The 57671-nt window shown below is 65.1% G+C and carries 48 protein-coding genes and 2 pseudogenes (1 of these 50 running past the window's edge); 29 read left to right on the top strand and 21 right to left on the bottom strand.

What is annotated here, in order from left to right; genetic code table 11:
- Positions 1-766, bottom strand: the 5' portion of a protein-coding gene (locus tag QJT82_RS33135) for a peptidylprolyl isomerase (RefSeq protein WP_028343245.1). It extends 161 nt beyond the left edge of the window; the window shows 766 of its 927 coding nt (coding positions 1-766); the start codon lies at positions 764-766; its stop codon lies beyond the left edge, outside the window.
- A gap of 401 nt (positions 767-1167) precedes the next feature.
- Between QJT82_RS33135 and secA the strand changes: the two are divergent.
- Positions 1168-4027: pseudogene (gene secA, locus QJT82_RS33130) on the top strand (preprotein translocase subunit SecA).
- A gap of 82 nt (positions 4028-4109) precedes the next feature.
- Here the strand turns inward: secA and QJT82_RS33125 are convergent.
- From QJT82_RS33125 to QJT82_RS33115, 3 genes are all read right to left on the bottom strand, one after another.
- A complete protein-coding gene (locus tag QJT82_RS33125; RefSeq protein ID WP_245288842.1) occupies positions 4110-4586 on the bottom strand; it encodes a cupin domain-containing protein in 477 nt (158 codons plus the stop codon).
- Between the two features lie 109 nt (positions 4587-4695).
- Positions 4696-5130, bottom strand: coding sequence for a VOC family protein (locus QJT82_RS33120; protein ID WP_028343248.1), 435 nt, complete (start codon positions 5128-5130; stop codon positions 4696-4698).
- 164 nt (positions 5131-5294) lie between these two features.
- Positions 5295-5738 carry a MarR family transcriptional regulator gene (locus tag QJT82_RS33115; RefSeq protein ID WP_016847408.1) on the bottom strand — a complete coding sequence of 148 codons (444 nt, stop codon included), beginning with the start codon at positions 5736-5738 and terminating at the stop codon, positions 5295-5297.
- A gap of 178 nt (positions 5739-5916) precedes the next feature.
- Here QJT82_RS33115 and QJT82_RS33110 point away from each other — a divergent pair, with 178 nt between their 5' ends.
- The 8 genes from QJT82_RS33110 (at position 5917) to QJT82_RS33075 (ending at position 14802) form a co-directional block, all read left to right on the top strand.
- On the top strand, positions 5917-7098 hold the full coding sequence (locus tag QJT82_RS33110) for a substrate-binding domain-containing protein (RefSeq protein WP_028343249.1): 1182 nt from the start codon (positions 5917-5919) through the stop codon (positions 7096-7098).
- Positions 7099-7177: 79 nt separating this feature from the next.
- A complete protein-coding gene (locus tag QJT82_RS33105) occupies positions 7178-8362 on the top strand; it encodes a substrate-binding domain-containing protein (RefSeq protein ID WP_028343250.1) in 1185 nt (394 codons plus the stop codon).
- A gap of 286 nt (positions 8363-8648) precedes the next feature.
- The gene (locus QJT82_RS33100; RefSeq protein WP_028343251.1) at positions 8649-10163 is read left to right on the top strand and encodes an amidase; all 1515 of its coding nucleotides are present in this window, start codon (positions 8649-8651) and stop codon (positions 10161-10163) included.
- A 42-nt stretch (positions 10164-10205) separates the two neighbouring features.
- Positions 10206-11063, top strand: a complete 858-nt coding sequence (locus QJT82_RS33095; protein ID WP_028343252.1) for a branched-chain amino acid ABC transporter permease — start codon at positions 10206-10208, stop codon at positions 11061-11063.
- A 4-nt stretch (positions 11064-11067) separates the two neighbouring features.
- Positions 11068-12285: a substrate-binding protein gene (locus tag QJT82_RS33090; RefSeq protein WP_028343253.1), complete on the top strand. Its 1218-nt coding sequence runs from the start codon at positions 11068-11070 to the stop codon at positions 12283-12285.
- Positions 12236-13387: a branched-chain amino acid ABC transporter permease gene (locus tag QJT82_RS33085; protein ID WP_051448062.1), complete on the top strand. Its 1152-nt coding sequence runs from the start codon at positions 12236-12238 to the stop codon at positions 13385-13387. Before QJT82_RS33090 ends, QJT82_RS33085 begins: the two co-directional genes overlap by 50 nt.
- Positions 13374-14108 carry an ABC transporter ATP-binding protein gene (locus tag QJT82_RS33080; protein ID WP_028343255.1) on the top strand — a complete coding sequence of 245 codons (735 nt, stop codon included), beginning with the start codon at positions 13374-13376 and terminating at the stop codon, positions 14106-14108. Before QJT82_RS33085 ends, QJT82_RS33080 begins: the two co-directional genes overlap by 14 nt.
- The gene (locus QJT82_RS33075; RefSeq protein WP_028343256.1) at positions 14101-14802 is read left to right on the top strand and encodes an ABC transporter ATP-binding protein; all 702 of its coding nucleotides are present in this window, start codon (positions 14101-14103) and stop codon (positions 14800-14802) included. Before QJT82_RS33080 ends, QJT82_RS33075 begins: the two co-directional genes overlap by 8 nt.
- Before the next feature lie 387 nt (positions 14803-15189).
- Here the strand turns inward: QJT82_RS33075 and QJT82_RS33070 are convergent, their stop codons facing one another.
- From QJT82_RS33070 to QJT82_RS33060, 3 genes are read right to left on the bottom strand one after another with little or no spacing between them, the layout of a single operon-like run.
- The gene (locus tag QJT82_RS33070) at positions 15190-15678 is read right to left on the bottom strand and encodes a hypothetical protein (RefSeq protein WP_028343257.1); all 489 of its coding nucleotides are present in this window, start codon (positions 15676-15678) and stop codon (positions 15190-15192) included.
- A complete protein-coding gene (locus tag QJT82_RS33065; protein ID WP_028343258.1) occupies positions 15675-16022 on the bottom strand; it encodes a DUF3147 family protein in 348 nt (115 codons plus the stop codon). The genes QJT82_RS33070 and QJT82_RS33065 overlap by 4 nt, the downstream gene beginning before the upstream one ends.
- The gene (locus QJT82_RS33060; protein WP_051448063.1) at positions 16019-16642 is read right to left on the bottom strand and encodes a phosphatase PAP2 family protein; all 624 of its coding nucleotides are present in this window, start codon (positions 16640-16642) and stop codon (positions 16019-16021) included. Before QJT82_RS33060 ends, QJT82_RS33065 begins: the two co-directional genes overlap by 4 nt.
- Before the next feature lie 201 nt (positions 16643-16843).
- Between QJT82_RS33060 and QJT82_RS33055 the strand changes: the two genes are divergently transcribed.
- Both QJT82_RS33055 and QJT82_RS33050 read left to right on the top strand, forming a co-directional pair.
- Positions 16844-17920 (top strand): flavodoxin family protein, encoded by a 1077-nt coding sequence (locus tag QJT82_RS33055; RefSeq protein WP_028343260.1) that lies wholly within the window; start codon positions 16844-16846, stop codon positions 17918-17920.
- Between the two features lie 68 nt (positions 17921-17988).
- Positions 17989-18219 carry a hypothetical protein gene (locus tag QJT82_RS33050; RefSeq protein ID WP_028337297.1) on the top strand — a complete coding sequence of 77 codons (231 nt, stop codon included), beginning with the start codon at positions 17989-17991 and terminating at the stop codon, positions 18217-18219.
- Between the two features lie 421 nt (positions 18220-18640).
- Here QJT82_RS33050 and QJT82_RS33045 read toward each other — a convergent pair whose 3' ends face one another.
- The 4 genes from QJT82_RS33045 to QJT82_RS33030 form a co-directional block, all read right to left on the bottom strand.
- Positions 18641-20152 carry a L,D-transpeptidase family protein gene (locus tag QJT82_RS33045; protein WP_028343261.1) on the bottom strand — a complete coding sequence of 504 codons (1512 nt, stop codon included), beginning with the start codon at positions 20150-20152 and terminating at the stop codon, positions 18641-18643.
- Between the two features lie 229 nt (positions 20153-20381).
- Positions 20382-21344, bottom strand: coding sequence for an acetyl-CoA carboxylase carboxyltransferase subunit alpha (locus QJT82_RS33040; protein ID WP_018269178.1), 963 nt, complete (start codon positions 21342-21344; stop codon positions 20382-20384).
- A 265-nt stretch (positions 21345-21609) separates the two neighbouring features.
- Positions 21610-22593: a site-specific tyrosine recombinase XerD gene (xerD, locus tag QJT82_RS33035; protein WP_051448064.1), complete on the bottom strand. Its 984-nt coding sequence runs from the start codon at positions 22591-22593 to the stop codon at positions 21610-21612.
- A gap of 16 nt (positions 22594-22609) precedes the next feature.
- Positions 22610-22756 carry a hypothetical protein gene (locus QJT82_RS33030; protein ID WP_035632657.1) on the bottom strand — a complete coding sequence of 49 codons (147 nt, stop codon included), beginning with the start codon at positions 22754-22756 and terminating at the stop codon, positions 22610-22612.
- A 145-nt stretch (positions 22757-22901) separates the two neighbouring features.
- On the opposite strand from QJT82_RS33030, the gene QJT82_RS33025 reads away from it, so the two are divergent.
- The 3 genes from QJT82_RS33025 to QJT82_RS33015 all read left to right on the top strand — a co-directional run bounded on the left by QJT82_RS33025 (position 22902) and on the right by QJT82_RS33015 (position 26099).
- A complete protein-coding gene (locus QJT82_RS33025; protein WP_028343263.1) occupies positions 22902-23534 on the top strand; it encodes a shikimate kinase in 633 nt (210 codons plus the stop codon).
- On the top strand, positions 23531-24673 hold the full coding sequence (gene aroB, locus QJT82_RS33020; RefSeq protein WP_028343264.1) for a 3-dehydroquinate synthase: 1143 nt from the start codon (positions 23531-23533) through the stop codon (positions 24671-24673). The genes QJT82_RS33025 and aroB overlap by 4 nt, the downstream gene beginning before the upstream one ends.
- A 118-nt stretch (positions 24674-24791) precedes the next feature.
- Positions 24792-26099 (top strand): HlyC/CorC family transporter, encoded by a 1308-nt coding sequence (locus tag QJT82_RS33015; RefSeq protein WP_028343265.1) that lies wholly within the window; start codon positions 24792-24794, stop codon positions 26097-26099.
- A gap of 170 nt (positions 26100-26269) precedes the next feature.
- Here QJT82_RS33015 and QJT82_RS33010 read toward each other — a convergent pair whose 3' ends face one another.
- Positions 26270-26719 (bottom strand): hypothetical protein, encoded by a 450-nt coding sequence (locus QJT82_RS33010; RefSeq protein ID WP_028343266.1) that lies wholly within the window; start codon positions 26717-26719, stop codon positions 26270-26272.
- A 118-nt stretch (positions 26720-26837) separates the two neighbouring features.
- Positions 26838-27113: a BolA family protein gene (locus QJT82_RS33005; protein ID WP_028338206.1), complete on the bottom strand. Its 276-nt coding sequence runs from the start codon at positions 27111-27113 to the stop codon at positions 26838-26840.
- A 109-nt stretch (positions 27114-27222) separates the two neighbouring features.
- Here QJT82_RS33005 and QJT82_RS33000 point away from each other — a divergent pair, with 109 nt between their 5' ends.
- The gene (locus QJT82_RS33000) at positions 27223-27861 is read left to right on the top strand and encodes a DnaJ domain-containing protein (protein ID WP_028343267.1); all 639 of its coding nucleotides are present in this window, start codon (positions 27223-27225) and stop codon (positions 27859-27861) included.
- Between the two features lie 331 nt (positions 27862-28192).
- On the opposite strand, the gene QJT82_RS32995 is transcribed toward QJT82_RS33000, so the two are convergent.
- The gene (locus QJT82_RS32995) at positions 28193-29287 is read right to left on the bottom strand and encodes a citrate synthase/methylcitrate synthase (RefSeq protein WP_028343268.1); all 1095 of its coding nucleotides are present in this window, start codon (positions 29285-29287) and stop codon (positions 28193-28195) included.
- Positions 29288-29363: 76 nt separating this feature from the next.
- Here QJT82_RS32995 and QJT82_RS32990 point away from each other — a divergent pair, with 76 nt between their 5' ends.
- The gene (locus tag QJT82_RS32990) at positions 29364-30587 is read left to right on the top strand and encodes a citrate synthase family protein (protein WP_028343269.1); all 1224 of its coding nucleotides are present in this window, start codon (positions 29364-29366) and stop codon (positions 30585-30587) included.
- An 86-nt stretch (positions 30588-30673) separates the two neighbouring features.
- Here QJT82_RS32990 and QJT82_RS32985 read toward each other — a convergent pair whose 3' ends face one another.
- On the bottom strand, positions 30674-31336 hold the full coding sequence (locus QJT82_RS32985; RefSeq protein WP_028343270.1) for a DedA family protein: 663 nt from the start codon (positions 31334-31336) through the stop codon (positions 30674-30676).
- A gap of 292 nt (positions 31337-31628) precedes the next feature.
- Here QJT82_RS32985 and cobS point away from each other — a divergent pair, with 292 nt between their 5' ends.
- The 5 genes and pseudogenes from cobS to QJT82_RS32960 all read left to right on the top strand — a co-directional run bounded on the left by cobS (position 31629) and on the right by QJT82_RS32960 (position 37274).
- On the top strand, positions 31629-32630 hold the full coding sequence (cobS, locus tag QJT82_RS32980; protein WP_028343271.1) for a cobaltochelatase subunit CobS: 1002 nt from the start codon (positions 31629-31631) through the stop codon (positions 32628-32630).
- Positions 32631-32633: 3 nt separating this feature from the next.
- Positions 32634-33044 (top strand): GNAT family N-acetyltransferase, encoded by a 411-nt coding sequence (locus QJT82_RS32975; protein WP_028343272.1) that lies wholly within the window; start codon positions 32634-32636, stop codon positions 33042-33044.
- Positions 33041-34933: pseudogene (gene cobT, locus QJT82_RS32970) on the top strand (cobaltochelatase subunit CobT). The gene QJT82_RS32975 and the pseudogene cobT overlap by 4 nt, the downstream one beginning before the upstream one ends.
- Before the next feature lie 3 nt (positions 34934-34936).
- Positions 34937-36025: an esterase-like activity of phytase family protein gene (locus QJT82_RS32965; protein WP_028343274.1), complete on the top strand. Its 1089-nt coding sequence runs from the start codon at positions 34937-34939 to the stop codon at positions 36023-36025.
- A gap of 136 nt (positions 36026-36161) precedes the next feature.
- Positions 36162-37274: an NADH:flavin oxidoreductase/NADH oxidase gene (locus tag QJT82_RS32960; protein ID WP_259245051.1), complete on the top strand. Its 1113-nt coding sequence runs from the start codon at positions 36162-36164 to the stop codon at positions 37272-37274.
- Positions 37275-37373: 99 nt separating this feature from the next.
- Here QJT82_RS32960 and QJT82_RS32955 read toward each other — a convergent pair whose 3' ends face one another.
- Positions 37374-38885, bottom strand: a complete 1512-nt coding sequence (locus QJT82_RS32955; protein ID WP_210199795.1) for an FAD-dependent monooxygenase — start codon at positions 38883-38885, stop codon at positions 37374-37376.
- Positions 38886-38940: 55 nt separating this feature from the next.
- Between QJT82_RS32955 and QJT82_RS32950 the strand changes: the two genes are divergently transcribed.
- Positions 38941-39579, top strand: a complete 639-nt coding sequence (locus QJT82_RS32950) for a TetR/AcrR family transcriptional regulator (RefSeq protein WP_028343277.1) — start codon at positions 38941-38943, stop codon at positions 39577-39579.
- 105 nt (positions 39580-39684) lie between these two features.
- The gene (locus QJT82_RS32945) at positions 39685-40788 is read left to right on the top strand and encodes an LLM class flavin-dependent oxidoreductase (RefSeq protein WP_028343278.1); all 1104 of its coding nucleotides are present in this window, start codon (positions 39685-39687) and stop codon (positions 40786-40788) included.
- Between the two features lie 60 nt (positions 40789-40848).
- On the opposite strand, the gene QJT82_RS32940 is transcribed toward QJT82_RS32945, so the two are convergent.
- Both QJT82_RS32940 and QJT82_RS32935 read right to left on the bottom strand, forming a co-directional pair.
- Positions 40849-42531 carry a phospholipase D-like domain-containing protein gene (locus QJT82_RS32940; protein WP_028343279.1) on the bottom strand — a complete coding sequence of 561 codons (1683 nt, stop codon included), beginning with the start codon at positions 42529-42531 and terminating at the stop codon, positions 40849-40851.
- Positions 42532-42772: 241 nt separating this feature from the next.
- On the bottom strand, positions 42773-45040 hold the full coding sequence (locus tag QJT82_RS32935) for a DUF2235 domain-containing protein (protein ID WP_028343280.1): 2268 nt from the start codon (positions 45038-45040) through the stop codon (positions 42773-42775).
- A 220-nt stretch (positions 45041-45260) separates the two neighbouring features.
- On the opposite strand from QJT82_RS32935, the gene QJT82_RS32930 reads away from it, so the two are divergent.
- The gene (locus QJT82_RS32930) at positions 45261-45680 is read left to right on the top strand and encodes a hypothetical protein (protein WP_028343281.1); all 420 of its coding nucleotides are present in this window, start codon (positions 45261-45263) and stop codon (positions 45678-45680) included.
- Between the two features lie 159 nt (positions 45681-45839).
- Here the strand turns inward: QJT82_RS32930 and QJT82_RS32925 are convergent, their stop codons facing one another.
- Positions 45840-47018 (bottom strand): ABC transporter substrate-binding protein, encoded by a 1179-nt coding sequence (locus QJT82_RS32925; RefSeq protein ID WP_028343282.1) that lies wholly within the window; start codon positions 47016-47018, stop codon positions 45840-45842.
- Between the two features lie 150 nt (positions 47019-47168).
- Here QJT82_RS32925 and QJT82_RS32920 point away from each other — a divergent pair, with 150 nt between their 5' ends.
- Positions 47169-48167: a winged helix-turn-helix domain-containing protein gene (locus tag QJT82_RS32920; protein WP_051448065.1), complete on the top strand. Its 999-nt coding sequence runs from the start codon at positions 47169-47171 to the stop codon at positions 48165-48167.
- 68 nt (positions 48168-48235) lie between these two features.
- Here the strand turns inward: QJT82_RS32920 and QJT82_RS32915 are convergent, their stop codons facing one another.
- A complete protein-coding gene (locus tag QJT82_RS32915) occupies positions 48236-48856 on the bottom strand; it encodes a TetR/AcrR family transcriptional regulator (protein ID WP_028343283.1) in 621 nt (206 codons plus the stop codon).
- A gap of 52 nt (positions 48857-48908) precedes the next feature.
- Between QJT82_RS32915 and QJT82_RS32910 the strand changes: the two genes are divergently transcribed.
- From QJT82_RS32910 to QJT82_RS32895, 4 genes are all read left to right on the top strand, one after another.
- Positions 48909-49166: a hypothetical protein gene (locus QJT82_RS32910; RefSeq protein WP_028343284.1), complete on the top strand. Its 258-nt coding sequence runs from the start codon at positions 48909-48911 to the stop codon at positions 49164-49166.
- 286 nt (positions 49167-49452) lie between these two features.
- Entirely contained in the window at positions 49453-52911 is a 3459-nt protein-coding gene (locus tag QJT82_RS32905; protein ID WP_028343285.1) for an acyl-[ACP]--phospholipid O-acyltransferase, read from the top strand.
- A gap of 75 nt (positions 52912-52986) precedes the next feature.
- Positions 52987-54765, top strand: a complete 1779-nt coding sequence (locus QJT82_RS32900; protein WP_028343286.1) for an NAD(P)/FAD-dependent oxidoreductase — start codon at positions 52987-52989, stop codon at positions 54763-54765.
- Positions 54766-54965: 200 nt separating this feature from the next.
- Positions 54966-55928, top strand: coding sequence for an alpha/beta hydrolase (locus QJT82_RS32895; RefSeq protein ID WP_028343287.1), 963 nt, complete (start codon positions 54966-54968; stop codon positions 55926-55928).
- 252 nt (positions 55929-56180) lie between these two features.
- Here the strand turns inward: QJT82_RS32895 and QJT82_RS32890 are convergent, their stop codons facing one another.
- A complete protein-coding gene (locus QJT82_RS32890; RefSeq protein WP_028343288.1) occupies positions 56181-57386 on the bottom strand; it encodes an ABC transporter substrate-binding protein in 1206 nt (401 codons plus the stop codon).
- Positions 57387-57671: the final 285 nt, after the last annotated feature.

Raw genomic sequence — 57671 nt, 5'->3', positions numbered from 1 at the left:
TCTCGATCTGGGCCTTCACCTGCTCGAAGTCGGGCGCCTTGCGGTTGCGCTTTTCCTCGACCTTGATGATGTGCCAGCCGAACTGCGACTTGACCGGATCGGAGATCTTGCCCGGTTCGAGCGAGAAGGCGACCGCGGAGAATTCCGGCACCATCTGCTCCTTGGTGAAGAAGCCGAGGTCGCCGCCGTCGGAGGCGCCGGGGTCCTTGGACTTCTTCTTGGCGAGCTCGCCGAAGTCAGCGCCCTTGTCGAGCTCAGCCTTGATCGCCTTGGCCTCGTCCTCGGTCTCGACCAGGATGTGGCGGGCGCGCACCTCCTGCTCGCCGGTGATCTGCTTGGCGGCCTCCTCATAGACCTTCTTCATGGCGTCGTCGGTGGTCGCGGCCTTGCCCTCGTTGGCAAGCAGACTGTCCATCAACAGGCGGTTGCGGGTGAAGGCGAGCCGCTTCTTGAAGTCGTCATTGTTCTCGATCTTCTTGTCCTCGGCGGCCTTGGACACGATCTTCATGTCGATCAGGAAGGACAGCACGTTGTCCTTGCGGGTCGAGGGGTCCATCTGCTGCAGGCTCGGGCCGAGTTCCTCCTCGGCGAGCGCCACGTCGCTGGCGTGGATCTCCGAACCGTTGACCTTCGCCAGCACCGGGTCGGATTCCGCGGCCCGGACCGGGAGGCCGGCAGCCAGCACTGCGACAAGACAGCCCGTCGCGGCCAGGGTGGCGAGGCCGAGGCGCAGGCCGGTTTTGGTTTCCGGAGGCGAGGTGGTCATGCAAAATCCTTGTCTCAAAGGGAGGAAGCTCGAGCGGGGCGGACACTCGCCCAATCGTGTTACATTGGCAACGCGAAAGTCTTGTCAAAATGATGAATTCCTTGACATCTTGCCAGCGTTGACAACCCCCCGACCGGGCCATATCTCTGGCCAACCGCGTCAGCGGTGAGAGCGCTTATTTTGCTGCGTTTTTCGCCGTTGAACCCAGGATGGCCTGTTTCCCACTCAATTGGCGGAGGAGCTCCGGGCCGGGGCTCGAACCGTAGCGCGTCACGGTGAGTTGATAGGCGATCGGCGGACCATCTCAGGCTGTAATCCAGACTGAATTCCAAGACTATTCCAAAACCGAACTTCAAGACTGAACGAAGACCGAACCCGAGACCGAAGAACAGGAATTTCGCATGATCGGCGCGCTCGCCCGCAAGTTTTTCGGCTCCGCCAACGACCGTCGGGTCAAGGGGTATCAGTCCCGCGTCAACGCCATCAACGCGCTGGAGCCCGAGCTCGTCAAACTGACGGACGATCAGCTCAAGGCCCGCACCGCCGAATTCAAGCAGCAGCTCGCCAGCGGCAAGACGCTCGACGACATCCTGGTTCCGGCCTTCGCCACGGTGCGCGAGGCCGCCAAGCGGACGCTCGGCCAGCGCCATTTCGACGTTCAGCTGATCGGCGGCATGGTGCTGCACGAGGGCGACATCGCCGAGATGAAGACCGGCGAAGGCAAGACGCTGGTTGCGACGCTCGCGGTCTACCTCAACGCGCTCGCCGGCAAGGGCGTCCACGTCGTCACCGTCAACGACTACCTCGCCCGCCGCGACTCCGGCTGGATGGGCCAGATCTATGACTTCCTGGGGCTGACCACCGGCGTGATCGTGCACGGCCTCGACGACGCCGAGCGCAAGGCCGCCTATGCCTGCGACATCACCTACGGCACCAACAACGAATACGGCTTCGACTATCTGCGCGACAACATGAAGTACCGCCTGGAGGACATGGTCCAGCGCGAGCATTTCTACGCGATCGTCGACGAAGTGGACTCCATCCTGATCGACGAGGCGCGCACGCCGCTGATCATCTCCGGCCCGCTCGACGACCGCTCGGATTTCTACAACACCATCGACACCTTCATGCCGAATCTCGCCAAGAAGGACGACTACGAGGTCGACGAGAAGCAGCGCACGGTGACGCTGACCGAAGCCGGCATGGAGAAGCTCGAGAACCTGCTGCGCGACGCCGGCCAGCTCAAGGGCGACTCGCTGTACGACGTCGAGAACGTCTCCGTCGTGCATCACGTCAACCAGGCGCTGCGCGCGCACACGCTGTTCACGCGCGACAAGGACTACATCGTCCGCGACGACGAGGTCATCATCATCGACGAGTTCACCGGACGCATGATGCAGGGCCGCCGCTATTCGGAAGGCCTGCACCAGGCGCTGGAAGCCAAGGAGCACGTCACGGTCCAGCCCGAGAACCAGACGCTGGCCTCGATCACCTTCCAGAACTATTTCCGGATGTACCAGAAGCTGTCCGGCATGACCGGCACGGCGCTGACCGAAGCCGACGAACTGTTCGACATCTACAAGCTCGAGGTCGTGGAGATCCCGACCAACCTGCCGGTGGCGCGCCTCGACGAGGACGACGAGGTCTACCGCACCCAGAACGAGAAATATGCCGCGATCCTTGCCGAGATCGAGCGCGCCAACAAGCGGCTGCAGCCGGTGCTGGTCGGCACGGCGTCGATCGAGAAGTCGGAAGTGCTGGCCGAGTACCTGAAGAAGCACGGCTACAAGCAGATCGACTTCACGTCCGAATCCGGCATGGAGAAGCTCTATGCCGCGGCGCGCGCCGGCAAGCCGGCAAAGCTGTTCGCGGTGCTGAACGCGCGCTTCCACGAGCAGGAAGCCTATATCGTCGCGGAAGCCGGCGTGCCGGGCGCGATCACGATCGCGACCAACATGGCCGGCCGCGGCACCGACATCAAGCTCGGCGGCTCGCTCGAGATGCGGATCCAGCAGGAGACCGCAGGGATCACGGATGAAGCCGAGAAAGCCGGGAAGATCGAGCAGATCAAGGCCGACATCGAGCGCTTCCGCGAGATCGTGCTGAAGGCGGAAGAGGATTTCGAGGTCGAGCCCGCCAAGGGCAACAAGCCCGCGAAAACCGTGAAGAAGCCGGGCGGCCTCTACATCATCGGCTCCGAACGTCACGAATCCCGCCGCATCGACAATCAGCTGCGCGGCCGCTCCGGCCGTCAGGGCGACCCCGGCCGCTCGAAGTTCTTCCTGTCGCTGGAAGACGATCTGATGCGCATCTTCGGCTCCGACCGGCTCGACAGCATGCTGCAGCGGAAGTCGGATCGTAGCCATGTCGTTCTGTGAGCCAAGGAGTTGCCAGACATATTTGTCTTCCTAAGACCGCTTGGCCTCCGACTTCGACATCCGCAAGAACCTCTTGAAGTTCGACAACGTCCAGAACGACCAGCGCAAGGTGATCTTCGACCAGCGCGTCGACCTGATGAAGGACGACAGCGTCGTCGAGACCGTGACCGACATGCGCCATGCCTTCGTCGAAGACGTGGTCACCAAATACATTCCCGAGCACGCCTATGCCGAGCAGTGGGACACCGCCGGCCTCAAGGACGAGCTGAAGCGCGTGCTCGATGTCGATCTGCCGGTCGACGAATGGGCGAAGGAAGAGGGCATCGCCGACGAGGAGCTGCTGACCCGCATCGAGACCCATGTCGACGAGCGCATGGCGGCCAAGGTCGCGCAATGGGGTCCCGACGTGATGCGTTACGTCGAGAAGACCATCCTGCTGCAGACGCTGGACCATCTCTGGCGCGAGCACCTGATCATGCTCGACCATCTGCGCCAGGTGATCGGCCTGCGCGGCTATGGCCAGCGCGACCCGTTGCAGGAATACAAGACCGAGGCCTTCAACCTGTTCCAGGAGATGAGCGCGCATCTGCGCGAGGCCGTCACCGCGCAGCTGATGCGGGTCGAGATCGTGCCGCCGGAGGAGCCGCCGCAGCCGCTGCCGCTGATGGAGGCGCACAAGCTCGATCCCAACACCGGCGAGGACGAGTTCGCGCAGGCCCGCCTGACCGAGGCGACCTACGCCCAGGCCTCGCTGGCGCCGGGGATGATTGCCACCGACCGCAATCCGAACGACCCCGCAAGCTGGGGCAAGGTCGGCCGCAACGAGGACTGCCCCTGCGGGTCAGGCAAGAAGTACAAGCACTGCCACGGGCGGTACGCGTAAGGGCGCCACTCCAGCGAGCCCAGCGTTGAAGAGCAGGCGCGCGCAGCCCGCTGTGCCTGCTGTTCGCACGATAGCCGCTTAGCTACTTCGGCGTGTCGTAGAGCGGCTTGCCCTTGTCGACGATATGGACGGTCAACAGCTTGATCGCCTTGTCGCCGACGACCTTGTAGGCGCCGTGCGGTGCATCGCGCATGGTGATGCCAACTGCGCCGGTCGGAATTGCCACCTGCTTTCCGTCCGGCAACTCGATGGTGCCGCCTTCGAGGAAGTAGTACGACTCCTCACCATTATGGAAGTGCAGCATCGACGTGTCGCCGGGCTTCAGTTCGCTGATGCTCGTGATGACCTCCATGTTGGTGCCGCTCAAATCGGCTCGCTTCAGCTCTTTTCGAAACGGCGAGTCCTGTGCACTCGCGGGCGTGACCAGCATTGCAGTCAAAGCAAGTCCGACAATCGTCTTCATGGAAATCGTGCCTCCCTGAAAATGGTATTGAGAAATACCTGCTAGCTTCTTGGAAATTGCGCATGCCGGCAAGGTGGTTGGCTTGGCAAGATACATCCCGCACCGCAAACGCGGGCCTGCTCTCACCGGAGAAAAATCCGGTGCGGCCGGTCGCCCCGGACGACGCGGCGGGGCAATTGGCCCGCCGGTCGCAACCGCATCGTCATCAGCCCGCATACGCCTTGTCGAGATCGGCGATCACGATCTTCTGCATCTTCAGCATCGCCTGCATGACGCGGTCGGCCGCCTTGCGATCGGGGGCGCTGAGATAGCGGCCGAGCGCTGATGGGATCACCTGCCAGGACAGGCCGAATTTGTCCTTGAGCCAGCCGCAGCGCGATTCCTGGCCGCCGTCGGTGAGCTTCTCCCAGAAGTAGTCCACCTGCTCCTGGGTCTCGACGCTCAGGACGAACGACACCGCCTCGTTGAACTTGTGCTGCGGCCCGCCATTGAGCGCGTGGAACCGCTGCCCCTCGAGCTCGAAGGTCGCCATGAAATCGCTGACGGTCTCGATCTTGGCGTTCGGAAACACCGATTTGTAGAAGGCGACGGCATCGCGGACGTTGTTGTCGAGCCAGAGGAACGGCGTGATCGAAGTCATGACGGGAAGTCCTCGCTAACGAGTGATCGGTGAGCCTGCGCGACGGCACGCGAAGGCTGCGCCGCAGGGCGCGCCCCAAGGACGCACCAAACCGCCGCATCCCGACATTTCCTGCCGGTCTTTTTTCGATGGTTTCGATAGGAACGCGCCGGGCAGGCGCGGCCTTAATTGGCGCTGCCGATCAGGCTTTCCAGCAGCCGCTTGAGCTCGGTGGTCGACTTGTCACCATAGCTCTCGACGATGTGCTCCTCCTGGCTCACCGCCAGCGAGTTGAGCCGCCGGCACAGCGCCTTGCCGCGGTCGGAGACGAACATCAGCACCTTGCGGCGATCCTTGGGATCCTGGACGCGATAGACCAGGGCATCCGACACCATGCGGTCGATCATCTTGGTCAGCGTCGGATGGTTGAGCAGCACAGCATCCGCAAGCTCGCCCATTGAGTGGCCGTTGCCGTCGGACAGCACTTTCAGGATGCGCCACTGCTCGACCGGCACGCCTTCCTTCGCGAGCCGCGTCTCCAACTGCCGGTTGATCTCCCGGTTGGCTTGCGCCAGCAGGTAGGCGAGATGTTCGGTGATCGGGGAATTTTCTTTCGGCGGTTTAGCCACGGCGTGAGACCTGGTTCCTGACCCGGTGAATGAATGTCCGGCAACTCATGCCGTTTCTATATGCACTTCAATTGTTGAATATTCAATATTTTCACCTAGGATATTCCCCCAACCAAGGGGCGGATGCCGCGACCGCCCGCTGGCTGCGTTGCGTACTGCTTCCCAGACAGGAGTTGGCGTGCTCTCGACGGTCTCTTTCCAGGCGTATGGCGGCATGCCCGTCGCGCCGCCGCTGCTGTTTCGAAACCCGTCGTCCTGCGCGGCCGATCTCGCTTTGACCCTCAAGCCCGGCTCGTCGCGCCGTCGCGGTACCGACAGCAAGCTTCGAATCGGCAATTTCATCACCTTCTCGGGCGCGCCCGGGATCTGGGGGCCGATCTCCGCCAACAGCGTCATGCTCGCGGTTGCCGAGATCAACCGCCGCGGCGGCATCCGCGGCCGCGAGGTCGAATTGTCGATGTACGACGCCGGCGGGCCGATCGAGGAGGTGGTGCGCCGCGCCGAGCGGGCGATCGCGTTCGACGAGATCGACGTCATCATGGGCTCGCATATCTCGGCGGTGCGCCTCGCGCTGCGCAAGGTCACGGCCGGCCGTATCCCCTATGTCTACACGCCGGTCTATGAGGGCGGCGAGCGGACGCCGGGGGTGATGGCGATCGGCGAGACGCCGCGCGCGGAGAGCCGCCCGGCGATCCACTGGCTCACCGAGGTCAAGAAGGCGCAGCGCTGGTATTTGATCGGCAGCGACTATGTCTGGCCCTGGCAATCGCATCGCGCGGTGAAGCGCTACATCAAGGAGGCCGGCGGTCATGTCGTCGGCGAGGAATTCGTCCCACTCGGCGAGGACAATCACGAGCCGCATCTGGCGCGGATTCGCGCCGCCAAGCCCGACGTCGTGCTGATCAGCCTGATCGGCACCGACAGCGTCACCTTCAACCGCGCCTTCGCCGAGGCCGGGCTTGCTGCGACCACGCTGCGTTACGCCGGCGCGATGGACGAGACCGTGATGCTCGGCATCGGCCCCGACTCGACCGAGAACCTGTTCTGCGCCTCCGGCTATTTCGGCTGCGTCGATTCGCGCGCCAATGACGACTTCCGGACCAGCTACCGGGCGATGTTCGGGGCGCATGCGCCGCCGATCGGCTCGGTCGGGCAGTCCAATTACGAGGGGATGCGCTTTCTCGAGGCGGCGGCCAACCAGGCGCGCTCGCTGTCGATCGGACCGTTGTCCGCCGCAGCGCACAACCTCGTCTACAGCGGCGCGCGCGGCACCGTCACCATCCGCGACGGCCGCGCCGAGATGCCGATCTATCTTGCCGAGGCCGACGGTCTCGACTTCAATGTGATCAGGACGATCTAGATGGACCGGGCGATGCCGCGCTCGCCGCGCGGCTTGCCGGTGCCAGACAGGAGCAGGTGTGCATTCGACGCCCTACGTCATGGCCCGAACCTCGAGCAACAGGTATGGCGGCCTTCCATGCCCGCCATCCCTGCTGTTCCGGAACCTGACGTCGGCGCGGTCCGATCGGGTATTTTCCCCGATGGATCGGGACGGCTTCGGTCCGCGCGGTGCGCGCAGCCGGCTGCGGATCGCCGGCTTCGTCTGCTGCACCGGCTCGCCCGGGATGTGGGGCCCGGCCGCGACCTCGAGCGCGCAGCTCGCGGTCGCCGACATCAACCGGCGCGGCGGCATCCTCGGCCGCGAGATCGAGTTCTCGGTCTATGACGCCGGCGGGCCGATCGAGGAAGTGCTCGACCGCGCCGAGCAGGCGATCGCGTCCGACGATGTCGATCTCATCATGGGCATGCACACCAGCGCGGTGCGCGTCGCGCTGCGTGGCCTGATTACCCGCAGCAAGATCCCCTACATCTACACGCCGGTCTATGAGGGCGGCGAGCGGACGCCCGGCGTCATCGCGATCGGCGAGACGCCGCGCTGGCAGAACCGGCCGTCGATCCACTGGCTGGCCGAAGCGAAGCGCGCCTCGCGCTGGTACCTGATCGGCAGCGATTATGTCTGGCCATGGCAGTCGCACCGCGCGGTGAAGCGTTACATCAAGCAGACCGGCGGCCAGGTGGTCGGCGAGGAGTTCGTGCCGGTCGGCGAGGACAATCACGAGGCGCAGCTGGAGCGCATCCGTGCCGCGAAGCCCGATGTCGTGCTGATCTCGCTGATCGGCACCGACAGCGTGACCTTCAACCGCGCCTTCGCCGATGCCGGCCTTGCCGCCACCACGCTGCGCTTTGCCGGCTGTTTCGACGAGACGGCGCTGCTCGGCATCGGCGCCGACAAGACCGAGAACCTGTACTGCGCCTCCGGCTATTTCCCCTCCGTCGGCTCGCAGGCCGGCGACGATTTCAGGGAGCGCTATCGTGCGATGTTCGGGGCGTTCGCGCCGCCGGTCGGCTCGTGCAGCGAATCCGCCTATGAAGGGTTCTGTTTGCTCGAGGCCGCCGCCAAGCGCGCCGGCACGCTGGACATGCGGCCGCTGCTCGCGGCGGCGGACAACCTCGTTTATCGCGGGCCGCGCGGTCCGGTCACGGTGCGCAGCGGCCATGCCAGGATGCCGATGTATCTTGCCGAAGCCGACGGTCTCGACTTCAGGGTGATCAAGCCGATCTGAGAGGCTGTGACGGTTTGGCCGTCATTGCGAGGAGCGAAAGCGACGAAGCAATCCATCGTCCCGTTCTGCCGAACCATGGATTGCTTCGCTTCGCTCGCAATGACGAGGGCAGAGGTATGCGACTTCCCGAGCCACGGAGCGACAGGCTCGGTGGTCGGGCCACGAAATAATACTTGAAAAGGAAAATATTTCCGTTTTCAATACAGCAACGGGGTGAGCGGTTCGCGCCGCTGCGCCCTGCATCGAGGGATCAAATCCAAAGATCAAAAGCTATCAGGAGAGCGCCGTGACCGTCGTCCTTCCCACGCCAACGCAACTTCGTGCCGTCGCCGAGCAGTGCGGCCTGTCACTGACCGATGAGGATGTGGCCTCGTTCCGCGGCCTGATGCAGGGCTCGATCGACGCCTACAACGTCATCGCCGCGATGCCGGACGAGCTGCCCAAGGTGAAATATCCGCGCACGCCGGGCTATCGCCCGTCGGCGGAGGAAAACCCGCGCAACGCCTGGTACTACAAGTCGACCGTGAAGGGCGCGGCCTCCGGCAAGCTCAAGGGCAAGACGGTGGCGCTGAAGGACAACATCATGCTGGCCGGCGTGCCGATGACGAACGGCTCGTCGACGCTGGAAGGCTATATCCCCGATTTCGACGCCACCATCGTCACGCGCATGCTCGACGCCGGTGCCGAGATCGCCGGCAAGACCCATTGCGAGCATTTCTGCCTGTCCGGCGGCAGTCACACCAACTCCTACGGAGCGGTGCACAATCCGCACAAGATGGGCTACTCGGCCGGCGGCTCGTCGTCGGGCTCCGGCGTCGTGGTCGCGCTCGGCGAGGTCGACATGGCGATCGGCGGCGACCAGGGCGGCTCGATCCGCATGCCGTCCTCGTTCTGCGGCACCTACGGCATGAAGCCGACCTGGGGCCTCGTGCCCTATACCGGCATCATGCCGATCGAGATCTTCGTCGACCACACCGGCCCGATGACCGCGACGGTGGAGGACAACGCACTGCTGCTCGAGGTGATCGCCGGCGACGACGGCTACGATCCGCGCATCAAGGCGCCCAAGGTCGAGGATTACACCAAGGCGCTGGGCAAGGGCGTCAAGGGCATGAAGATCGGCATCCTCCAGGAGGGCTTCGAGCAGCCGACCGCGGAGGCTGCGGTCAATGAAAGCGTGCGCGAGGCGGCCAAGCGCTTCAAGGACCTCGGCGCGTCGGTCGACACCGTGTCGATCCCGATGCACATGGTCGGCCCGGCGATCTGGACCCCGATCGGCACCGAAGGCCTGACCCAGACCATGATGTTCGGCGACGGCTACGGCCTCAGCCGCCCCGACCTCTATTCGACCTCGCTGATGGACTTCCATCGCGGCTGGCGCCGCCAGGCGGATTCGCTGTCGGAGACCACCAAGCTGTTCATGATGCTGGGCACCTACATCAACAACAGCTTCGGGCCGCGCTTCTACGGCAAGGCGCTCAACATCTCCCGCCGTCTCACCGCGGCCTATGACAAGGCGTTCAAGGATTATGACCTGCTGCTGCTGCCGACCACGCCGATGAAGGCGCCGGCGCTGCCGGCGGCCAATGCCAGCCGCGAGGACTATGTCGCTCGCGCGCTCGAGATGATCACCAACACCGCGCCGTTCGACATCACCCATCACCCGGCGATGTCGCTGCCCTGCGGCATGGTCGACGGCCTGCCGGTCGGGTTGATGCTGGTCGGCCGGATGTTCGAGGAATCCACCATCTACCGCGCCGCGCACGCCTTCGAGCAGGCCGGCGACTGGAAGAAGATGTGAGGCGCCGCTTGTTGCAGACGCAGGCTGGATGGATCGAGCGCCATGGCTAGCACTTTTGCCGCGGCGTTCGAGATCGTGAGCTTCGGCGCGATTATCGTGCTGGTGGTGCTCGGGCTCGGCATCATCGCCAGCATGATGGGCATCTTCAACTTCGCGCAGGGCGAGTTCGTCCTGCTCGGGGCCTACGTCACCTATCTGGCCTACGCCCATGGCGCACCGGTCTGGGCCGGCATGGTCGCGGCGCCCTTTGTGGTCGGCGCGATCGGCTTCGTGCTGGAGGCGCTGATCATCAGGCGCTTCTACGCCGCGCCCATCGTGGCGATGCTCGGCACCTATGCGCTCGGCCTGATCATCCGCGAGAGCGTGCGCGGCCTGATCGGCGGCTTCTACCTCACGGTGCCGGAGCCGATCGGCGGTTCGATCGACCTCGGCTCGGTCCACATCTCGGCCTGGCGATTCACCATCATCGTGATCACGCTGCTGGTGATGGGCGCCTGCTATCTCTTGCTGGCGCGCACCTCGTTCGGGCTTCGGGTCCGCGCCACGCTGGAGAACCCGGCGCTGGCGCGCGCCTCGGGCATCTCGACGCCTCTGATCTACGGGGCGACCTTCGCGTTCGGCGCGGCGCTGGCCGGGCTTGCCGGCGCGCTGATCGTGCCGGTGTTCAGCCTGTTTGCCGACCTTGGCATCCGCTTCCTGATCCAGGGCTTCGTCGCCGTGATGGTCGGCGGGGTCGGCTCCTTCATCGGTCCGGTCGCCGGCGCCGGTGTGATCGGCACGCTCAGTGCGGCGCTGCCATGGGTGATGTCTCCTGTTGTCGCCGACGTCCTCGTCTTCGTGCTCGCCATTGCCTTCATCAAATTCCGCCCGCAGGGCCTCATATCGGGAAAAGGGGTTTAGTCAGATGTTCGATCTCACCAATCTCACGCGCCGCCGCTTCATGAGCAATTTCGCGTTTGCGACCGGCGCGCTCGCGACCGGGGTCGGCAGCTGGGTGGTCAGGCCCGACTGGGCCAATGCCGCTGAGGGACCGATCAAGGTCGGCATCGCGACCGACCTGACCGGCCCGATCGCCTATGCCGGCAACGCCGACGCCAACGTCGCCAAGATGGTGATCAAGGAGATCAACGCCGGCGGCGGCCTGCTCGGCCGGCCGCTCGAGCTCTATATCGAGGACACCGCCTCGAACGAATCGGTCGCGGTCGGCAATGTCCGCAAGCTGATCCAGCGCGACAAGGTCGACATGGTGCTCGGCGGCATCACCTCGTCGATGCGCAACGCGATCAAGGATCCGATCGTGGCGCGCGGCAAGACGCTCTATATCTATCCGCAGCTCTACGAGGGCAAGGAGTGCACGCCCTATCTGTTCTGCACCGGACCGACCCCGGCGCAACAATGCGACACCTTCATTCCCTGGCTGATCAAGAACGGCGGCAAGAAGTTCGCGCTGCCGAGCGCCAACTATGTCTGGCCGCACACGCTCAACGTCTACGCCCGCAAGGTGATCGAGTCGAACGGCGGCGAGGTGGTGTTCGAGGAGTACTACCCGCTCGACCAGGTCGACTTCTCGGCCACCGTCAACCGCGTCATCTCCAACAAGGTCGACGTCGTCTTCAACACCGTGATCCCGCCCGGCGTCGGTCCGTTCTTCAAGCAGCTCTATGAAGCCGGCTTCCTCAAGAACGGCGGGCGGCTCGCCTGCGTCTACTATGACGAGAACACGCTCAACATCAATCAGGCCAACGAGATCGAGGGCCTTGCGAGCTGCCTCGACTATTTCAAGGTGCTGACCAAGGAGGATCCGTTCGACGCCAAGCTCCAGGCGGCCTATGAGAAGGACTTCCCCGGCAACTTCCTGTTCGCGGCCGGCAGCGCCGCCACCGGAACCTATCGCGGCCTCAAGCTGTGGGAGGCCGCGGTCAAGGAGGCCGGCAAGGTCGACCGCGACTCCGTGGCGGCCGCCCTCGACCACGCCAAGATCGCCGAAGGGCCAGGCGGACCCGCGGAGATGGTGCCGGGCAAGCGTCACTGCAAGATGAAGATGTACACCGCTGTTGCCAAGGGCGGGAACTATGAGATCGTGGCGCGCAGCGACGGTCTCGTTGATCCCAAGGAATGCTGAGCGATCAATGGTTGGAGCAAGAGAAGCTGTCGCACGCGTCGGTGAGGAACCAGATGTCGTGACGGGCGAGGGTGTACCGGCCGCAAGCGCGCCGGCGGGACGAGTATCGGCAGGATGGAAGGTCCTGCCGATCGTGGAAGGGCTGGTGCTGTTGATCGCGCTGGTCCTGCCATGGGTGCTGCAGGATTATCTCACGGTGTTCGCCACCCGCGTGGTGATCCTCGCGCTGTTCGCGCTGTCGTTCGACCTGGTGTGGGGCTATGCCGGCATCATGAGCTTCGGCCAGGCGCTGTTCTTCGGCGCCGCCGGCTACGGCGTGGCGCTGTTGGCACGCGATCTCAACGTCACGTCGATCCTCCTGATCCTGCCCGCCGGCACCTTGATCGGGCTCACCGCGTCGCTCTTGCTCGGCGGCTTCCTGCTGCTCGGGCGTTATCCCTCGAGCGTGATCTTCGTCTCGCTCGGCACCCTGACCGGCTCCTATGCCGCGGATCGGCTGGCGCGCGGCTGGTACTATCTCGGCGGCCAGAACGGCATCCCGTCGATCCCGCCGCTCACCCTCGGCAGCTACGAGTTCGAGGAGGGCCCGATCTACTACTACATGGTGCTCGGCATCCTCGTGGTCGTCTATCTGCTCTGCCGCTTCCTGGTGCGCTCGCAATTCGGCCTCGCGCTCGCGGGGCTGCGCGAGAACGAGCAGCGCATCGCCTTCTTCGGCTACAAGGCCCAGCACCTGAAGGCGATCATCTTCGCGGTCGGCGGCACCATCGCCGGTCTCGCCGGCAGCCTCTATGCCTTCCACGAGGGCTTCGTCTGGCCCAACATGCTGGGCGTCGTGTTCTCGACCCAGGTCGTGCTCTACGTCTTGTTCGGCGGCTCTGGCACGCTGATCGGCGCCGTGATCGGCACCGTGATCATCGAGGGCGTCAGCTTCTGGCTGTCGGACAATTACCGCGACGTCTGGCCGATCATCCTCGGCGTGCTGCTGCTGCTCGTCATCATGTTCCGCCCGCTCGGGCTGATCTCCTTCGTGCTCGGCGAGCGCGAGCGCGTCGGCAGTTTCGGCAAAGCCCCGAAGGAGACCGGCAATGCCGCTCCTTGAGGCGCAAGGCATCAGCAAGGTGTTCGGCAAGCTCACCGCGCTCGACGGTGCGGCGCTGACCGTCGGCGAGAACGAGTTCCACGGCCTGATCGGCCCCAACGGCTCGGGCAAGAGCACGCTGATGAAATGCGTCGCCGGCGCCGAGGTGCCGACCACGGGCAAGGTCTCCTTCATCAACACCGACATCACCGCGTTCACGCCGACCGAGCGTGCCCGCGCCGGCATGAGCCTGAAGTTCCAGATCACCTCGGTGCTGCCGACGCTGACGCTGTACGACAACATCCTGCTGGCGCTGCAGGCACACTGCTCGCTGTTCGATCTGGTGCTTTCGCGCACCCGCAAGAAGCTGCACGATCAGGTGATGACGATGCTGACCCAGTTCCGGCTCGCCGATCGCGCGCATGACGCCGCCGCGGCCTTGTCGCACGGCCAGCAGCAATGGCTCGAGATCGCGATGGCGCTCGCCGGCAAGCCGCGGCTGTTGCTGCTGGACGAGCCGACCGGCGGCATGAGCCTCGAGGAGCGCCGCGTCACCGGCGAGCTGTTGCAGCCGATCAAGCAGCATTGCTCGCTCGTCATCGTCGAACACGACCTCGATTTCATCCGCGACATCTGCGACCGCCTCACCGTGCTCGACCAGGGCAAGGTGCTGGCCTCTGGGACGGTCGCGGAGATCCAGGCCAACAAAAGCGTCCAGGAGATCTATCTTCGTCGTGCCTGAGCAAACCTTTCTCGATATCCGGCATCTCGATGCCGGTTATGGCCGTAGCCAGGTCCTGTTCGATGTCAACATCGGCATTCCCTGGCGCGGCGGCGTCGCCGTGCTCGGCCGCAACGGCGCCGGCAAGACCACGCTGATGAAGACCATCGTCGGCGAGCTCGCAAGCTCGCAGGGCGAGTTGTTCTTCGACGGCCGCGACATCACCCGCCGCCGCACCGAGGAGCGGGTGCGCTCCGGCATCGGCTATGTGCCGCAGGAGCATTCGGTGTTCGCCCGCCTGTCGGTGCGCGACAACCTCGCCGTCGGCTCGCTGTTCAATCCGGATGCCAGCGCGGTCGATCGCGTGCTGGCCATCTTCCCGAAACTCGGCCAGCGCCTCGACCAGCCGGCCGGCACGCTGTCCGGCGGCGAGCGCAAGATGCTGGCGATCGGCCGCGCCATGCTCGGCAATCCAAAATTGCTGCTGCTGGACGAGCCGACCGAAGGCGTCTGGATCGGCGTGATCGAGGAGATCACCGAGCGGCTCATCGAGCTCGCCAAGAGCATCTCGGTCGTGATCGTCGAGCAGCATCTCGACCTCGCGCTGCGCGTCGCCGACTATGCCTATGTGCTGGACCGCGGCCGCGTCGCGCTGCAGGGCGGCGCGAGCGAGGTGCGCAACGATCCGGAACTGCTGCGCTATCTGGCGCCGTAGCATGATCCGGAAATGCCACAAACTCGCCGTCGTCCCTGCGAAAGCAGGGACCCATAACCACAGGTGCGGGTTCGGGGCACGCAGTTCAGACAAACAAATCGCTGCGACACCAAGCGAGATTGAAGAAAACGCCCGCCGCTCCCAACAACTCAAGCCGGTGGCTATGGGTCCCTGCTTTCGCAGGGACGACACCGGTATATCCGCGAAAGTCGGGCTAACCTCACTGACCTCAAGCCGCTAGCAAGGGCCCGCCGAAGTGTGAAGCGGTTTTCCCTCGCGACAAACGCGGAACGCGTTTGCGCGGAGATCATGCTCAAACAAGGAGCTAAAGCGCGATGACGATTCAACCCAATCTCATCGCGCTTTAGCCGGCGACGTCCCGGAAGTTCAATGCGGCAGGCGGTCGGCCTTCCGCCCGATCGCGCCGTCGCCCGGCGTCCGCGTCCGCCGTGCCGATCGCAGCTCGCGACGCGCATACCAGGCCGCGACCGAGCAGATCAGCCAGGCAAGCGATGCGGCGATGAAGGCGGCCGCGACGCTGCGATCCACCGTCAGCGCGAAGCCGATGGCAAATGCCAGCATGCCGACCGCGCCGAGCGCTGCGCCCGCTGCATCGAGCGCCGCGGCCTGCTGTCCGCGCCATGTGCCGTCGAGGCCGGCGTTCCGCTTGCGGCGGATTTCATGCTTCTCGATCAGGGTTGCGCTGGCGCAGAAGATGGCGGGGAGTGCAAGAAAGGCGCCGCCGACATAGGCGCCGCAGGTGCTGCTGATCAGTCCAGTCAGGACGGTGACGCCGCCGCCGAGCACGAAGCGGATCAGATATTCGGTCCAGCGGCTTTCCCTGAGCGAGGACAACGAGACGCGGACCGGTGTCATGCCTGTCCTCCGCCAACGCCCAGCAAGCCGAACACGATCGCGAGCCAGACGACAAGCGCCAGCAAGGTGGCGGGGGCCGCGCGGAGTCTTACGCGAATCAGCAGTTGGCAGACCACGAAGCTATAGACGGCCAGCGCAACGGCGCCGGCCATCATCGCGCGGCTCTGCAGGCCGGCGTAGTCGGCGCCGTGCTGGTACACGGCGATGCCGAGGGTGGCGAGCGCAACCGACGGCGCGGCGCCGAACAGGCCGGCAAAGCTCTTCGGACGCAGAATGTCGCCCAGCATCGCGAAGGCCGACACCACGGCCCCGCCCACGAGAAAGCGGATGACATATTCGGTCATCGCGCCCTGCTCCGCGGCGGATCGTCACCGGGATAGCCGGTCCATAATCGCAGCAGCCGCTCGAGAACCGCGCCGAGCCCAAATCCCGCGACTACGTCGCTCGTCCAGTGTGCGAGAACCGCAATGCGCGTCAGCGAAAGGCCGACCGCGACCACCTGGATCGCGCGGCGCGCGCCGGCGGGCAATGTCGCAGCCGCCGACGCCAGCGCGCCCATATGCAGCGCGTGGCCGGATGGAAAGGCGTCGTCGCGCTTGCCCGAGATCGAGATGCCATTGACGTGGCCGACCACCGTCAGGCGATCCGGGCGGGTTTGATTGAACAGCAATTTCAGGCCATGTGGCAGCAGCGACGCTGCGACCGTCACCAGCAGCGCGTGATTGCCGGCGCGCTCGAGCGAGGCGCCGCGCCCGCGTGAGGCGAGCCAGCCGGCCGCGGCGAGCGCAAGCAGGACCTTTTCGTCAGCGCCCCAGGTCAGTGTGCGGGCGATCTCTTCCGGCGCAGGTGCGGTGTTGCGGGCGATCGCACGCGCGATCATGGCGTCCGCCGCGGTCGGGCGAATTGTGATCGGGAAGGGGGCGCCTCGCTGGCGGCGTGCTCGAACTCTGGCTGTCGTAAGCATGGTCAGGTTCCCATCCAACGCGCCAGCCGCGGCATGGGTCCTATCACGGGACGTGCAAGGCGTCGCCCGAAGGAACCAAATGCAGATCGATGGTCTTGAACTCTTGCCCGTCTCGACTTGATCCCAAAGCTTCATCCCGAGGCTTCGCGCGCCAACCGGGATGCACGGCGGGCGACGGATTGTAGTCAGGGAGAGGTGCCGATGACGGAGCCGGACGTTCGCAAGGGGATGCCGCCGGTCAAGCTTTCGCGCGATGAATTCGAGCGGCGCTACCGGAAGCGATTTGCCGATCCGGTCTTTCAATCCATGCAGAAGGAGCTCGCGACGATCGTCGCCGGTGCCTGGGACGCCTATCGTCATTCGCGCAAGACGCCGGCCACCCGCAAGGCCGGCCCCGGTTTTGCCGATCCCGACTATGATCTCGCGGTCGATTGGCTGTCCGCGCGCGATGCCATCGATGAAGCGCAGCGCAGGCACGACGATCCAAACGAAGCGCCGCCTATCCTGCTGATCAACGGCTCCTCGCGCAGCGAGCATACGTGTCCCGGCGAGATGTCGAAAAGCTGGCGCATGGTCGAGATCGCCGAGTCCGCCTTTCGCGAGATGGGCCTCGCGGTCGATGTGCTCGATCTGTCGCGGCTGACGTCAGAGTTCGGCAGAGAGATTCATCCCTGCAAGTCCTGTGTGTCCACCTCGATGGCGCTCTGCCACTGGCCGTGCAGCTGCTATCCAAACTACTCGCTCGGGCAAACCGACGACTGGATGAACGAGATCTATCCGCTGTGGGTGCGCGCGCACGGCATCATGATTATCTCGCCGGTCAACTGGTACCAGACGCCGACCGGACTCAAGGCGATGATCGATCGCCTGGTCTGCGCCGATGGCGGCAATCCCGATCCGACCTCGACCCACGGCAAGACCGCGAGCGAAGCCAAGGCGCTCGAACTCAAGGGCTGGCCATACCCCAAGCATTTGCGCGGCCGGCATTTCGGCATCGTGGTCCACGGCGACAGCGTCGGCGCGGAAACCTGCCGCCGCTTTCTTGCGGACTGGCTCACCGACATGGAGCTGATCTCGGCCGGCGGCAGGGCCGAGATCGATGGCTATGTCGGCTACATGGAGCCCTATGCGACGTCGCATCGCGATCTCGACGAAGACAAGGCCTTTCAGGAACAGGTGCGCAATGTCGCGCTGGCGCTCGGCGCCGCCGTCGACCTCGCGCGCACCGGACATCTGGAAGATCCCGGCAAGGGGCTTGAGGACCCGCAGCCGAAGTAGGGTGGAATCCGGGTTCCCAAAGGAACGAAGGCCCCCGGCTGCCCGTTAGGCCGCGGGAGGAAGTCACAATGCGCTATATTTCGATTGCAGCTCTTGTTGCTGCTGCCGTGATGAGCAGCGGTGCCGCGTTGGCGCAGCATTCCGGTACGCCATCGGAACAGAGCGCGTGCACGCGCGATGCACAGCGCTTCTGCCGGAAGGACCTCGGCAATGACGGTGCCGTGCAGAACTGTCTTCAGATGAAGCGGGCCAGCCTGAGCCGAAGCTGCAAGAAGGTTTTCGAAAGCCACGGAATGTAACGGTCGCCTGCCAGCGCGCATGCGGCGTAACGGAGCGCGGTGTTCGAAGCGTGGCGGCGACGACGACGCGTCTGCGTGCGGTGGACGGCGAAATCGTGCAGGCCTGACGCCTGGGTGCGATCGGCACCCGGCTTTCCCTGCGCCCTCTGCCAACGGAGACGGCGGGAAGAGCAAAGCTCGGGCAAATCATGTCGCGAGAATGCGGATGTGTGACTCACCGATCGCGGAATGCATTAGCTGTCGTCCCGGCGAAAGCCGGGACCCATAACCACCGATGCGAATTGCTAAGCGCGACTGCAACGACGAGTCCCAGCTACAACATCCGCCGCGGCGTATGGGTCCCGGCTTTCGCCGGGACGACACCGTGTGCTGCTTGAAATGCTTATCGCAAACGACCGGCGGCGCTGGCGCGCCGCCCTTGCTACTTCACCGCCGAGAAGCGGGTGTCGAACGAATTGGTCTGCACGACAGGCGCGGAGCCGGCGAGTTGGGTCGATGACGTCGATGACGTCGGGGCTGGTGCGGCGGTGGTGACCTGCGGCTTCGGTGCGGGCTTGGCGGCCTGCTTGGGCTCAGCCTTGGGGGCGACGCGAACCACCGATTGCGGCTTGGCCTCGGCGACCTTCGGCTTGGCCGGTGCGGCAGCGGCCGGAGCCGGGGGCGATGCGGTCGTCTTGCTGGCGTCGGCGGTGCCGCCGATGCCGACCTTGCGGGCAAAACTGGAGAAGAAGCCTTCGGATTTGTCAGAGGTGGATTTGTCAGAGGCGGATCTGTCGGACGCGTTCGCCGAGGCAACGCGGGTGCCGGCCGACGATGGGGTCGCGACCGGGGTCGACGACGTCGTCGCCACGACCGGCTCTTCCTGCTGGACCGCGAGATTGGGCTTCGGCGGATTGACCGTGCCGGGGATCGTGCCGGGCGCGCGTGCCAGCGACATCGACGCCAGCGCCTGGCTGTCGCCGCCTTCGGACAGGCCGGTGTTTCCTTCCGGAATCTTCGAGGCGAAGACCGCGTTCATGCCGCCGTCGATGCCGGTGTTGAGGCGTGCAACGGGCGTACCCTTGGACACCAGCTTGGCGGTGTCGGCGGCGTCGCGCTGCTCCTTCTCGTGCACGGCGCTCGCGATCTCCTCTGGGATCACATAGGCCGGGCACTTCGCGGAGGCGTCGAACACCGGATCGCGTGTCGCGCCCGGCGCCTTCACCGCGTCGAACACGTACTTCCTCTCGCAGAAATCGACCTTCGGCTCCTGCTTCGTCACCTCGAAATGATCATAGCCTTCCTTGATCATCTTCCAGAACGGCATGTTCGGATTGTTGCGGTGCTTGGCCATGTTCACCGGCGTCATCCGGAACGGATAGGCCTGCAGCTGGAACGCCTTCTGGCCGCCGAAGAAGGATTCGCGGCCGAGCGAGTAGATCTCGGCGATCTGCTCGTCGGTCATCGCGTAGCAGCCGCGCGAAGAACAGTCGCCATGCACCATCAGCTGCGAGCCGGTGCGGCCGAGCGCCTTGTCGAAGGCGTTGGGATAGCCGGTGTTGAACGACAGGTAATAGGCCGATTGCGGGTTCATCTGGCTCGGGTTGATCGAGTAGAACCCCTCGGGCGCCTGGCGGTCGCCCTCGCGGACCTTCGGACCAAGGTCGCCCGACCAGCGGCAGATCGGATAGGTCTTGAGCAGCGCGAACTGGCCGGAGCGGTTTTGCTTCCAGACCTCGAGCTCGGCCTCCTGCTTGAACAGCCGCACCAGGATCGGCGACTGCATGTCCATGTCCTTTTCGGTCATGGCAGCGACGAGCTTTGGCGGGACCGGCTGGTTGGCCTTGGCGTTCTGCGCGAGCGAGATCTGGTCGCTGTCACAACCGGCGAGCATGACGCCTGCGGCGAGGACCGCCGAGGTCAGAAGCGCGCGTACGAGCGTGCGATGAGTCAAGTCCGAGCTCCACACCCACCGGGCGATTTTCGCGACCCCAACACGGCGAATATGCCCTGAAGCCATTGTGTAAAATATTAGCCTTCGACGACCCCTGCTCGCAACCTGAACCGGGGCGGACAGCCCTCACGGTAGCAGGCATGGTTCAAGGAATGTTAAAGACCCGGCTCGGGGCCCAATTAGGGCAAAATTGGTTGATTTGGGCGAAAAATCGGGCCGTTTGGGCGCCTCAGCCGAGCTTGCGGCCGATATCGAGAAACTTCTGGCGCCGCTGTTTGCGAATCGCGTCCGGATCAAGATTTCGTAGGTCGTTGAGCGCCTGGGCGATGGCATCGCCCGTGGTCGCGATCATCGCGGCGGGGTCGCGATGAGCGCCGCCCGAGGGCTCCTTCAGGATCTGGTCGATCACGCCGAAGCGCAGCATGTCCTGGGCGGTGATCTTCATGCTGTTGGCGGCTTCCTGCGCCTTGGTGCCGTCGCGCCAAAGGATCGAGGATGCCGCCTCTGGCGAGATCACGCTGTAGATCGCGTGCTCCATCATCAGCACGCGGTTCGCCGTGGTGATGGCGATGGCGCCGCCCGACATGCCTTCGCCGGTGACGATCGCGACATTGGGCACGCCGAGCGACAGGCAGGCGTCGGTCGAGCGCGCGATCGCCTCGGCCTGGCCACGCTCCTCGGCGCCGATGCCGGGATAGGCGCCGGCGGAATCGACGATCGACAGCACCGGGATGCCGAACCGGTCGGCCATTTCCATCAGGCGCACCGCCTTGCGGTAGCCTTCGGGGCGCGCCATGCCGAAATTGTGCTTGATGCGGCTCTCGGTGGTGGCGCCCTTCTCCTGGCCGACCACGCAGATGCTCTCGCCGCGGAAGCGGCCGAAGCCGCCGACCAGGGCCTCGTCGTCGGCGAATTTGCGGTCGCCGGCCATCGGCGTGAACTCGGTGATCAGGCCGCCGATGAAATCGGTGAAGTGCGGCCGCTGCGGATGCCGCGCCACCAGCGTCTTCTGCCACGGCGTCAGATTGGAATAGAGCTCGGTGAGCGCCTGCGCCGCCTTGTCCTCGATCCGCGCGACCTCGTCGCCGATGTCGCTGCCGCTCGCGGCAAGCGCACGCAACTCGTCGATCTTGGATTCAAGCTCGGCGACGGGTTTTTCGAAGTCGAGATAGCTGCGCATCGGGTCGGGCATCAACTCAATATAAGGAAGATCGGTGCGAGGGGCGAAGCGGTTTCGGCGTTGGAAAGAGAAGCTTTGTAACTTCAAACGGTTAACGCGCATCCAGGTGGAATGCACGCTTCGGGATCGCAAGCAGGTGACGCTCTTTCTGCGGAGACGAAGCGGAAGTCAAGGCGGATTGCTCGTAGCCCGGATGGAGCGAAGCGCAATCCGGGGAGCTATATCGGCGGAAATACCATTCCCGGATTTCGCTGCGCTTCATCCGGGCTACGGACCGCTACGATTTCTCCGCCAACGGATGCAGGTCGCGGACCAGGCTCTTCAGCCGCTCCTCGACCACATGGGTGTAAATCTGGGTGGTCGAGATGTCGGTGTGGCCGAGCAGGGTCTGCACGATGCGCAGGTCCGCGCCATTGTGCAGCAGATGGCTGGCAAAGGCATGACGCAGCACGTGCGGGGACACCAGCCGCGGCGCAAGGCCGGAGGCGCCCGCAAGCTCCTTCAGGTCGCGGGCGAAATGCTGCCGGGTCAGATGGCCGCTCTCGCCGGAGGACGGAAACAGCCATTTCGACGGCGCGGCCTTCTTCGCCTTCGGCTGCATCACCTCCAGCGCGGCGAGATAGTCCGCCATCGCCTGGCGCGAGGCGTCGTTCAGCGGCACCAGCCGTTCCTTGTTGCCCTTGCCGCGCACCACGATCATCCGCGCATCGCGCCGCGCCGCGGAGACCGGCAGCGACACCAGCTCGGAGACGCGCAGGCCGGTGGCGTAGAGCACCTCAAGCAGGCAGTAGAGCCGCAGCGCGCGCAGCCGCTGCGCCGGCGAGACGTCGGTCTGGGTCAGCTCCTTGGCGCGGGTCAGCATGCGGTCGACGTCGGCGATCGACAGCACCTTGGGCAGGCCGCGGCCGCGCTTGGGGCCGGACAGGATCGCGGCCGGATCGTCGCTGCGGACCCGCTCGTTGAGCAGGAAGCGGTAGAGATGCCGCATCGCCGACAGCCGCCGCGCCACGCTGGTCGACTTGAAGCCTCTGATATCGAGGTCGGCGAGGTAGCCGCGCAGGGTCTCGGTGTCGGCGCTGGTGAAATCGGCGCCGGCATGGGCGAGGTAATCGGAGAAATCGGTCAGGTCGCGCCGGTAGGCGTCAAGCGTGTTGGCGCCGGCGCCCTGTTCCGCGGCGAGCATGTCGAGGAACAACGCGGTCAGTTTGGCGTCGGAGGACTTGGCGAGGGTCTTGGCGGGATGTTTGGCAGCAGCGGGCATGCCAGAATCATAGCGCCTATTTCTTGAGGAACTTATCCGGTGGGATTGTCACCGTCATTTCCCGCGGTTTCGGGTGCACGAAATTCGCCAGCGCGAAGACGATGCCGTAGCCGATCCCGAAAATCACGGCGACGACCGTCAGGAAGCGGAGCAGGCTGGGCATGGAGGCGACTCGGGCGGCGAATTAACCAATGAAATCATCCAACATGTTCCCCGCGCGGTTGCAAGAGTCGCTGGTAAGGGTGTCGCCGGGGGTAGTATAGGTGGCTCGAATTCCGAACAATTCGTCCCAATATCCGAGCTTTTTGATGTCCGACGCAGCCGTACCGGCGCCCACCCACCCGACCCTGGAGGCCGACATCGCGGCCGTGCTGGGGACGCGGTCGATCGTGCTGGTCGGCATGATGGGGGCCGGCAAGTCGACCATCGGCCGCCGGGTGGCGGCACGGCTCAAGCTGCCGTTCGCCGATGCCGACACCGAGATCGAGGCGGCGGCGCGGATGACAATCCCGGAGATCTTCGAGACCCACGGCGAGCCCTATTTCCGCGACGGCGAGGCGCGGGTGATCGCCCGCATCCTCGATAACGGCCCGATCGTGCTGGCCACCGGCGGCGGCGCCTTCATGCGCGAGGAGACCCGCAACCGGATCCGCGACCGCGCGATCTCGATCTGGCTCAAGGCCGACAGTGATATCATCATGCGCCGGGTGCGCCGCCGCGCCGATCGGCCGCTGTTGCACACGCCCGACCCCGAGGCGACCGTCAACCGCCTGCTCAGCGAGCGCGAGCCGGTCTACCGGAATGCCGATCTGACGATTGCCTCGCGCGACGTGCCGCACGACCGCATCGTCGACGAATGCCTCGAGGCCCTGCATGCGCATCTGTGCGGTGCACGTCCGGCCGACGAGCCACCACCTGACGGATTGAACGCGACCCCATGACTGCGCCCTTGAAACATTCTGCCTCCGTTACCGTCGACGTCGCGCTCGGCGACCGCGCCTATGACATCGTCATCGGCCGCGACGTGCTGCAGTCGCTCGGCGAGCGTGTCGCGGCGCTGCGGCCCGGCGTGCGTACCGCCATCGTCACCGACCGCACCGTTGCCAAGCACTGGCTGGAGCCGACCGAGGCGTCGCTCGCCGCCGCCGGCGTGCCGACGTCGCGGATCGTCGTCGAGGAGGGCGAGGGCTCGAAGAGCTATGCCACGCTGACCGAGGTCAGCGAAGCGCTGATCGCGGCGAAGATCGAGCGCAATGACCTCGTCATCGCGCTCGGCGGTGGCGTGGTCGGCGATCTCGCCGGCTTCGCGGCCGCGATCCTGCGCCGCGGCGTCGATTTCGTGCAGGTGCCGACCTCGCTGCTGGCGCAGGTCGATTCCTCCGTCGGCGGCAAGACCGGCATCAACTCGCCGCAGGGCAAGAACCTGATCGGCGCATTCCACCAGCCGGTGCTGGTCATCGCCGACACCTCGGTGCTCGACACGCTGTCGCCGCGCCAGTTCCGCGCCGGCTACGCCGAGGTCGCGAAATACGGCATCCTCGGTGACGAGGCCTTCTTCGCCTGGCTCGAGAAGAACCACGCCGACATCTTCGCTGGCGGCGCTGGGCGCGAGCACGCGATCGCGACTTCGTGCCGCGCCAAGGCGGGCGTCGTCTCACGCGACGAGCGCGAGACCGGCGAGCGGGCGCTGCTCAATCTCGGCCACACCTTCGGCCATGCGCTGGAAGCCGCGACCGGCTTCTCGGACCGCCTGTTCCACGGCGAAGGCGTCTCGGTCGGCACGGTGCTGGCGGCGGAATTCTCGGCGCAGCTCGGCATGATCTCGTCCGACGATGCGGGGCGCATCGCGCGTCATCTGTCCGCGGTCGGATTGCCGACGCGCCTGCAGGATATCGCAGGCTTCGCGCAGGAAGGTCTTGCCGACGCCGACGCGCTCCTGGCGCTGATGGCGCAGGACAAGAAGGTCAAGCGCGGCAAGCTCACCTTCATCCTGCTGGAGGCCGTCGGCCGCGCCGTGATCGCCAACAATGTCGAGCCGCAGCCGGTGCGCGACTTCCTGCAAGCCAAGCTGAAGGCCTAGAGCGGGATGACTCTTCCTCGGATCGTCATCCCGCTCTATCTCTATTGATTTGAGCATGATCTTTTCGGAAAACCGCGACACACTTTTCCGGATCATGCTCTAACCACGGATCAATTCAGTGGGATGGTTCACCTTCTCGATCGTGCTGCTCTGTCTCTTCATCTCGGCGTTTTTCGCGGCGAGTGAGACGGCGCTGACCGGCGCCTCGCGCGCCAGCATGCTGCGGCTGTCGAAGCAGGGCAACACCGATGCCGGCGTGGTGTCGAAGCTGTTCAACATGCGCGAGCGCATGATCGGCGCGCTGCTGCTCGGCAACAACATCGCCAATATCGGCGCCTCGGCGCTGGCGACCGGCGTGTTCACCGCCTGGTTCGGCGACGTCGGCGTGCTCTATGCCACCGCGGTCATGACCGTGATGGTGGTGGTGTTCGCCGAGGTGCTGCCCAAGACCATCGCGATCAACGCGCCCGACCGCATCTCGCTTTTGGTCGCGCGGCCGATGCGGCTGACGATCTTCGTGCTTGGGCCGCTGCTCACTATCATCGAGACCATCGTGCTGGCGCTGATGAAGCTGCTCGGCATCAAGGTCGGGGCGCATCAGGCGGTGCTGTCGCCGACCGAACGTCTGCGCGGTGCGGTCGATCTGTTGCATCACGAGGGCAAGGTCGAGAAGCAGGACCGCGACATGCTCGGCGGGTTGCTGGATCTCAGCGAGCTGCAGGTCTCCGACGTCATGGTCCATCGTACCGAGATGACCATGGTCAACGCCGACCTGCCGCCCGAGGAGCTGGTGCGCGAGGTGCTGGCGAGCGAATACACCCGCATCCCGCTGTGGCGCGAGAAGCCGGAGAACATCGTCGGCGTGCTCCACGCCAAGGACCTGCTGCGCGCGATGCGCGCCAACGACGGCGACATGTCCGCGATCGATGCCACCGCGATCGCGCTGCCGCCCTGGTTCGTGCCGGAGATGCGTCCGGTCTCCGAACAGCTGAAGGCGTTCCGCCGCCGCAAGACCCACTTCGCCCTCGTGGTCGACGAGTATGGCGAGGTCGAAGGCATGGTGACGCTGGAGGACATCCTGGAGGAGATCGTCGGCGACATCTCCGACGAGCATGACGTCGTCGTCGCCGGCGTGCGGGCCCAGCCGGACGGCTCGGTCGTGGTCGACGGCTCGGTGCCGATCCGCGATCTCAACCGTGCGATGGACTGGCGCCTGCCGGACGAGGAGGCGACCACGGTCGCCGGGCTCGTGATCCATGAGGCGCGCTCGATCCCGGAGCGCGGCCAGAGCTTCACCTTCCACGGCTTCCGCTTCCGCGTGCTCCGCCGCGAGCGCAACCGCATCACCGCGCTGCGCATCGTCGCCGTCCCGCGCGAGACCGAGCTGGAGGAGAAGAAGCCGAAGCGGGCGGGGACGGCGTTCTAGTTCGAGCTGGCTAGTCTCCTAGCACCGTCACCCTGAGGAGCGCGTAGCGCGTCTCGAAGGGTCGACAGCCCGGCTGGTGGCCGTGCATCCTTCGAGACGCGCTGCGCGCTCCTCCAGTGACAAAGGCGCAGCCTTTGCGCGGGGATGACGGGTCTGATGGATGTGCCTCGCTACTCGATATCGATCGAGATGCCCGACAGCTTCCACGCGCCGTCGGAGGGGATGAAGCCGAGCTGATACTTCACCTGCTTGGGCGCGGTGTCGAAATGCCCCTTCAGCCGCAGCACGCCCTTGTCGTCGATCTTGGCGTCCTCATCGAGCACGATCGGCTTGGCCACCACGGCGTCGAACACCGCATGCTTGTCGACCAGATCCTTGAAGATGGTCTTGAGCTTGTCCGGCGGAAACTGGTCGCGGAACGGCTTTGAGATCTTGGCGTGGAACACGGTGAAATTGTTCGCGGCCACCGCATCGTTGAGCGACACCAGGATGCTCTTGACCAGCACCTCCTGGACGAACGGGCTCGGCATGTCCAGCGCCGAGGCCGGACGCATCGCGCAGATCAGGAGCAGGCCGGCGGCGGTGACGATCGACCGGAAACGTGGCCAGCAAGGGATCATCAATGGCCCCATATCATGCGTGGCGGTGCAATCCGTAGTTTCACCTGCTCACCTATGGAGCAGGTCCATCCTGTTCTCATAAAGGAAAACCACTGCTTCGTCTTGAGGCAAGCGCGCACTAGCGCGGCTTTTCCCCGGGGCCGTGGGCGTGGATCGCCAGCGCATGCACCGAGCCGGCGAGTTCCTGCGCCAGCGTCGCATTTATCATGCGATGGCGTTCGATCCGGCTCTTCCCTTCGAAGGCCGGAGACACAATATATACCCGAAAGTGCGTCTCCCCGCCTGGCCTGTGGCCGGCGTGGCCCTCATGCAGATGTGACTCGTCGACGACGTCGAGGCTTTCCGGCAAGAAAGCTTCACGCAACTTGTTTATGATAGCGTCTTTGGTGCTCATGGCGGCGGAGTTAGGTTCGCGACAGCTTTTCGTCAATGGTGCAAGCGGGAAACGAGGTCTGCGCAATGTCAAGACTTGAAGATTTGTGCATTGCGTAGTCAAAGAGAACATGCCGATCGATTCATCAAAATTCTTCGACTCCATTCGCATCAAGCCGACCAAGGTGAGTGCGAAGCGCCAGGCGCAGGCCGGCGAGCAGGCCGTGGCCTGCGAGTGGGCGGGTTGCCAGAACAAGGGCGCGCATCGTGCCCCGAAAGGCCGCGAGAATTCGCGCGAGTATTGGCACTTCTGTCTCGACCACGTCCGTGAATACAACCAGTCCTACAATTTCTTCCAGGGCATGAATCCTGACGACGTCGCGCGCTACCAGAAGGACGCGCTGACCGGCCACCGTCCGACCTGGAAGATGGGTGCCAACAACGGCAAGAAGGGCGAGAGCGGTCTCGATGCCGCCGCCGATCCGTTCCACGTGTTCTCCGAGCTCAACGGCCGCGGCCGCTGGCGCCCCGGACCGGGCGGCGCGGAGCCCAAGCCCGAGACCCGCAAAATCATGAACGCCGAGCGCAAGGCGCTGCAGGTGATGGGGTTAGGGGCCGAGGCGACGCTCGAAGACGTCAAGTCGAAGTACAAGGCGCTGGTCAAGCAGCACCATCCCGACGCCAATGGCGGCGACCGCTCGACCGAGGATCGCCTGATCGAGATCATCAAGGCGTACAATTATCTGAAGACCGTGGTGCGCGAGGCCTGAGCTCTCTCGTCCTCGTCGCCCCTGCCTAGTGCGCAGTTGCGCACGGAGCCGGGGCCCATAACCACCGGCCGTTATCGTTTGCACAAGGTGTCTGCCCGATTGCCCCATTGTTGGGCCGCGGCGTATGGGTCCCTGCGTTCGCAGGGACGACAGAGGAGCGTGGCTCCGCCGTCGTCCAACGATGCAGTTTTGTAGCCCGGATGAAGCGCAGCGCAATCCGGGGCACCTCTATCCGCGGTGGGACCGCTCCCGGATTTCGCGGAGCCTGTCATCGGGCGCGCGTTCGCGCGACCCGTTGGCTTCATCCGGGCTACGGTTTCGCGGTCAACTCTCAGCCCTTCGGCATCGCCCCGACATAGGACGAACTCGGCCGGATCAAGCGTCCGGTGCGCCGCTGCTCCAGGGCGTGCGCGGTCCAGCCGGCGGCGCGGGCCACCGCGAAGATCGGCGTGAACGCCTGCCGCGGGATTTCCAGCCCATCGAGCAGGATCGCGGTGAAGAACTCGACATTGGTCTCGAGCGGCCGCTCCGGATTCTTCTTCCGCAGCGCCTCGCGGATATAGGCCTCGACCTCGGCGGCAAATGGCAGGTCGGCACCACTGGCCTCGAGGCGCTCGATCGCGATCTTCAGCACATCGGCGCGCGGGTCGCGCACGCGATAGACGCGGTGACCAAACCCCATCAGCCGTTCGCCGTGCGCCAGCGCGCCGTCAACCCAGGGCTTGATGCGCTCGCGCGTCCCGATCGCGTCCAGCATCTCGAGCACCGGCTCCGGCGCGCCGCCATGCAGCGGGCCGGTCAGCGCGCAATAGCCACCGGTGATCGCCGCGAACAGATCGGCCTGGGTGGACGCGATCACCCGCGTGGTGAAGGTCGACGCATTCATGCCGTGATCGCAGACCGTGACGAGATAGGCGTCGAGCGCGGCGACCTCGCGCGGCTCGGTCTTGCGGTTCAGCAGCATCCGCAACGTGTCGGCGGCGTGGCCGGCATTCGGGTCCGGCGCGATCGGGGCATGTCCCCTGGCGTGCTGGACCAGGGCGCCGGCGATCACCGGGAAGGCGCCGACGATGGTCGCCTCATGCTCCAGCCCGTTCTCGCCGCGGAGGCCTGCGATCGCGGCCCGGAAGCCGTCGACGATCGACATGCCGCGCGTTGCCGGCAGCAGGTCCGGCAGCCGGGCGAAGGCGCGTTCGCGGGCGGCGCCGAGGCTGGCGCGGACATTGGCTTCGCTCAGCGCCTTACCGGTGGCGCCGTTCCACAGCCGCGCCGTGACGCCCTCGAAGCTCGACTTGTCCGCGAGGTCGGCGACGTGCTCGCCGGCGATAATCAACTCGCCGCGCTCGCCGTCGACGTGGCTCAACACGGTCTCGGCGGCGGGAACGCCGTCCAGACCGATCTGGCTCTTGGTGAGATGCATATTCATGGCCTGATCTCCTTGCTTCACTCCTTCAAGGTCAGGCCTCTCGACGGATTGATCAATCTTGATTATATAAATCAATATGAAAAAATCCGCCGAGCTTTACCTCTCCGCCCGGGAGGCCGCGGCCGAGCTCGCGATCTCGCCGGCGACCCTCTACGCCTATGTCAGCCGCGGGCTGATCCGCTCCGAGCCGTCGCCGGATTCGCGCAGCCACCGCTACCGCGCCGAGGACATCAGGGGGTTGAAGGAGCGCCGCGTGCCGTCGCCGGAGCCGCGCGGCTTTCGTAATTTCGACGCCGACCTGCCGGTGATGGATTCGGCGATCGCGACCATCACCGAGCAGGGCCCGATCTATCGCGGCGTCAACTGCGTCGAGCTCGCCGAGCGCGACACGCTGGAGCACACCGCGACGCTGCTGTGGGACGTTACCGGCGTCGATCCGTTCGCGCCGGACAATTGTCCGCGGGTCTCGGACGAAATGCGCGCCATCGCTGAGGCCGCGCGCCGCGCCCAGCCGATCGACCGCACGGTGGCCGTGCTGGCATTGGCGGCAAGTGCCGATCCCGGCGCCTTCACGCGCGCGCCGGACGGCCGCGCGATGGTCGGCGGCCGCATCCTGCGGCTGCTGGTCGCGACCATGCTGAATGCGGCGCCATCGAACGAGCCGCTGCACGAGCAGGTGGCGCGGGTCTGGACGCCCGACAACAAGCACGCGCCCGATCTGATTCGCCGCGCGCTGGTGCTGCTCGCCGATCATGAATTGAACGCGTCGACCTTCACCGCGCGCTGCGCGGCATCGACCGGGCTCAATCTGTACGACGCCGTGATCGCGGGTCTCGTCGCGTTGAAGGGACCGATGCATGGCGGTGCCGGCGTGCTCGCCTCGCGCCTCGTCAAGACGATGCTCGACAACGACGTTGCGCCGGTGGTTCGCGAGCGCGTCGCGCTTGGCGAGCGTTTCGCCGGCTTCGGGCACGGCGTCTACAAGAAGGGCGATCCGCGCGCGATCTCGCTGCTCGAGGCGCTGACGCGGGCCGGCGCGCCGCGCAAATTCACCAGGGAAGTCCCGGAGCGCATCGCGGAGGCGACCGGCGAATTCGTCAACATCGATTACGCGCTGGCGGTGCTGGTGCATGCGTTGCGGATGCCGGCGGGCAGCGAGCTGGCGCTGTTTGCGATGGCCCGCAGCGTCGGCTGGATCGCACATGCCAGCGAGCAGCTTCAACTCGGCAAGTTGATCAGGCCGCGTGCCCGCTATGTCGGCCCGGCACCCGGGCGTGGCGGGACCACCAACAGCCTCTAGCGCATGATCCGGAAAAGTGGGGACCGGTTTTCCCGCGCGACAAACGCGAATGCGTTTGCTCGGAGATCATGCGCAAAGAGATCGGGCTATTTGTTCGGCTTGGCCGGTTCGATCAGGCTGCCGCCATGGCGGCGGCGGATGGTCCAGACGGCCAGCGCCAGGATCACGGCTCCGCCCGCGACCGCAAACATCCAGAGATGCTTGCCGACATGGCCATGGTGCGGCAGGCCGGCATAGTCGTGCAGCGCGGTGACGGCGAGCACGCCGGGCAGCACATGGGCCGTCGCCCAGAGCAGGATCGCGGGAATGTTGACCGCGTAGAAGCGCGCCGGCGGCATGTCGAGCGCGCCGGCGGTGATCGGCACGAAGGCGCGGATCGGCGGCACGAAGCGGGCGAAGAAAACCGCGAGCACGCCCCAGCGATTGAAGAACGCCTCGCTCTGCGCAACCACGCGCGGATAGTTGGAGAGCGGCCAGGCCGACAGGATCTCGCGCTGGCTGCGGTGGCCGATCAGGTAGGCGGTGCCGTCGCCGAGCATCGCCCCGGCGGCCGCCGCGGCGAGCACCGGGAGCAGCTTCAGTTCCCCGCCCGGCACCAGCGCGCTCAACGCCAGGATGATGGTCGAACCCGGCACCAGGGAGCCGATCACCGGAACCGCTTCCAGCAGGGCGGCCAGAAACAGTGTCAGATAGGCAAGCCAGGCATGGGCCGAAACGAACGCGATGAACGGGTCAAGGAATGAAGTCACAAAATTCCCATGCAGCGGTGATATGGGCTTGAGAGCTAACAACTCCCTGCCGGGGTGAAAAGTGCCTCGGAAAGCCAGGGCGCCCACGCGCTGCGGCAAAAGTACGGCGTGATTCGCAGGGCAGCCTTTCAAAAACCGGCGTCCGGACCTATCTTCATGATAGGACAACGGAACTTTGATTGGCCCGCGGGCTTCTGCCAGCCGTTGCTCTCTGCTAGGCTTGTGCCTAGCACCCCATCCGCAGCCAAACGATTAATCTGGTTTCGGGAATGCCCGTGACCTCGGAGGATGAATGACGACCGCCGTCCAGACCAAAACACAAGAACCCGTCGTCGGCTTGCCCGACATGAAGGTGTCGGTCCGGCAGGTCTTCGGGATCGATAGCGATCTGGAAGTTCCCGCCTATTCGGAAGTCGATCCGCATGTGCCGGAAACCGATCCGGACTATCGCTTCGATCGCGCGACCACGCTCGCGATCCTCGCCGGCTTTGCCAAGAATCGCCGCGTGATGGTCACCGGCTATCACGGCACCGGCAAGTCGACCCACATCGAGCAGGTTGCGGCCCGCCTCAACTGGCCCTGCGTGCGCGTCAACCTCGACAGCCACATCAGCCGTATCGATCTCGTCGGCAAGGACGCCATCGTGGTCAAGGACGGCAAGCAGGTCACCGAATTCCGCGATGGCATCCTGCCCTGGGCGCTGCAGCACAATATCGCGCTGGTGTTCGACGAATACGACGCCGGCCGCCCGGACGTGATGTTCGTGATTCAGCGCGTGCTGGAAGTCTCCGGTCGCCTGACGCTGCTCGACCAGAACAAGGTGATCAAGCCGCATCCGGCGTTCCGCCTGTTCTCGACCGCCAACACGGTCGGCCTCGGCGACACCTCGGGCCTCTATCACGGCACCCAGCAGATCAACCAGGGTCAGATGGACCGCTGGTCGATCGTCACCACGCTGAACTACCTCGCCCATGACGAGGAAGTGGAGATCGTGCTGGCCAAGGCGCGCCACTACCGCACGCAGGAGGGCCGCGACATCGTCAACAAGATGGTGCGGCTGGCGGACCTCACCCGCAACGCCTTCGCCAACGGCGACCTGTCGACGGTGATGAGCCCGCGCACGGTGATCACCTGGGCCGAGAACTCGGACATCTTCAACGACATCGGCTTCGCGTTCCGCGTCACTTTCCTCAACAAGTGTGACGAATTGGAGCGGCCGCTGGTCGCCGAGTTCTACCAGCGCTGCTTCAACGTCGAGCTGCCGGAATCCTCGGTCAACGTGGCGCTCAGCTAGTCCATGCCGAAAATCTCCGTCGAGCGCACAGTCACACAGACGAAGAAAGCGGTGCTCGGCGGATTGCTCCACTACAACAACGAGAAGATGGGGAAGCAGAAGTACAAGCGCTTCGCCATCTCGCTGCGGCAAGGCGACGAGATTGTCGGCGGCATCGTCGGCGAGGTCTGGACCGCAGTGTTGTTCATCCAGTTGTTCTGGATGGAGCAGAAGTTTCGCAACAAGGGCTTTGGCGCGAAGCTGATCAAGGCGATCGAGGACGAGGCGCGGCGCTTCGGAGCGACGCGATCTTATCTGGATACGATGAGCTTCCAGGCGCCGGGCTTCTACCGCGCCAACGGATATAAAGAGTTCGGTTCGATTGAGGGGTATCCCGGCGGCGTAACGCGCCATTGGTTTACGAAATCGCTATGACAACCTCCAACATCAAATTCCGTCCCGGATCCAAGGAAGCGCCGACCGAGCCGTTCAAGCGCTCGGTGTCGGCGTGCCTGAAGGCGATCGCCAAGAAGCCGGAGCTCGAGGTCTCCTTCGCCGCCGAGCGCCCCGGGCTCGCGCCCGGCAAGGCGCGGCTGCCGGAGCCGGCGCGCAAGATGACCAAGCGCGATGCGGCGATCGTGCGCGGCCACGCCGATTCGATCGCGCTCAAGATCGCCTGTCACGACCCCAAGGTGCATCGCAAGCTGATGCCGGGCAATCCGCAGGCGCGCGGCGTGTTCGAGGCGGTCGAGCAGGCGCGCGTCGAGGCGATCGGCTCGCGGCGGATGGCGGGCGTTGCGAAGAACCTCACCGCGATGCTCGACGATCATTTCCACCGCGGCAAGTATGACGAGATCACCGATCGCGCCGACGCGCCGCTGTCGGATGCGCTGGCGATGCTGGTGCGCGAACGTCTCACCGGCATGGCTCCGCCCGCGGCCGCCAAGAAGATGGTCGATCTCTGGCGTCCGACCCTGGAGGACAAGATCGGCTCGCGGCTCGACAAGCTCAGCCGTTTCACCGAGGACCAGGCGAGGTTCGGCGATCTCGTCCATGATCTGCTGTCGGCGCTCGATCTCGGCGACGACCGTAACATGGATTCCGACGATGACGACGACCAGGACGAGAACCAGGACGGCGAGAGCGATCAGTCCGGCGCCGAGGGCTCGCCCGATTCCGATGCCGCGCAGGAGATGAGCGCCGACCAGGCGCAGACGTCCGCGGAAGAGATGAGCGAAAGCGCGATGGAGAGCGCGCAGGCCTCCACGTCTGATACGTTCGACGACGGCGAGAAAGTCGGATCGTAGCCATGTCGTTCTGTGAGCCAAGGAGTTGCCAGACATATTTGTCTTCCTAAGACCGCTTGGCCTCCGACTTCGAAGTTCGACGAGGTGATCGCCGCCGAGGATCTCTGCGATCATGACGAGCTCGAGCGGCTGCGTTCCTATCTCGACAAGCAGCTCGCGCATCTGCAGGGCATCGTGGCGCGGCTCGCCAACCGCCTGCAGCGCCGCCTGATGGCACAGCAGAATCGCGCCTGGGATTTTGACCTCGAGGAGGGCATCCTCGATCCGGCGCGGCTGTCGCGCGTCGTTACCGACCCCTATCACCCGCTGTCCTTCATGCATGAGAAGGAGGCGACCTTCCGCGACACCGTGGTGACGCTGCTGCTGGATAACTCCGGCTCGATGCGCGGCCGCCCGATCACGGTCGCCGCCACCTGCGCCGACATCCTGGCGCGCACGTTGGAGCGATGCGGCGTCAAGGTCGAGATCCTCGGCTTCACCACGCGCGCCTGGAAGGGCGGGCAGTCGCGCGAGGCGTGGCTCGCGGCCGGCAAGCCGGCCAATCCGGGCCGCCTCAACGATCTCAGGCACATCATCTACAAGTCGGCCGACGCACCTTGGCGTCGCGCGCGAAAAAATCTCGGGCTGATGATGCGCGAGGGCCTGCTCAAGGAGAACATCGACGGCGAGGCGCTCGACTGGGCGCACAAGCGCCTGCTCGCGCGTCCCGAGCAGCGCCGCATCCTGATGATGATCTCCGACGGCGCGCCGGTCGACGACTCCACGCTGTCGGTCAATCCCGGCAATTATCTCGAACGGCATCTGCGTCACATCATCGACGAGATCGAAACCCGCTCGCCGGTCGAGCTGATCGCGATCGGCATCGGTCACGACGTGACGCGCTACTATCGCCGCGCCGTGACCATCGTGGACGCCGAAGAGCTCGGCGGCGCCATCACCGAAAAGCTCGCCGAGCTGTTCAGCGAGACTCACGGCTCGGCACCCGCGCCGGGCATCCGGCGCCGCCTCCACTCGTGAGACATGCGCTCACCCCCTAGCCGCCGCCGTTTCCTCCAGGGCATGGCGGCGGGGCTGTCGGCCGCCGCATTGCCGCGTCTTGCGCAGGCGCAGAGCGCGACCCAGCCGCCGGCAACGCCGAGGCCGGCTGCGAGGCCGAGCCCCTACCGGGTCAACGAACCGGTTTCGATCGACGTCAACGCGCGGCCGCTGCCGTCGTTCGACACCCGCGATCGCGCGCGCACGCGGTTCGGCGCGCTGGAGTATCGCAGCGGGCTGATCCTGACCTCGTCGTTCTCCGGCTTCGGCGGCCTCTCCGCGCTACGGCTCGATCCCAAGGGCGAACGCTTCATCGCGGTCAGTGACCAGGGCAGCTGGTTCACCGGCCGCATCGTTTATCGTGGCCGGGAGATGGTCGGGCTCGACGATGTCGAGGCGGCGCCGCTGCTCGGTGCCGACGGCAGGCCGATCACCGTGACCCGCGGCTGGTATGATTCGGAATCGCTCGCGCTCGACGGCTCGTTCGCCTATGTCGGGCTCGAGCGGGTCAACCAGGTGCTGCGCTTCGATTTCGCCAAGGGCTTTACCCGCGCGCGCGGCGAGGTGGTGCCGCTGCCGGCGGCGGCCCGCAAACTTCCGAACAACAAGGGGCTGGAGGGCCTCGTCTTCGTGCCCAAGGCCACGGGCCAGCTGCTCGCCGGCACGCTGATCGCGTTCTCGGAACGCGGGCTCGATGCGAACGGCAATTTGGTCGCCTTCCTGGTCGGCGGCAAGACGCCGGGCCAGTTCAGCGTCCGCCGCAGCGAGAATTTCGACGTCAGCGACGCGGTCCTGCTGCCGTCGGGCGGCCTGTTGATTCTGGAGCGGAAATTCTCCTGGTTCGGCGGCGTCGGCATCCGCATCCGCCGTCTCGCGCTGTCCGATATCGCGCCCGGCGCCGTGGTCGATGGCCCCGCGATCTTCAATGCCGATCTCGGCAACGAGATCGACAATATGGAAGGCATCGACGCCCATGTCACGGAGGAGGGCGAGACCGTGCTGACCATGGTCTCCGACGACAATTTCTCCCTGATCCAGCGCAATCTGCTGCTGCAGTTCACGCTGGTGGACTGAGGCGCCGGCCCGGAGGGACGCGGTGCGGACATTGCTGATCTGCGCCGCGGCCTGCGCGGCCTTCCGGACGGTTGGTGATCGGCCGTGGTGCCTCTATCTTAACCGGGCCCTCTCCCCGATCCCGGATATCCGCCGCATGAGCACCCTGTTTTCCCCGATCGAACTGCGCGACCTGAAACTCTCCAATCGCATCATGGTCTCGCCGATGTGCCAGTATTCGGCCATCGACGGCTCCGCCAACGACTGGCACTTCACCCACATCAACATGCTGGCCCTGTCGGGCGCGGCGATGTTCTGCATCGAAGCCACCCATGTCGAGGATATCGGCCGGATCACGCCGGGCTGCCTCGGTCTTTACAACGATGCCAACGAGGCGGCGCTGAAGCCGATCCTGGCCTCGGTGCGCAAGCATTCGAAAGCGGCCGTCGCCATGCAACTCGCCCATGCCGGCCGCAAGGCGTCGAGCCAGCGTCCCTGGGAGGGCGGGCAGTTGATCCCGATTGCCGAAGGCGGCTGGCAGACGGTCGGACCATCCGATGTCCCGCACAAGGAAGGCGAGGCTGCGCCGGCGGCGCTCGACGATGCCGGCCTGAAGCGCATCCGCGAGGCCTTTGTCGCGTCGGCAAAGCGCGCCGACCGGCTCGGCATCGATGCGCTCGAGCTGCACGGCGCGCACGGTTATCTGCTGCACCAGTTCCTGTCGCCGATCGCCAACAAGCGGACCGACCGCTATGGCGGCTCGCTCGAAAACCGCATGCGTTTCCCGCTGGAAGTGTTCGATGCCGTGCGCGCCGTATTCCCGGATCACAAGCCGATCGGCATGCGGGTGTCGGCGACCGATTGGGTCGAGGGCGCCTGGGACCTTGCGCAGACCATCGAGTTTGCCAGGGAGCTGAAGAAGCGCGGTGTCGACTGGATGGATGTCTCGTCCGGCGGCGTCTCACCGTTGCAGAAGATCCCGCTCGGGCCGGGATACCAGGTGCCGGCGGCGCTGGCGGTCAAGGAGGCGACCGGCGTCACCACGATGGCGGTCGGCCTGATCACGGAAGCGAAGCAGGCGGAGGAGATCGTCTCGTCCGGCAAGGCCGACATGGTCGCGCTCGCCCGCGGCATGCTCTACGACCCGCGCTGGGGCTGGCACGCTGCCGCCGAGCTCGGCGGCGAGGTGAGCGCGCCGCCGCAATACTGGCGCTCGCAGCCCTCGACGCAGAAGGCCCTGTTCGGCAAGACCACGTTCGGGACGCGGTAAGTTCACCCACTGTCATTCCGGGGCGGTCCGCAGGACCGAACCCGGAATCTCGAGATTCCGGGTTCGATGCTGCGCATCGCCCCGGAATGACGATGCAATTCATCCTGTTTGGGCACCGAACCAGCGCGTCAGCGCGGCGTCGAGGCCCGCCAAGTCTTCGCCGTCCGCCGCCCAGGCGATACAGGCATCCGGACGGATCAGCAGCGAAGGGCCGCCGCGTCTTGGCACGCATCGCACGAAGATGTCCCAGCGCGCCGCGATCGCTGACGCAGCTCCATCAGTTGCATCGACCAGCACGGCCCTGCCGTCCTCCATCTGATCAAACAGGGTTGTCTCCGCGCCGCCGTCGCCGAGAGCAAAATTGCCGGACAGCCGGCCGACCGATGGATGGTCGCTGCCGAGATCGTAACGGATCCTGATGCCGCTGATCATCTCGCCGAAGTAGCGGGTGCCCTCGTCGAGGCTCATCAGGTCCGCGACGATCTCGCGCAAGGCGTCCGTCATGACATCAGGCCGCATCAAGGCGACCTGGGCGCGGGTGTTGGCGAGCACTTTTGCCGCGATCGGATGCCGCTCTTCCGTGTAGCTGTCGAGCAGGCTTTCAGGCATGCGATCGCAGACAACAGCCGCAAGCTTCCAGCCGAGATTGACCGCATCGAGCAGGCCGAGATTGAGGCCCTGTCCGCCGAATGGCGAGTGCACATGCGCCGCATCGCCCGCCAAGAGGACGCGGCCCCTGCGGTAGCTGTCGGCCTGCCGCGCATTGTCGGTGAAGCGCGTCGCGGTCCTGACGGCGGTGACGCGAACGTCGGCGCCGCTGATCCGGCGCAGGGTGGTCTCGATCTCCTCGCGCGTGACCGGCGCGCTGCGATCGGCCGGCGGTCCGTCGAACTCGGCCAGGAACACCCGGCCGGGAATCGGTCCATACGCCATCATGCCGACCGGCGTTCGCCGCCAGCCGACTGGCAGAAGTCGATCCGGATGATCGAGGTCGACGATGGCCTGGTGTCCCGTGAGGGTCGGTTCGGTGCCGGGGAATGCGAAGCCCGCGCGCTTGCGAACGGCGCTGCGTCCGCCGTCGCAGCCGACCAGATAGGCAGCGTGCAGCTCGATATCGCCGGACGTGTCCTTGGTCCGCGCAACGATGCAATCGCCACGATCCTCGAAATCGATCAGTTCGCAGCCGCGCCTGATTGTGATGCCGAGCGCGCGGGCGCGCTCGGCAAGCATGCTTTCCAGGGCTTGCTGGTTGACACCGCGCAACCGCCGGTCCGGCTCGCGCTGACGTGTCTGGTCGATCAGGAAAATGCCTGAGAAGTGACCGCCGAATTTCTTGAACGGCAGTTCGCTCGCATCGCCCGCGCCCTTCATGAGCCTGGACATGCTGTCCGCCATGCCGCGTTCGACCGCATTCATCGCGTCGCCGAGGCCGCGGCGCTCCAGTGCCTCGCCTGCCAACGCGCCGATCGCGCCGGCCTTGATGGTCTGGTCGGGCTCGGCCAGCCGCTCGATCACGATCACGTCGGCGCCGCCCAGGGTCAGTTCGATCGCCAGCAGCAGTCCGGTCGGCCCGGCACCGACCACAACCACGTCGGTTCGTTCACGCGTCACGCCGTCACCATAAACTTATACTCAGTATAATATTTAGTATGGTACAAATTCCCGCATGTCAAATCAGGGCGGATTGCGGGAGCGGAAAAAGGAGGCGACGCGCCAGGCGATCTCGGATGTCGCCACCGGGCTGTTCCTGGAACGCGGCTTCGACAATGTTTCGGTGGCCGAAGTCGCCGAAGCCGCCGAGGTCTCCCGGATGACGGTGTTCAATTACTTTCCACGCAAGGAAGACCTGTTCTTCGACCGTGAAGAGGAAAGCCGCCAGATGCTGCGGGCCGCCTTTGCCGAGCGTCCGGCCGGCGAGGCGCCGATCGCGACCCTCCGCAAGCTGGTGCACAGCCTGGCGGATCGCGTGCATCCGTTCGCGAAATTCACCGATGCAACGGCGAAATTCTGGCGCACCGTCGCCGAGAGCCCGGCGCTCTCGGCGCGGGCGCGCGAGATGCGTGACGAGTTGATCAATGATCTCGCGAGCGTGCTGGCGGCAGCCGTCAAGCGCCCGCTCGCCGATGCCGATGCCCGGCTCGCCGCGTCGATGGTGGTCACGGCACTGACCGTCGCCTATGCGGAAGGGCTTCGCGAGCACAAAGCCCGCAGGTCGGCTGCATCGTCACGCGAGACCTTCCTGCGGATCATGGAGCGAAGCTTTTCCGGTATCGCGATCATGCTGAAGGATACGCCCTACGCATAAATCCGGGCCGAGCCGGATGCGACAAGGCCATTGTTCTGCCGCAGCCGGGGCAGGTACTCTCGAAGCGCGTGCGGAAGACACGCATCGAACAAAGAGAGGAAACCCATGGAACTCGGATACTTCGCGATGCCGTCGCATCCGCCGGAGTGCGGATTGAAGGAGGGCCACGACTGGGACCTGCAGACGCTGCGATGGCTCGACGAGCTCGGCTATCAGGAAGCCTGGATCGGCGAGCACCACACCGCGCCCTGGGAGCCGCATCCGTCGCCCGATCTCCTGATCGCGCAAGCGCTGCTGCAGACCAGGAACATCCGTATCGGGCCCGGCGGCTTCCTGCTGCCGTATCATCACCCGGCAGAGCTCGCCAACCGCGTCGCGATGCTCGATCACCTCTCGAACGGGCGGCTCAACTTCGGCGTCGCGGCCTCCGGCCTGCCGAGCGACTGGGCGATGTTCAATGTCGACGGCATGTCAGGACAGAACCGCGACATGACCCGCGAGGCGCTCGAGATCATCCTGAAGATGTGGACCGAGCCGGCGCCCTGGACCCACAAGGGCAAGTTCTGGACCGTGACCAAGCCGGACACGATGTTCGATTTCCTCAAACCGCACATCAAGCCGCAGCAGACGCCGCATCCGCCGATCGGCGTCGCGGGACTCTCCAAGAATTCGGACACGCTGAAGCTCGCCGGCGAGCGCGGCTTCATTCCGATGAGCCTCAACCTCAACCCCGCCTATGTCGGCAGCCACTGGGACTCGGTGGAGGCGGGCGCGGCCAAGACCGGCCGCACGCCGAGTCGCAAGGATTGGCGAATGGTGCGCGAGGTATTCGTCGCCGACACCGACGAGGAAGCATGGAAGCTGTCGACCGGCGACATGATGGGCCGGATGATGGGCGAGTACTTCCTGCCGCTGCTCGGCCACTTTGGTTTCAAGGATTATTTGAAAGCTTCGCCCGACGTGCCGGACAGCGATGTCACGGTCGAATATTGCGCCCGCAACAACTGGATCGTCGGCTCGCCGGCGACCGTCACCGAGAAGATCGAGAAGATCTACCAGGAGGTCGGCGGCTTCGGCGTGCTCCTGGTGTTCGGCTTCGACTACAAGCACAAGCCGGAAGCCTGGCACAATTCGCTGCGGCTCCTGAAGCAGGAGGTGCTGCCACGGCTGAAGCATCTCGACGCCTCGGTCGGCCGCGCGGCGACCTGAGACGATGAGGAGCACGGGGCAGCGGTAACGCTGCCCCGTAGTCATGACGGATCGCCGGCGTCAGGTGGTGCCGAGCCAGAACCGCGTTTCGGTCTCCGCCCAGCCCTTGCCGATGCGGTTGCTCAGCCAGGTGTCGCTGCGCTTCAGACCCTTGTCCTTCTGGCCCTCCGGCGTGTTGCGCCAGGCCTGCCAGCGATACTGCCCGTAGATGCTGACGATGCGCGCCGCGTAGGTCAGCGCCAGCTGCGAATCGCCCCTGATGATGATGAGGTTGTCGTCGTTCTTGGTGCTGGCGCGGTCGGAGAAATTGTGCGAGCCGGTCATGACCACCGGGTTCTTGCCGGCCGGATCCAGCACGATCACCTTGCTGTGCACGGCGATCATGAATTTGCCGGTGTTCTTGATCTCGTGCTCCCACCAGTCCGCGGTCTTGTCGATGCCGGCCGGCCGGATCACGTCGGCGATCTGCTTGCCCTTGAAGACCTGCTGCTGTCCGTCACCGGCCAAGAGCTGCAGCTGATCCTTCGGACTGTCCTTGCCCTGCGCCGGAAAATTGTTGAGCACCCCGCGCACATAGAGCTTCTTGTCCTGCGCCTTCTCCAGAATCGGGCCGAGCAAGCCTTTGTTGCCGGGATTGAGCATCAGGCACACCGCGCCATGCTCGGTGTCCTCGATCATCTTGGTGGCTTCCTTGAGGTCGCCGCTCTTGGTGGTGGGCGTGAACCAGACGCTGATTTTCGACTCGCCGATGGTGAAAGGCCATTCGTGATCGCCGGCCACGGCCAGCGCCTTCGGCGACTTGCTGCCGTCGGCGTAGATCGCCGTCCAATGGTCGTGATAGGCCGCCGCGACCTTGTCGTCGCTGATCTCGAGCCCGTTGTTGTTCTGGGTGCACAGCCCGGTCCGGGTCCAGTTGGTGCTGCCCGTCCAGACCACCTTCGGCCTCTGCGCGCCGTCGCAGAACACCGCGAACTTGTTGTGGGCGTAGCGGCTCGGCGCAATCTTGCGGCGGACGATGTCGACGCCGGCCTTCTTCAGCACGGTGGCGTTCTTCTCGGTGTCCTTGGCGGTGGCGTCGGACTTGCCGGTGCTGTTCCCAAGCACGACGTGCGCGTTGCCCTTCATCGCGGTCAGCGCGGCGATCAGCTCAGGGTCGTTGAGCTCGTAGAGCGCGAGATAGACGTCGCGCTTGCTCTTTTTGGCATCGGCCAACAGCGCCAGCAGGCGGGCGCCGAGCTGGCCCTTGAGGAAGTCGCGGATCTTGTTGCCCTTGGTCGAGATCGCCTTCTCCAGGGTTTGCGCCGGCTTCTTGTCCTTGCCAATCGCGCGTGACAGCCATTGCGCCGAGATCGTGCCGCGGTTGAACCAGGGCTTCAGCGGGCCCGAGGGCATTGCGGAGACGTATTCGGTCCATTGCGCCGGCGCGCTGTAGGCGGGCTTCACCTTGGTGGCGCCGTCCTTGAGAACCGGAACGACGCCATAGCGGACCGGCGCGTCGGTTGGCGCCAGGAAATCGGTCCAGTTCGTCTTCTGCACCGGCCATTCGGTGCTCGGCCGATGTTCGCCCGGCTTGTGGCCTTGCGCCTGGTCCTCGAACCCGACCCAGGTGTCGACCACGGTTGCGCTTTTGCCCTGCTGCTGACGATACAGCGCAAAGCCGAGACAGTCCGGGATCATTGCCGCGACCTCCCAGACCACGAAGATGCCGTCGGTGGTCGGGAACGCCTGAATTGTGGAAATCATGGTGATGCTCCAAATCCCTGATGAGAAATATCCGGTCGATATGAATGTGATGCGTCCTTGGCGCGTCCGCGCGTCAACCTCGCCCGGCGATCCTTGCGTCGGATCATTCCGGGCGTCGGGCCGCTGATCTAGCAAGGAGAGTATGCCAGATAATTTACAACCGGATCTGTCGGCAGGATCACAGATCGATCATACCGTTGCACCCGTTCAGCCGCGATGCCGTGAGCCCGGTCGCGGCCTCCTACAGCAATCGCACCGTGACCTTCGCCTTGCCCTTATGGTCGCCGTAGAACCATCCGCAGACCCAGGGGAGGCCGATGACGGCCTGGTTGACGTAGAGGAAGATCTCGCCGCTGCGATCGGCGGTGAACCTCGCTCTGTAGACCTGCGGGTCGGTATTCGACACCGGCAGGGGGTCGAGGAAGTACTCGTCGACCCCGGTTTCGCCGGCCCGCGCGATCAGCCGAAACCACGGCCGGAACAGGATCCGTCGCAGGAAGATCGTGGCGTATCCACGCCAGCGCTTTGCGCTCTCGATGGTTGAGGTCCGGTATCCGATCGGCGTCACGGCGCGGCCGGCGTCCTCCCATGGCTCCGACATCGTGATCGCGATCTCGTACTTGAACCCCGTGCGCACCTTGAGGCCGGTCGGCGCGCAGATCGCGCTGGTGTCGAAGTCGGCCGCATCCTGCGGGATGCCCTTGTCGACGGCGACCAGCTTGTCTGTTGCAGTGCCCTTGCAGAATGCCCCGGTCGAATCGGCGAGATTGAACAGGAAGTGGCTGACCAGCGTCGCGCTGAACCAGACCAGCAGGGCTGTCAGCGCAAACGGCACGACATGCCGCTTTCCGACATTGAGGACCCACTGATAGATCACACTGGTGCGGAATCGATAGATCGCGTTGTGCACGAAGCCGGAGAGCGGCACAGGGTTGGTGCGGTTGCGCCAGATGATCCGCATCCGGTCGCTGATGGTTGCGCTGAGCGAACTGCCCACCGCCATCAGCGCGAAAACAGCGATGATGCCGCCGGCGAACCATTCCGGATTGCCGGCGTACCAATCGGTCCACCAATGAAAGGAATCGGGCAGGAACGATTGAACGAAGCGCACCAGCTCCGAGATCATCCTGACAGGTGAGCTGAATTCGTTCTCCTTGTGCTGGTTGTGGAACAGCCAGAACGCCGCCAGATGAAGCGACGCCGCCAGCGTGGCGAAGTAGGCAATCCGGCGCATCCAGACGTAATTCCATAGCTTCTCCTGCGCGGCATAGCGCGCCGGTGCGCCCGCGGGCGTCTCAAACGTATTGGCGCCGAGCGGGGTGATCTGGCCGCTGCGCGAGACGACCACGTAGTTCGGCGGAAGTCCGATCGGGGCGTAGGCATTGGCGCCGCTGTCGATCCGCTCGAACACGCTCTCGTGGATTTTCGGCACCGGCACGCTGACGCCGGCATAGGGATCGTTGCAGAGGTCGGCGACCTTGCGCGGACCGTACCGGTAATACGCGCCGAGGCCCGCCCGCGAATCGTAGAGGCGGCCATCCTTGTCTTCGGAGGATTTGATCGACTTGATCGCATCGGGATCGGCAATCGGTGCGCTCTTGAATGCGAGGCCGCGCTTGACGGCTTCGTCGACCAGCCAGGCCAGCGGCACGAATGCGACGGCGTCGTCCGGATAGCCGCCGCCGACATTGGCATGCATTCCGACGAACCAGACCTGGACGAGGCGCTCGCCATCGATGCTGGCCGGCACCGCCGGTGCGGGCTGTCCCGGCTCCTGCTCGGTCCAGAGCACCGGATGAAAGGTCGTGCGCTCGTCGTCGAGCGCAAGCGCGTGTCGCGCGCACTTGACCTTCGGGCTGAGAATCCGGTTCGGCAGTTCGAGCGGCCACACCCAGTTCGAGATGCCGCGCGTCATCTCGTCGATCGGCAGGCCATACGCCGCGACGGTATCCCAGATGCCGATGAATTCGATCGCAGGGACCGGTTTGCGGGCGATCTCCGCATAAGGTTTGTTGCCTTGCAGGCGGTCCAGCACCGGCACGAGGACATAGTCGCGCAATGCGCGGAACAGCACCTCGATGCGCCAGATCGAGTGGTAGCCCTCGGCCCGGTATGCGCGATAGGCCTTCACCGCGCCGTCGTGCAGTTCGGATTCGGTGTCCGCGACGATCAGGCCCTGATCGAGGATGAGTGCGGCGAGCGTGCGCACGGTGAATGCGCCGCGGCTGAATCCGAACAGGTAGATCTTCGAATCGTTCTCGTGGTCGTAGTTCCGGCAGATGAACTTGTAGGCGTCGAGGATATTGCGCTTGAGACCGTAACCGAAGGCGCCGCCGAGCAGAGCAAGCGGAATGAATTTCGACGTGCCGACGCCGTCGTCATACTTGGCGGCCTGCGTATTGCCCTGCAAATCGAGCGACTGGAATATCCGCCAGACATTGGTGCGCCAGACGCTGGAAGCGGCGTTGCCGGTGCCATCGGACAGAATAATGATCTTCGGACTCGGCATTGAAAGACGCTCGCTGAAACGAATGAAGCGGATGACGCAGCGTAGCAGGGACCGGATCGATTGCTACCTTTGATCGCTCTTTAATCATTCCATGCCGCGATAGGTGTGAACTGGCGCACAAAGCGTCACGTGGTCGCGGCCATGTGAGAGGTGACGGCTTTCGCGTTGCTGCGAAAAGGCCTAGCCTAATCGCGGCGCAATTCATTGATGAGGCATAGCGATGCGCAGCCACGTCAGAAAATTTGCCCATGTCCTTGAGCGCTTCGGTCTTGCTTTGGCGGGAGCTGCAAGCGGTCTGTTTGTCGCCATCCATGTCGGCTCGAGCGTCTCGGCGCTGACCTCGCAGGCGTTCCTGCTCATCATGATGCTGGGCGGCGCGATCGGCTTCTATCTCGGCATCGATACGCCCCCCAAGCTGTTCCATCCGAAAGATACGGCGTCGATGCGCAAGATCGACGCGGCGGAGCTGCTCGGCGCGATTGGGACCTTCCTCGCGACGATGGTCGCCTTCTTCTCGGTTGGCGTCGTCGTGCTGCGCAGCGAGCCGGACATCGGCTGGACCGCGGCTATCATGGCGGGCTGGGTGCTCGGCGTTGCGATGCAGATCGTCGGCGGTACGATCGCGCGGGCGCGCGCGTGAGGCATCGAACTGGTGCTGGACGAGGCTGGTTTCCTGGCTCGAAATCGGTCGTGTGGGAGGGGGAACGGTCTGGACGCAAGTCGGGTGTCGGCCGTCACCCGCTATGCCGGGACACCACAAAGGCTACGCCGCGCCGGATCAGCTGCTACTCCGCCTCCCTTATCTGTTCGCGACCTTGGTGGGATCCTTGACCGCCTTGAACGTCTCCTGCTCGACGCTGTAGAGCTCGCCGCCGACCTTCTCGACCTTGCGAATGTAGATGTCGTGGACGACCTCGCGCGTCTTCGGGTCGATCGACATCGGGCCGCGCGGGCTTTCCCAGGCCATGCCCTTCATGGCGTCGACCAACGCATCGCCATTGGTCTTGCCGCCGGTCACCTTCAGCGCCTCGTAAATCAGATGCATGCCGTCATAGGCGCTGACGCTGATGAAGTTCGGTCGAACATTCGCGTTGGCCTTGCGGAAGGCGGCGACATAGTCGCGGTTCAGGTCCGATGGATGCGCGGCGGAGTAGAACCCCGCCGTGATCATGCCGATCATCGCATCGCTCATACCCGGCAGGTCCTCGTCGTCGGCGATGTCGCCGGGGCCGATCAGCTTGATCCCGCTCTTGTCGAGCCCGCGCTCGACGAACTGCTTGGCCAGGATACCGGCCTGGCTTGTCGGGACAAAAATGAACAGGGTGTCGGGATTGCCATCCCGCGCGCGCTGCAGGAACGGCGCGAAATCGGGGTTGGCCAACGGCACTTTCAGCGCTTCGACGATCGTTCCACCGGCCACGGTGAAGCTCGCCGAAAATACGCCGGCGGCTTCGCGCCCGGGTGCCCAATCGGACGCGATGATGGTGGCCCGTTTCGATCCGTTCCGCGCCGCCCAATCCGCCAGCACGCTGGCCTGCTGCGCGTGCGTCCAGCTGGTGCGCACGAAGTAAGGCGACCGTTCGGTCACGATCGAGGTGCCCGATACCATGACGACGGTTGCCGTCTTGCTCTCATTGGCCAGCGGCGCGAGTGCCAGCACGCTCGGCGTCAGCCCGCCGCCGAGGATCGCGACCGCGTCGTTGACGATCAGCTCCTGCGCAATGCGCTTGGCATTGTCGGGCACGCTGGCATCGTCCCGGACGATCAATTCGATCTTGCGGCCGGCGACCATGTCGCCGTGTTGCGCCATGTAGAGCCGCGCCCCGGCGACCGCCTGTTTCCCGACCGGCCCCAGGACGCCGGTCAATGGCATCACCAGCCCGACCCTTACGACGTCCTGCGTCTGGGTGTGTCCCGGTCGCACCGCCGCAAGCGCCAGAACAGCCCCGACCAATATGGCAAACCGGGTGCTCGACATGGCCAACCTCCCGTGAGCCCGGAAATGATGCCGGGCTATCCGCGACTATCGGCTTCGCGGCACGGAAGTCCTGATGAAGAAGTGACAGAACGGCGAATTTCCTGCTAAATTTTCCCGATTGGTGCCGTCTGTGGGCATGGAGTGACCTCTATGGACCCGGCGACTGATTCCGTTTTGATATTTGATTCCTTTGAGCTTGATCTCGCCCGCGGCGTAGCCCGCGTGGATGGCGTCGATCTCGATCTCAGGCCGAAATCATTCGCGGTGCTCGGCTATCTCGCCGGCAATGCCGGGCGGCTGGCATCCAAGCAGGATCTGCACGAGGCGGTCTGGGGTAACGTCGCGGTTTCGGACGACTCGCTCGTCCAATGCATCCGCGAGCTGCGCCTGAAGCTGCGCGATGATGACCACCGCATCATCAAGACGGTGTCTCGCCGCGGCTATCGCCTCGACGCCAGGCCGGTGCAGCCGGCGCACGATCATGGATCGCAGAACGTCTCGCGCCGGATGTCCGCGCCCCGCGGCATTGCAGCGCGCTTGGCCGCACTTCCCCGATGGTTGCTGATCGCCGGCCTGTCGGTGATCGCCTTCGCATCACTCGCATCCGCGCCGCCGATCGCCAACGGGATGTGGCATCCCCTGGCGGAATTGGCGCACTGGCTTGTGCCGCAGGATCACGGCATCGTGCCGGATCAGGATGTCGAGCGGATCACCGCGCTGGCCGCCGAGAAGCAACTGCCGCTTCCCGCCTATCGCGTTCGCGCGCCGACAAGCGATGTGCCGGACAATGTCCGTCGCTTTCTCGGCGTGTGGGTGAGCGATGAGGGATGGATCAATTCGCACCGCCAATTCATGATGATCGTCACCAATGTCGATCGGGACGGTGTCGCGACCGGCTATCTCGTGAACGGGCCGGCGATGCCGCACAGCCGTGTACCCGGACCCGGCTTTTCCGGCGGCTTCACCGGATATGTCCTCGACGACGTCTTGCGCTATGACGGCAATACGGGACTGCATTCTGCCTCGATCACCGCGGATGGACGGATCGAGTTCAAGCTCGTCTTCCGCGAGGGAGGTACCAGTATCGTGTTCCTCGAACCGCTCTGGACCCTTGCCCACCCAGGGCACGTCGCCCGCAATCAAACCTGATCGCATCGTTCGTGATGACGGCATGTCGCCGTGCGGATCGTCGGCCGCGATCGCGTCTGCGCGCGCAGCTACGCGTCGCGCGTGACGCCCAATCCGGCCAGATGCGTGTCGACGAACTGCGCGAGCCGCTCGCGCAGCATTTCCGGCGGCACCGCGACCATGCGCTCCTCGAGGCCGAGCGAGATGATGCCGTGGACCGCGGAGAACATCATCCGCGACAGCAGCGCGATGTCGCCGGGATCGCGATCGGGCAGCAGCCGCACCAGCGGCGGATGCATCAGCGCGAACGCGTCCATCACCATCGTGAGAATGTCTTCCGGAAACGGCCGGTCGTCCTCCATCCGGTGCTCGAACAGCGAGCGCAGCAGATTGGCGTGTTCGGTGGCGAAGCCGAGATAGGCGTCGGCAAGCCCGTGCAGCTGGCGCAGGGGATCGTCGGACGGGACCGCCTTGAGTTGCATGGTCAGGGCGTGAACGGTCTCCCGGTTCACAGTCAGGATCAACCCGTCGAAGTCGCCGAACTCATTATAGACACTCCCGATGGAGCAGCTGGCGGCCTCGGCGACATCGCGAACCTTGAGTGATCTCAATCCTTTAGTGGCGATTGACCGGCGCGCAATCTCGATCAGCAGGGCCCGCCGCTGAAGTTTTTTTCGATCCCGTCGCGATTCTTCTTGAACAATGTTCATTTTCGTACTACTAATTTGAGCGTTGCTCAAGTTGGCATAGGAGGCCACTCAGATGCAGACCCTAGCACTTCAATTGACCACCACCCTTGTCGATGACGCGATCGAGCTCGTGAATGGCTTTGGCCGCGCCGTCCTCAATCTGGCGACCGCGCCGATCGAGCGGATCGCCCGTGCCTGCGACGTCGCAGGCGTCCTGGAGCAGCGGCGCGCGGATCGGCGCGCGCCGCGCCAAGCGGCTGCGAGCGGTGGCCGCTGCAAGTCGCGCAACTGCCGATGGTCGCCGTTCCGCGGCTTGAGTGAACTGACCTGAAGCGGCCCCCGGCAATTGTCGGCGAAACCTCAACAAAGCGCTCACCATGTCCTCTTCGAGCCCGTCCGGCGTCGATCAACCCCAGGTCTGGATAAGGTCTCGTACATCTCTGGCGGGCAATGTCGCGACGTCCCGGTGCGACCGATTTTGCGCCGGTTCGAACCGATACGTTGCGGAAAAGACTAAAGGCTGCGGCATCTCCGTCATTTTCTCCACGCTCACCATTCTCTGCCACCCGAATTCGCAGACCTGCCAGCGCCGTGCGCGCTAACCCAAGGAACCGGTCATGATCAAGGAATTGATGACGTCCCGCCGCTTCGCGCCGCTGTTCTGGTCGCAGTTCTGCTCGGCGTTGAACGACAACGTGCTGAAGAACGCGCTCGTCATCATGCTGCTGTATGGCGTCGCCAACGAGCAGGGGCCGGCGCTGGTCCAGCTCGCGGGGGCGGTGTTCATCGCTCCGTTCTTCGTGCTGTCGGCGCTCGGCGGCGAGCTCGCCGACCGCTACATCAAGTCCGTCGTCGCCCGCCGGCTGAAGTTCTTCGAGATCTTCGCCGCGGCCTTTGCCGCCGCCGGCTTCTTCACCCATTCGATCCCGCTGCTGTTCATCGCGCTGGCGCTGTTCGGCATCGTCGCCGCGCTGTTCGGCCCGGTGAAATATGCCGTTCTGCCCGACCAGCTGTCGGTGTCCGAACTCGCGACCGGCAACGCGCTGGTCGAGGGCGCAACCTTCATGGCGATCCTGATCGGCACCATCGCGGGTGGCATGTTCGTCGCCGGCGCTAGCCACATGGGCTGGATCTGTGCCGCCGTGGTCGGCCTGTCGGTGCTGTCCTGGGCGTTTGCATCGCGCATCCCGGTGACGCAGCCGTCCGCGCCCGATCTGCCGATCACCAAAAATCCCTGGACCTCGACCGTGCGCCTGTTGAAGTCGCTCTATGCCGAGCCGCGGCTGTGGGACGGCATGGTGATCGTGTCCTGGTTCTGGATGGTCGGTGCGATCGTGCTGTCGCTGCTGCCCGCGCTGATCAAGGAGGGCGTCGGCGGCACCGAGGGCGTGGTCACGCTGTGCCTCGCCGTGTTCGCGATCGGCATCGCCGCCGGCTCGCTGTTCGCCGCGCAGCTGAGCCATGTCCGCCCGAATCTCGCGCTGGTGCCGATCGGCGCCATCGTGATGGGCGTGATCGGCCTCGATCTCGCCTGGGCGATCGCCACCACCTCACTCGGCAAAGATGTCACCGCGGCTGCGTTCGCGACCTCGTTCGGCGGCTTCCGCATGCTGGCCGACTTCTTCCTGTTCGCCTTCGGCGGCGGCCTGTTCGTGGTGCCGTCATTTGCCGCCGTGCAGGCCTGGACCGCACCGTCAGAGCGTGCCCGCATCATCGCCGCCGGCAACATCCTGCAGGCCGGCTTCATGGTTGGCGGCGCGGTGTTCGTCGGCGCCCTGCAATATATCGGCCTGCCGATCGCCTGGATCTTCTTCGGCCTGGCCGTCGCGAGCTTCGGCACCGTCTGGTTCGTGCTGAGCAAGTGGGGCAAGGAAGGCGTGCGCGACTTCGGCGCGCTGCTGTTCCGGGCGCTGTTCCGCGTCGAGGTGCGTGGCATGGAGAACCTGCCGCCATCGGGCACGCGGATGCTGATCGCGCCCAACCATGTCAGCCTGGTCGACGGCCCGCTGCTGCACGCCACCTTGCCGATCGACGCGAGCTTCGCGGTCGACACCGGCATCTCCAAGGCGTGGTGGGCCAAGCCGTTCCTGAAGATGATCAAGCACTACACGATGGATCCGTCGAAGCCGCTGGCCGCGCGCGACTTGATCAAGCTGGTCGCCGCCGGCGAGCCGGTGGTGATCTTCCCGGAAGGGCGCATCACGGTCTCCGGTTCGTTGATGAAGGTCTATGACGGCACCGCGATGATCGCCGACAAGGCCGATGCGGTGGTCGTCCCGGTCCGCATCGAGGGCGCGCAGCGCTCGCATCTCAGCTATCTCAAGAATGGCGAGATCAAGCGCTCCTGGTTCCCCAAGGTGACGATCTCGATCCTGCCGCCGGTGAAGCTGCCAGTCGACCAGTCGCTGAGGGGTAAGGCGCGCCGCAATGCCGCCGGCGCCGCGCTGCAGGACGTGATGATCAACGCCATGGTCCAGAACGCGATGCTCGACCACACGCTGTTCGAGGGCCTCGGCCATGCCTATCGCGACCGCGACACCGGCAAGCCGATCATCGAGGACGCGCTCGGCACCAAGCTGACCTATCGCAAGCTGATCCTTGGCGCCCAGGTGCTGAGCCGCAAGCTCGAGCAGGGCACCGCAGTCGGCGAGAATGTCGGCGTGCTGCTGCCGAACTCGGCCGGCGTCGCCGTCGTGTTCATGGCGCTGCAGACCATCGGCCGCGTGCCGGCGATGCTGAACTTCTCGGCCGGTCCGGTCAACGTGCTGGCGGCGATGAAGGCGGCGCAGGTGAAGACCGTGCTGACCTCGCAAGCCTTCATCGAGAAGGGCAAGCTCGACAAGCTGATCGGGGCGCTCGCCGGCCAGGCGCGCGTCGTCTATCTCGAGGATGTCAGGGCCGGCATCGGCCTTGCCGACAAGGTCGCGGGCTTCCGCGCCGGCATCGCGCCGCGCGTCGCCCGCAAGGCCAACGATCCCGCGGTCATCCTGTTTACCTCGGGTTCGGAAGGCACGCCGAAGGGCGTCGTGCTGTCCCATCGCAACATCCTCGCCAACGCGGCACAGGCGCTGGCGCGGGTCGATGCCAATGCCAACGACAAGGTGTTCAACGTGCTGCCGGTGTTCCACTCGTTTGGTTTGACCGGTGGCATGATGATGCCGATCCTCGGCGGCATCCCGATCTTCATGTATCCGTCGCCGCTGCATTACCGGATCGTGCCCGAGCTGATCTACCAGACCGGCGCGACGATCCTGTTCGGCACCGACACCTTCCTCACCGGCTACGCCCGCTCGGCGCATGCCTATGACTTCCGCACGCTACGGCTCGTCATCGCCGGTGCGGAGGCGGTGAAGGAGCGCACGCGGCAGGTCTACATGGAGCGCTACGGCATCCGCATTCTCGAAGGCTACGGCGTCACCGAGACTGCGCCGGTGCTGGCGATGAACACGCCGATGGCCAACCGCCAGGGCACCGTCGGCCGGATCTCGCCGCTGATGCAGTACCGCCTCGATCCGGTCCCCGGCATCGAGGAAGGCGGCCGGCTGTCGGTGAAGGGCCCGAACGTGATGCTCGGCTATCTCCGTGCCGAGAATCCCGGCGTGCTGGAGCCGCTGCCTGAAGGCTGGCACGACACCGGCGACATCGTCTCGGTCGACGCGCAGGGCTTCATCGCGATCAAGGGCCGTGCCAAGCGCTTTGCCAAGATCGCCGGCGAGATGGTTTCGCTGTCGGCGGTGGAGGCGATCGCGGCTGCGATCTGGCCGCAGGCAATGTCGGTTGCGGTCACGCTGCCCGATCAGCGCAAGGGCGAACGCATCGTGCTGCTCACCACGCAGAAGGATGCCGACCGCGCCGCGATGCAGCGCCAGGCCAAGAGCGTCGGTGCCTCCGAGCTCGCAGTGCCGGCCGATATCCGCGTCGTCGACAAGGTGCCGCTGCTCGGCACCGGCAAGACCGACTATGTCGGCGCCACCGCATTGGCCAAGGAACTCGCGGTTGCGCCTGCGCCGCAGGCCGAGCCCGCCGGCGATGAGGGCGAGGCCGAGCCGGCGCAGCTCGCGCAACACGTTGCATGAGTCTTGGCATGATGGTTGTGCTTTTCGGGAGCATGTTGTCAGATAGACGGCAACTGCTCCCGAGAAAGCACGATCATGCTGGACAGACTGAACCCGGCTACAGAGGACGCGCCCGAGCTCATAGCCGAACGATGGATCGGCGCGCTGGATGCGGCGTTCGCGAGCCGCTCCGCTGATGCTCTCGCCGCGCTGTTTGCGCCCGAGAGCCACTGGCGCAATATCTTCGGCATCTCCTGGCAGTTTGCGACCTTCAGCGGACGGCAGCGCGTCGTGGCCGAGCTGCTTGCGCGCGCAGAAGCGGTCGGCGCGAGCGGATTTCGTCTCGATGACCGTGCCTTGATACCGCGGCGGGCCGTGGTGGCCGGGCGCGAGGCGATCGAGGCCGTCTTCACCTTCGACACGTCGAATGGTCCCGGCAGCGGCGCGGTCCGCCTGCTGCATGAGAGGGGCGGAAATTCCGCGGCGTGGACGTTCTCCACGATGCTCGACTTCAACCGCATCTGCGAGGCGCGCGCCGACCGCGCCGCCGAGCAATCCCACGCGCGCGATTTCGCCGCACCCGACTGGCTGGAGCAGCGGCAGGCCTCGCGCGCGTATGCCGACCGCGAGCCCGACGTGCTGATCGTCGGCGGCGGCCATGCCGGCATCGCGGCCGCGGTCGAGTGCAAGCGGATCGGGCTCGATGCCCTGATCGTCGATCGCGAGCGGCGCATCGGCGACAATTGGCGGCTGCGCTATCGCGGCCTCAAGCTGCACAACAAGACGCCGGTCAATCTGTTTCGCTATCTGCCGTTTCCGCCGAGCTTTCCGGACTACATCCCGAAGGACAAGATCGCGAACTGGCTGGAGAGCTATGTCGACATCATGGAGCTCGACTTCTGGACCGAGACGTCGTTCGAGGGCGCGCGCTATGACGATAGGGCGCAACGCTGGACGGTGACGCTGCAACGGACCAGCGGCCCGCGCACGCTGCATCCGAAGCACATCGTGCTCGCGACCAGCGTCAGCGGCACGCCGAACGTCCCCAGGATCGAGGGCATCGAGAATTTCGAAGGTAAGGTGCTGCACTCCAGCGCGTTCGCGGCCGGGCGCGAATGGGCAGGGCGCTCGGTCGTCGTGTTCGGCACCGGCACCAGCGCACATGACATCTGCCAGGAGCTGCACGCCGCCGGCGCCGACGTCACCATGGTGCAGCGCAGCCCGACCATGGTGGTCAATGTCGAGCCGGCGCAGCTCTACGACAAGACCTATCTCGGCGACGGCCCGCCGATCGAGGTGCGCGACATCCTCAATTCCGGCGTGCCGCTGCCGGTCATGAAGATCGCGCACCGGATCATCACCGACGAGGTGAAGCGGCTCGATGCGCCGCTGCTGTCGCGGCTGGAGCGCGCCGGCTTCCGGCTCGAATTCGGCGAGGACGGCACCGGCTGGCCGCTGAAATTCCGCTCCCGCGGCGGCGGCTACTACTTCAATGTCGGCTGCTCCGAGCTGATCGCCGACGGCAGGATCCGCCTGATCCAGGCTGCCGACATCGCTGATATCACCGCCACCGGCCTTGCGCTGAAGGACGGCACCTCGCTCGCCGCCGAGCTGTTCGTGCTCGCCACCGGCTACAAGGGCCCGGACCATCTGGTCGGCAGATTGTTCGGCGAGGACGTCGCCGGGCGCGTCGGCCGGGTCTGGGGCTTTGACGATGCGACCCAGGAACTGCGCAACATGTGGACGCGCACGCCGCAGCCCGGCCTCTGGTTCGCCGGCGGCGCGTTCTCGCAGGCCCGCATCTACAGCCGCTTCATCGCGCTGCAGATATCCGCGATCGAGGCCGGCACGCTTTCCAAGCAGGTAGAGTTTTGACGAGATCATCTCACCTGCTGTTTTCTTCTCCCTCTCCCCGCTCTTGCGGGGAGAGGGTTGGGGTGAGGGGCTCCGTCCGCGCATTCGACCCGTCGAGATTCCCCCTCACCCGGCGCTGCGCGCCGACCTCTCCCCGCAAGCGGGGCGAGGCAAGATTGGCGTCTGCTGCAATCCCATTCACACCACACTGAAGGACTCCCATGCCGCTTCCGCTCGACCCCGTTATTGAGAAGATCATCCCGCTGCTGCCGCTGCGCGATCCCGAAACCATGACGCCGCAGAGCTGCCGCGATTCGCTCCGCGCGCTGGCCGAGGCGCGCAAGGCGGTACCGCCGCCGCCCGTCGACGTGGCGCGCGATATCGCGGTCGCGGGCGCCGCCGGCAAGCTCGGCGCGCGGCTCTATCGCAACGGCCGCGGCACGGCGCCGACCGTGATTTTCTTCCATGGCGGCGGCTGGGTCGCCGGCGATCTCGAGACCCATGATCGCCAGGCCCGCAACCTCGTGATCGACACCGGCGCTGTGGTGATCTCGGTCGATTACCGCCGCCCGCCGGAGACGCGCTTTCCTGGCGCCTTCGAGGACGCGTTCGCCGCGATCCGCGACGTGGTCGCGCGCATCGACGAATTCGGCGGCGATCTTTCCCGCGTCGGCGTCGCCGGCGATTCCGCGGGCGGCAATCTCGCCGCCGCCACCGCGCTCGCCTGCCGCGACGCCGGCATCAGGCTCGCCGGGCAATTGCTGGTCTATCCCGTCACCGATGTGGTCGGCAATTTCTCCGATGCGGGCGAGAACGCCAAATTTCCGTCACGCGCCGAGAATGCGGACGGCTACTTCCTGACGCGGGCGACGATGCAGTGGTTCTGCGGGCACTATCTCGCCGACAAGGCGGAGGGCGCCGACTGGCGCGTCTCGCCGCTGCGCGCGAAGAGCCTTGCCGGTGTCGCGCCGGCGGTCGTCACGACAGCCTGGTTCGACCCGCTGCGTGACGAGGGCCACGCCTATGCCAAGGCGTTGCAGGCGGCCGGCGTGCCGGTCGCGTATCATTCCGGCGAAGGTCTCATTCACGGCTATTTCGGTCTTGGCGACGCCTCGGAGGCGGCACGCGCCGAGGCACAGCGTGCGCGGGCGGATTTCAAGGTGTTGCTGGAGCGGGGGGCGTAGCCTCCTCGTCGCACCGGCCGTTGTTGGCGACGGGGAGTCTAACCTCCCCGTCGTCCCGGCCAAGCCAACGGGTCGGCGCAAAGCGCCGCCCGATTACAGGCTCCGCGCGAGCCGGGACCCATAACCACCGCGGCCTGTTGTTGCAGCGGGCTGCGGCCCCAGCATCGTGCCACACGAACATTCGTGGTTATGGGTCCCTGCTTTCGCAGGGACGACAATCTTGGTGTGGATAGTTTTGCGTTCAACTCCCTCTCAATCATTCCCGATCGTGTCGCCGAACAGCTGCCAGGTCTCGCCGTTGAACTTCTGCAGTCGCATCGCTTCGACCGGGAAGTAGTCGGTCGGCGAGGTCTTCACCTTGATGCCGGGCAGGAACATCGGCAGCGCGATGTCGAGATTGGCGGCCTGCTTCATGATGTTCTCATGGGTGAGGTCGTCGCCGCATTGCTTCAGCACCTGCACCGTCGCCTCCGCCACCACATAGCCGTAGACGATCAGCTGGTCCTGCAGATTGCCGTCCGGAAAATACTTCTTCATGAAGTCCTGCCAGGCGATCACGTCCGGATCCGCTTTCCACTGCGGATCGTTCGGATCCTTCAGCGAGTAGGACGAGATGATGTCCCTGGAGTATTCGAAGCCGGCCGGCTTCAGCACCGAGGACACCGAGGTCGAGGTCGCCGCGAGGAAGAACAGGTCCGGCTTCCAGCCGATCTCGCCGATTTTCTTGATCGCCTGCGCCGCCTGCTTGGGGATCGCGTGCATGAACAGCACGTTGGCGCCGGAGGATTTCAGCTTCACGATCTGGCTGTCGACCGTCGGATCGGTCGATTCATAGGTCGTCTCCGCCACCACCATCTTGGCGGTGTTCTCCGGCCCAAGCCCCTTCTTGAAGCCGTTGCCGTAATCCTTGCCGGCGTCGTCGTTCTGGTAGAACAGCGCGATCTTCGCGTCCGGCTTGTTGGTCAGCACATATTTTGCGTAGACCGCGGTCTCGGCCTGGTACGACGGCTGAAAGCCGATCGTCCACGGATAATGCTGATAGTCGCCCCACAGCGTGGCGCCGGCGCCGACGAATAGCTGCGGCACTTTCTTGTCGTTGAGATATTTGCGCACGGCTAAACCCGTCGGCGTGCCCAGCGGATTGAGGATCGCGGCGACTTCCTCCTGCTCGACCAGCTTGCGGGTCTGCTCCACCGTTTTCGGTGGCGAGTAGCCGTCGTCGAGCGTGATCAGATTGATCTTGCGCCCGTTCACGCCGCCCTGGTCGTTGATCATCCTGAAGTAGGCGGCCTGCGTCTTCGCGATCACGCTGTAGGCCGACGCCGCGCCGGAGAACGGCGAGGTCTGTCCGAGCTTGATCTCGGTGTCGCTGGCACCCGTGCCATATTTCTTCTCGGCGGCGTGTACCTGCGTCGCGAGCGCAAGCGCGACGGCTGCCGTGACGGCCTTCCAGATCATCGTGAGCCTCCCTGTGGCTTTTTTGTTTTGTTCGCGAGGGAGAGCTTACGCAGGTCGAGGGAGGCAGGCTTGCGACGAGGCGCCGGGGCAGGGATGAGAAAACGCGGCTAGTACCGTCGTCCCGGCGAAGGCCGGGACCCATAACCACTAATATTTGCCGTTGCGTGGAATGTTGCCCCAGCGTCGCACCACATAAACAGCCGGGGTAATGGGTCCCTGTGTCTTGGAAGTCTGTCAGGATGAGGGTGGGCGGGAAGCCGTTGGGTCCTTGGCGCTTGACGCCGT

This window comes from Bradyrhizobium sp. Mp19, assembly GCF_029952935.1.
GTDB lineage: Bacteria > Pseudomonadota > Alphaproteobacteria > Rhizobiales > Xanthobacteraceae > Bradyrhizobium > Bradyrhizobium elkanii.
This window is presented reverse-complemented; position numbering and strand designations above follow the sequence as displayed.

What these genes read in the sequence shown, in the direction of transcription:
- aroB (WP_028343264.1), top strand. Translation starts at nt 23,531, where the DNA reads ATGACTGCGCCCTTGAAACATTCTGCCTCCGTTACCGTCGACGTCGCG.
- QJT82_RS33025 (WP_028343263.1), top strand. Translation starts at nt 22,902, where the DNA reads ATGTCCGACGCAGCCGTACCGGCGCCCACCCACCCGACCCTGGAGGCC.
- QJT82_RS32930 (WP_028343281.1), top strand. Translation starts at nt 45,261, where the DNA reads ATGCGCAGCCACGTCAGAAAATTTGCCCATGTCCTTGAGCGCTTCGGT.
- QJT82_RS32920 (WP_051448065.1), top strand. Translation starts at nt 47,169, where the DNA reads ATGGACCCGGCGACTGATTCCGTTTTGATATTTGATTCCTTTGAGCTT.
- QJT82_RS32890 (WP_028343288.1), bottom strand. Translation starts at nt 57,386, where the DNA reads ATGATCTGGAAGGCCGTCACGGCAGCCGTCGCGCTTGCGCTCGCGACG.
- QJT82_RS33090 (WP_028343253.1), top strand. Translation starts at nt 11,068, where the DNA reads ATGTTCGATCTCACCAATCTCACGCGCCGCCGCTTCATGAGCAATTTC.
- QJT82_RS32995 (WP_028343268.1), bottom strand. Translation starts at nt 29,287, where the DNA reads ATGAATATGCATCTCACCAAGAGCCAGATCGGTCTGGACGGCGTTCCC.
- QJT82_RS32895 (WP_028343287.1), top strand. Translation starts at nt 54,966, where the DNA reads ATGCCGCTTCCGCTCGACCCCGTTATTGAGAAGATCATCCCGCTGCTG.
- QJT82_RS33030 (WP_035632657.1), bottom strand. Translation starts at nt 22,756, where the DNA reads ATGCCCAGCCTGCTCCGCTTCCTGACGGTCGTCGCCGTGATTTTCGGG.
- QJT82_RS33095 (WP_028343252.1), top strand. Translation starts at nt 10,206, where the DNA reads ATGGCTAGCACTTTTGCCGCGGCGTTCGAGATCGTGAGCTTCGGCGCG.
- QJT82_RS33085 (WP_051448062.1), top strand. Translation starts at nt 12,236, where the DNA reads ATGAGATCGTGGCGCGCAGCGACGGTCTCGTTGATCCCAAGGAATGCT.
- QJT82_RS33105 (WP_028343250.1), top strand. Translation starts at nt 7,178, where the DNA reads ATGGCCCGAACCTCGAGCAACAGGTATGGCGGCCTTCCATGCCCGCCA.
- QJT82_RS32925 (WP_028343282.1), bottom strand. Translation starts at nt 47,018, where the DNA reads ATGTCGAGCACCCGGTTTGCCATATTGGTCGGGGCTGTTCTGGCGCTT.
- QJT82_RS33040 (WP_018269178.1), bottom strand. Translation starts at nt 21,344, where the DNA reads ATGCCCGACCCGATGCGCAGCTATCTCGACTTCGAAAAACCCGTCGCC.
- QJT82_RS32945 (WP_028343278.1), top strand. Translation starts at nt 39,685, where the DNA reads ATGGAACTCGGATACTTCGCGATGCCGTCGCATCCGCCGGAGTGCGGA.
- QJT82_RS32990 (WP_028343269.1), top strand. Translation starts at nt 29,364, where the DNA reads ATGAAAAAATCCGCCGAGCTTTACCTCTCCGCCCGGGAGGCCGCGGCC.
- cobS (WP_028343271.1), top strand. Translation starts at nt 31,629, where the DNA reads ATGACGACCGCCGTCCAGACCAAAACACAAGAACCCGTCGTCGGCTTG.
- QJT82_RS33120 (WP_028343248.1), bottom strand. Translation starts at nt 5,130, where the DNA reads ATGACTTCGATCACGCCGTTCCTCTGGCTCGACAACAACGTCCGCGAT.
- QJT82_RS33070 (WP_028343257.1), bottom strand. Translation starts at nt 15,678, where the DNA reads ATGACACCGGTCCGCGTCTCGTTGTCCTCGCTCAGGGAAAGCCGCTGG.
- QJT82_RS33080 (WP_028343255.1), top strand. Translation starts at nt 13,374, where the DNA reads ATGCCGCTCCTTGAGGCGCAAGGCATCAGCAAGGTGTTCGGCAAGCTC.
- QJT82_RS32950 (WP_028343277.1), top strand. Translation starts at nt 38,941, where the DNA reads ATGTCAAATCAGGGCGGATTGCGGGAGCGGAAAAAGGAGGCGACGCGC.
- QJT82_RS32960 (WP_259245051.1), top strand. Translation starts at nt 36,162, where the DNA reads ATGAGCACCCTGTTTTCCCCGATCGAACTGCGCGACCTGAAACTCTCC.
- QJT82_RS32915 (WP_028343283.1), bottom strand. Translation starts at nt 48,856, where the DNA reads ATGAACATTGTTCAAGAAGAATCGCGACGGGATCGAAAAAAACTTCAG.
- QJT82_RS32905 (WP_028343285.1), top strand. Translation starts at nt 49,453, where the DNA reads ATGATCAAGGAATTGATGACGTCCCGCCGCTTCGCGCCGCTGTTCTGG.
- QJT82_RS33005 (WP_028338206.1), bottom strand. Translation starts at nt 27,113, where the DNA reads ATGAGCACCAAAGACGCTATCATAAACAAGTTGCGTGAAGCTTTCTTG.
- QJT82_RS33050 (WP_028337297.1), top strand. Translation starts at nt 17,989, where the DNA reads ATGCGCTATATTTCGATTGCAGCTCTTGTTGCTGCTGCCGTGATGAGC.
- QJT82_RS32965 (WP_028343274.1), top strand. Translation starts at nt 34,937, where the DNA reads ATGCGCTCACCCCCTAGCCGCCGCCGTTTCCTCCAGGGCATGGCGGCG.
- QJT82_RS33060 (WP_051448063.1), bottom strand. Translation starts at nt 16,642, where the DNA reads ATGCTTACGACAGCCAGAGTTCGAGCACGCCGCCAGCGAGGCGCCCCC.
- QJT82_RS32910 (WP_028343284.1), top strand. Translation starts at nt 48,909, where the DNA reads ATGCAGACCCTAGCACTTCAATTGACCACCACCCTTGTCGATGACGCG.
- QJT82_RS33000 (WP_028343267.1), top strand. Translation starts at nt 27,223, where the DNA reads ATGCCGATCGATTCATCAAAATTCTTCGACTCCATTCGCATCAAGCCG.
- QJT82_RS32900 (WP_028343286.1), top strand. Translation starts at nt 52,987, where the DNA reads ATGCTGGACAGACTGAACCCGGCTACAGAGGACGCGCCCGAGCTCATA.
- xerD (WP_051448064.1), bottom strand. Translation starts at nt 22,593, where the DNA reads ATGCCCGCTGCTGCCAAACATCCCGCCAAGACCCTCGCCAAGTCCTCC.
- QJT82_RS32975 (WP_028343272.1), top strand. Translation starts at nt 32,634, where the DNA reads ATGCCGAAAATCTCCGTCGAGCGCACAGTCACACAGACGAAGAAAGCG.
- QJT82_RS32935 (WP_028343280.1), bottom strand. Translation starts at nt 45,040, where the DNA reads ATGCCGAGTCCGAAGATCATTATTCTGTCCGATGGCACCGGCAACGCC.
- QJT82_RS32940 (WP_028343279.1), bottom strand. Translation starts at nt 42,531, where the DNA reads ATGATTTCCACAATTCAGGCGTTCCCGACCACCGACGGCATCTTCGTG.
- QJT82_RS33125 (WP_245288842.1), bottom strand. Translation starts at nt 4,586, where the DNA reads ATGTATCTTGCCAAGCCAACCACCTTGCCGGCATGCGCAATTTCCAAG.
- QJT82_RS33055 (WP_028343260.1), top strand. Translation starts at nt 16,844, where the DNA reads ATGACGGAGCCGGACGTTCGCAAGGGGATGCCGCCGGTCAAGCTTTCG.
- QJT82_RS33010 (WP_028343266.1), bottom strand. Translation starts at nt 26,719, where the DNA reads ATGATCCCTTGCTGGCCACGTTTCCGGTCGATCGTCACCGCCGCCGGC.
- QJT82_RS33065 (WP_028343258.1), bottom strand. Translation starts at nt 16,022, where the DNA reads ATGACCGAATATGTCATCCGCTTTCTCGTGGGCGGGGCCGTGGTGTCG.